The following is a 54,386-nucleotide window of genomic DNA, read 5'->3' as shown; positions in this document are numbered from 1 at the left end:
TCGGCCTCGTCGCCGTCGAGGCCGACGGCTGGCAGCACGCCCCCACCTTCGAGGGCACCCACGAGCGCTCGGCCGCGTCGGAGCGGTTCGAGGTCGAGAGCATCGAGGCGCTCGGCTCCGCCCTCCGGACCGTCGCCACCGGCGCGGGCGTGCGCCTGACCGTGGACCTCGAGGTCGACGCGGCCGGCCTGCTCACCCAGCGCGCCCGGGTCGAGAACCTCGACGCCCGCCCGTTCCGCCTCGAGCGCTTCGAGCTCGGCTTCCCGCTCCCCGCGACCGCGCGCGAGATCCTCGACACCACCGGGCACCACCTCCGCGAGCGCCACCCGCAGCGCCGCCCACTGACCATCGGCGAGCACACCCGCCGCACCCGCCGCGGCCGCCCCGGCGCCGACGCGACCCTCCTCCTCGCCGCGGGCACGCCCGGCTTCGGCTGGGAGCGCGGGCTCGTGCACGGCGTCCACCTCGGCTGGAGCGGCGACACCTCGCTCCGCGCCGAGCGCACCGTCGAGGGCGTCTCGCTCCTCGCGGCCGGCGAGCTGCTGCGGCCCGCCGAGATCGAGCTCGCGCAGGGCGAGAGCTACGAGACCCCGGTCGCCTACGGCTCCTGGGGCGACGGGCTCAGCGCTCTGCAGGCCCGGTTCCACGCGTCGCTCCGCGCCCGCCCGCAGCACCCCGTCGCTCCGCGGCCCGTCACCCTCAACACCTGGGAGGCCGTCTACTTCGACCACGACCTCGCTCGCCTCACCGCCCTCGCCGAGCGGGCCGCGCGGATCGGGGTCGAGCGCTTCGTGCTCGACGACGGCTGGTTCCTCGGCCGCCGCGACGACACCGCGGCGCTCGGCGACTGGACCGTCGACCCTTCGGTCTGGCCGGAGGGCCTCACTCCGCTGACGGACGTCGTCACCGGCCTGGGCATGCAGTTCGGCCTCTGGGTGGAGCCCGAGATGATCAGCCCCGACTCCGACCTGGCCCGCGCGCACCCGGAGTGGATCCTCGGCCCGGCCGGCCATCTCCCGGCCTCGGGGCGGCAGCAGCAGGTGCTCGACCTCTCGCAGCGCGGCGCGTTCGAGCACGTGCTCGACGCCCTCGACGCGCTGCTGACCGAGTACCCGATCGCGTACCTCAAGTGGGACCACAACCGCGACGTGATCGAGGCGGTCTCGCCCGCCACCGGCCGCTCCGCCGTCCACGAGAACGTGCTCGCGCTCTACCGCCTGCTCGACGAGCTGCGCTCCCGGCATCCCGGCGTCGAGATCGAGTCGTGCGCCTCCGGGGGCGCCCGCGTCGACCTCGGGATCCTCGCCCGCACCGACCGCATCTGGACGAGCGACTGCATCGACCCGCTCGAGCGGCAGACCATCCAGCCCTTCACCCAGCTGGTGGTGCCGCCCGAGCTGATGGGGCAGCACATCGGAGGGCCGCGGTCGCACTCGACGCAGCGCACCCACTCGCTCGCCTTCCGCGCCGGCACCGCGCTGCCCGGCCACCTCGGCATCGAGTGGGACGTCTCGGATCTCGCCCCCGCCGTCGAGGAGGAGCTGACCGCCTGGGTCGCCTTCCACCGCGAGCACCGGGCGCTGCTGCACACCGGGACGGTCGTGCGCGCCGACCTCGCCGACGACGCCGCCTCGCTCTCCGGAGTCGTCGCCGCCGACCGCTCCGCCGCCCTCTTCACCTTCGCCCAGCTGCGTACCGGCGAGACCTACCCGCCCGGCCGGATCACGCTCCCGGGCCTGGACCCGGAGCGCACCTACTCCGTGGCGCTCGCCCCGGTCACGTCGCCGCTCGGCGGCCCCGGGCAGTCGCCGCTCGGCTGGGCCGAGCACGGGACCGCGCTCCGCGGCCGCGTGCTGGGCACCGTCGGGCTCCAGGCCCCCGTCCTCGATCCGGAGCAGCTCGTCGTGCTCGTGCTCACCGCCCTCTGACCCGCCCTCCCGGCTCCGGAGCCGACCCGCTCCACGGCCGCCGCACCTGCTCTCGCACCGCCCTCCGCGGTCGAGCGCGCCCTGAGACCTGTCCCCACGCGCAAGGAGGCGCCGCATGTCCGCTCATCCGCATCCCCCCGGGTTCTCCCGGCGGCTGTTCCTCTCGGTGCCGCTCGCCGCGGCGTCCGCCGCCGCCCTCGCCTCCTGCGCCTCCCCCGGCGCCGGCGACGGAGTGACCACGCTCGACTTCTTCCAGTTCAAGGCGGAGGCGGTGGAGGACTTCGCGCGGATCATCCGCGAGTTCGAGGCGGCCAACCCGGACATCCGGGTCATCGCCAACAACGTGCCCGACCCCGACACGGCCATCCGCACCCTGCTCGTCAAGGACAAGGTGCCGGACGTGCTGACCCTGAACGGCAGCGGCTACTACGCCGACCTCGCGAAGGCCGGCGTGTTCCACGACTTCACCGGCGACGAGCTGGTCGAGCGGGTGAACCCGGCGGCCCTCGACATCCTCGCCGCCCTCGGCAGCTTCGAGGGGAAGGAGGTGAACGCGCTCGCCTTCGCGAACAACGCGGACGGGATCCTCTACAACCGCACGATCTTCGCTGAGAACGGGATCGAGGTGCCGACCACCTGGGACGAGCTGATCGCCGTCTGCGAGACGCTCACCGCCGCCGGGATCACTCCCTTCTACGGCGCCCTGCTCGACAACTGGACCGGCGCCCCCGCCTTCAACGCGCTCGGCGGGCAGCTGCAGCCGGACGGCTTCTTCGACGCGATGCGCGAGGAGGGAGCGGCGCTCGGCCCCGACTCCCCCGTCTCGTTCACGAAGGACTACGCGACGACGATGGAGCGGCTCGGGCAGCTCTTCTCGTACACGCAGGAGGGCTCGTTCGGCCGCGGCTACGACGACGGCAACCAGGCCTTCGCCGCGGGCGAGGCGGCCATGTACCCGCAGGGCATCTGGGCGATCAACCCGGTGCGCACGAACAACCCGGACATCGACCTCGGCGTCTTCCCCTACCCGGTGCTCGACGACCCGGCGGACACGCGGGTCACCTCGGGCGTCGACGTGGCCGTCGCCATCGGCCGCGGCACTCCGAAGCTCGACGCGGCCCGCCGCTTCGTCGACTTCCTGCTGACCCCCGGAGTCGTCGAGCCGTACGTCGAGAGCCAGGCCGCCTTCTCGCCGCTGGTCGGCGCCGCACCCAACTCGGACCCCACGCTGGCCGAGCTGCAGCCCTACTTCGAGCAGGGACGGCTGATCGGCTTCGTCGACCACCAGATCCCCGCGAGCATCCCGCTCAACCCCACGCTCCAGGCGTTCCTCGCCAGCGGGGACGCCGACGCGGCGCTCCGGACCCTCGACAGTGAGTGGCGCAAAGTCGCGGCACGCACGACCAGGAAGTGACCCCATGACCACGACCACGACGGCCGCCGCGCAGGCGGTGGCGACCACTCCTCCGCCGCCCGCGCGCCGCAAGCGCACCATCGGCCGCACCTCGAAGACCTTCTACTGGATGACGGTCCCCGCCGTCCTGCTCTTCTTCGTGCTCCACACGGTCCCGGTCCTCACCGGAATCTTCTTCAGCTTCACGGACTACGCGGGCTACGGCTCCTGGGACCTGATCGGCGCCTCGAACTACCTCGCGCTCCTCCAGGACGACCGTGTCTGGAAGGCCTACGGGTTCACCTTCGGCTTCGCGATCGTGGCGACCGTGCTGGTGAACGTGATCTCGCTCGCCATCGCCGTCGCCCTCAACGCGCGGATCAAGTTCCAGACGGCGTTCCGCGGGATCTACTTCATCCCCTACGTGCTCTCGACCCTGGTCATCGGCTACGTGTTCCAGTACCTCTTCGCGAACTCGCTGCCGCAGATCCTCGGCGCGATCCCGGTGATCGGCGAGAACATCCTCGCGAACGCCGACTGGGCGTGGGTGGCGATCGTGGTGCTGGCGGTCTGGCAGGCCTCGGCCTTCTCGATCATCATCTACCTCGCCGGACTCCAGACGATCCCGGGCGAGCTCTACGAGGCGACCTCGCTCGACGGAGCGGGGAGGTGGCGGCAGTTCACCTCGATCACGTTCCCGCTGATCGCCTCCTTCTTCACGATCAACATGGTCATCTCGATGAAGAACTTCCTCCAGGTGTTCGACCACATCATCGCCCTCACCAACGGCGGTCCCGGCACCTCGACGGAGTCGATCACGCTGCTGATCTACCGCGGCGGCTTCCAGGGCGGCGAGTACGCCTATCAGACGGCCAACGCCGTCCTCTACTTCCTCATCATCATCGTGGTCTCGCTGATCCAGTTCCGAGTCCTCAGCCGCAGAGAGGCGTCGTTCTGATGACATCGACCATCACCCCCACGACCGCCATCGCCCTCGGCGAGCCCGAGGGGCGGCGCAGGCCCTCCCGCGACACGTACCGGATCAACTGGTGGGCGACCGCGCTCATCGCGGTCTGCTCGCTGACGATCCTCCTGCCGCTCTACTTCGCCGTCGTGACCGCGCTGAAGACGCCCGACCAGCTCGGCGGCACCGGGTTCGAGCTGCCGACCTCGATCTCGTGGGGCAACTTCGCCGAGGCGTGGACGGCGACCCGCTTCCCCCAGGCCTTCGTGAACACCGCGCTGATCACGGTCGGAGCCGTCGTGCTGACGCTGTTCTCGAACTCGATGGTCGCCTACGCGGTCGCCCGGAACATGCACAGGCCGTTCTTCAAGGGCGTCTACTTCTACCTGCTCGCCGCGGTCTTCGTGCCGTTCCCGATCATCATGCTGCCGGTGGTGAAGGAGACGGCCCTGCTGGGCCTGGACAACCAGGCCGGGCTGATCCTGCTCTACGCCGTGTTCGGGCTCTCGATCAACACGTTCATCTACACCGCCTTCATCCGCTCGATCCCGATCGAGCTCGAGGAGGCGGCGCGCACCGACGGCGCCTCGACCTGGCGGACCTACTGGCAGGTGATCTTCCCGCTGCTCGGCCCGATGAACGCGACCGTCGGGATCCTGACCTGCGTGTGGGCGTGGAACGACTTCATCCTGCCGCTCGTGGTGCTTTCGGACCCGTCCGCCCGCACCCTGCCGCTGGCCGAGTACGTCTTCCAGGGGCAGTTCAACACGAACTACACGATCGCCTTCGCGTCCTACCTGATGGCGATGGCGCCGCTGCTGATCGTGTACCTCTTCGCGCAGCGCTGGGTGGTCAGCGGAGTGATGCGCGGGTCGATCAAGTAGCGGTCGCGGCGAGCGCCGCCTCGAGCAGGTCCGTGAGCACGGTGCCGCGCGAGCCCGCGTCCTCCGGGTGCCACTGCACGCACCAGAGCGGCGCGGACTCGTGCTCGAGGGCCTCGACGGTGCCGTCGTCGGCGCGGCCGACCACGACGAGGCCCTCGCCGGGACGGTCGACGGCCTGGTGGTGGGAGCTGCGGACGTCGAGCTCGGCGGCGCCGAGGATGCGAGCGAGGGCGCTGCCCGGCTCGAGCGCCACGCGGTGGTCGACCATCCCCGACAGGTGCTCGCCGGGGACCGACCGGCCGACGTGACCCGCGCCGGGCAGGTGCTGCACGAGGTCGCCGCCGAGGGCGACGTTGACCAGCTGCATCCCGCGGCAGATCCCGACCAGCGGGGTCCGCGTCTCGACGGCACGGCGGACGAGCGCGATCTGCGCGCGGTCGGCCGCGGGGAAGGACTGGCCGCGGTGCGGGTCGTCGGGCCGGCCGCCGTAGAGGGACGGGTCGACGTCCTCCCCTCCGGTGACCACGACGGCGTCGGCGGCGGCGAGCCGACGCTCGAGCTCGGCGGCGCCGGCCTGCTCGGCAGGGACGCGGTCGACCACGAAGCCCGCGGCGGTGGCGGCCGAGACGACGCTCGCGGTCAGCAGCTGCAGCTCGATCTCGAACTCGGGATCCTCGCGGCCGCCGTCGGCGACGTCGACGACGAGCAGGACGGGGCGGTCGGAGGCCATGCGGACATCGTGCCACCCGGCCGGCTCCGGCAGGACGTCGGCGGAGAGGAGGGCCTCTGCGTCGGCGGGCGAGGGATCGCGCTCTCGGCGGGCGTTCTGCAGGAGCCCGCAGACCTCTCCCGGGGACTGGTCAGGATCCGGCACCGCGATCTAGGATGTTCACGTTCACATACCGTGCGAAGACGCACACCTCCGCGGCCCTGCGGATCGTGCCTCGACGCCGCACCCGATCACGAGGGCCTATCTGCATGAGACGATCACGATCGGCGGTGAGGACCGCTCTGGCGGTCGCGACCGTCGCCGCCACGGCGCTGCTCGGCGCCACGGTCCCCAGCTCCGCCTTCGGAGCCACCGAGACCCCGCTCCTCCACTACACGTTCGACACCGCCCCCACCGGCACCACGGTCGCCGACACCAGCGGCAACGGCTACAGCGCGACGCTGCGCGGCTCCGGAGCCCAGTTCCGCAACGGGCTCATCAGCCTCCCCGGCGGATCCGCCGCGGCCGCCCCCTACCTCGAGATCCCCACCGCCGGCCTCGTCGGCAAGAAGGACCTGACCTTCTCCACCTGGCTCGCCCACAAGGGCGGCACCGGCAACGTCGCCGCCGCGTTCGTCGGAGCGCCCGTCGCCTCCGGCGCCTCGTTCTCCTCCGGCTACTGGCTGCTCAACCCGAGCAACCTGTCCGGCTACACCAAGTCGGTCGTCACCAACTCGGTCAACGCGGGCGCTCCCTACAACACCGAGGTCGGCGCCGGAGCGACGGGCACCCCGACCGTCGGCGCGCGCACCCCCTCGGGCCTCTCGCTCTACACGACCGTCGTCGACGGCTCGACCGGCAAGCTCACCGTGTACGTCAACGGCGCGCAGATCTCGCAGAGCGCGATCGCCCGCGACGTCTCCTCGTTCGGCCCGTCGCTCGTCGCGTACATCGCGCGCTCGACCTACAACGACCCGGGCTGGAACGGCGAGATGGACGACTTCGCCGTCTACGACAGCGCCCTCAGCAGCAGCTCCGTGCAGGCGCTCTACTCCTCGCAGGCCCTCGACCGCGCCGTCGCGTCGGTCACGGTGCCCACGGAGGCGACCGCCGGCTTCACGGTGCCCACCACCGCCAGCGGCGTCGGCATCACCTGGACGTCGAACAGCGCGGCCGTGGCCATCACCGGCGGCACCGCGACCGTCACGCGCCCCGCCGCGGGACAGCCGGACGCCACCGCCACCCTCACCGCCACCTACAGGGTCGGCACCGAGACCCGCTCGGTCGACTACACGGTGCGCGTCGCCGCGCAGCTGGACGACGCGACGAAGGTCCAGCGCGACCTCGCCGCGATCGCCATCCCGAACGTCGGCGACATCCGGACGAACGTCTCGGTGCCCACCACCGGCACGCTCGGCTCGAGCCTCGCCTGGAGCGTCGTCAGCCCGAGCGGAGCGACCGTCCGCGACGGCAGCGCCGCCGGCACCCGCACCATCGACGTCGACCGCCCCGCGACCGGGAGCCCCGCGATCGACGTGGTCGTCCGCGCGACCGCGACCAGCGGATCCACCACCCGGACCCGGGACTTCACCCTCCGGGTGCAGCCGCTCCCCGCCGGCACCGACGACACCGAGGCGTACGTCTGGGCGTTCTTCACCGGAGAGGGCGACGGCGCCGAGCGCATCAGCCTCGCCGCCTCGAAGGGCAACGACGCGCTGAGCTGGAACACGCTGAACGGCGGCAAGCCGGTCTTCACCTCGAACCTGGGGACGATGGGCCTGCGCGACCCGTTCATCATCCGCTCGCACGAGGGCGACAAGTTCTTCATGCTCGCCACCGACCTGAAGATCGACGGGCTCCCCGGCGGCTTCGACACCGCGCAGAAGTCGGGCTCGAAGTACATCGAGGTCTGGGAGTCGACCGACCTGGTGAACTGGTCCGCTCAGCGCCACGTCAAGGTCTCCACCGACTTCGCCGGCAACACCTGGGCCCCCGAGGCGTACTGGGACGACGAGCTCCAGACCTACGTCGTGTTCTGGGCCTCGAACATGTACCCGACCACGAACACGGCCGACCGCACCTCCGTCACCTACAACCAGATGATGTACGCGACGACCGAGGACTTCACCTCCTTCTCGGAGGCGAAGCCGTGGATCGACGTCAAGCGCGGCGCCGGCAAGGGCACCATCGACTCGACGGTCGCGAAGGACGGCGACACCTACTACCGCTTCACCAAGGACGAGGCGTCGATGACCCTCCGCGAGGAGAAGAGCACCGAGCTGCTGGCCACCGTCTCGGGCTCGCTGCCCGGCACCGGCGGACCGGCGGACGAGTGGTCGCTGGTCAAGGAGAAGGTGGCCTCGGGCCTGCCCAACGGCGAGCCCGGGAAGACCTTCACCAGCGGTGAGGGCCCCAACGTCTTCCCCGCCAACGAGGGCGACGTGAACGGCCTCGACTGGTTCCTCTTCATCGACCAGCCGAACTACCACGACGGTCCGAACCACTACATACCGTTCGGCACCGACGACCTCGCGAACGGCGACTCCTGGCAGCCGCTCGGAGCGAAGCTCCGCACGGGCCTGCCGCAGAACGCCGACGGCGGCAAGCCGCGCCACGGCACGGTCATCCCGGTGACGCGCTCCGAGTACCAGAAGGTGCTCGAGGGCTACGCCCCCGGCCTGGCCGTCGCCTCGGTCGCTCCGCTGACCGCGACGACCACGGTCGGCACCGCGCCGCTCCTGCCCCGCGCCACGATCACGACCGCCGCCGGCACCACCAGCACGGTCGACGTGGCCTGGGACGCCGTCGCTCCCGCCGCCTACGCCACGGCCGGGACCTTCACGGTCTCGGGCGTCGCGCAGGACGCGTCGCGCATGCCGGTGCAGGTCACGGTCACCGTGCAGTCCTCGCTGAAGGTGAGCGCGACCGCCACGTCGCGCTGCGTCGCCGGCAAGGTCGTGCTGACGGTCGTCGGCAAGAACGGCGACACGGTGCCGATGGACGTCTCGATCAGCACCCCGGAGGGCGTGAAGACGATCGCCGGAGTGAAGCCGGGCGCCTCCGGCTCCGCCGCGTTCACGGTGCGCTCGACGCAGCTCGCCGCAGGCGAGGCGACGGTCACCGGCACGGCCACGGTCGGCGGCAAGACCGTCACGGCCGCGGCCACCGCGCCGTACAGCGCGCGCAGCTGCGGCTGACGCACGGCACTCCCCGGGAGCCCGTCGCACCTCACCGGTGCGGCGGGCTCCCGTCGTCGTGCGGAGGGAGTCGGGACACCGCCCTGACACCGAGGCACCGCTCCCTCGGCGGCGCCTCGGCGGACGGCGCGGTGCCGCGGCGCGCGGGCGGACCCGGGACGGCCCGCCCGGCGTCATCCGGTGACGGCTGCCGGTCCGGCTTCGAGCAGGTCGCGGACGCTGCGCGGCTCGCGTCCGAGGAGGCGCCCGAGCTCGGGGCCGGTGCCCGCGAAGAAGCCGCGCTCGGCCGCCCGGTGCATCCCGAGGGTGAAGCGCACGAGGAACTCGGGCCGACCCGCCGCGACGCGCGCGGCGACCCACTCGTCGTCGCCGAGGACGCGCAGCTCGACGGGTCGCCCGCCGACCTCGGCCGCGATCCCGGCGATCTCCTCGAACGTCGGAGCCTCCGTCGCGGTCAGCGTGATCGGCCCGTCCTGCGGGCTCCCCGAGAGGAGGAGCCGGGCGGCCGCCTCCGACTCGTCCTCGCGGGCCGTCCATGAGACGCGACCGTCCGAGGGGACCTCGATCACGCCGGTCTCCCGCCACGGTCCGAGGAAGAGGCCCAGGCTGTGCGCGTAGAAGCCGTTGCGGAGCGACGTCCAGGCGAGTCCGGACTCGGCGAGCAGGCGCTCGGTCGCCGCGTGATCCCGGCCCGGGCCGAAGGGGGTGTCGGCGGCGGCGCCCTGGTGGCTCGTGTAGAGGACCCGTCCGACTCCGACCGCGACGGCCGCCTCGACGGCGGTGCGGTGCAGGGCGACGGCGTCGGCCCGCGGATCGCTCGAGGAGACGAGGAGCAGCTGATCCGCTCCGTCGAAGGCGCCCGGGAGGGAGGCGGGGTCGGCGTAGTCGCCGACGCGCACCTCCACTCCGCGCTCCGCGAAGCGGGCGGCCTTCGAGGCGTCGCGGGCGACGACGGCGATTCCGGAGGCGGGGACGGAGTCGAGGAGGTGGTCGACGGTGGCGCCGTTCAGAGCGCCGGTGGCACCGGTCACGATGATCATGGGGAGAGCCTTCCGATGAGGGGTATCAGCGATACCACGACGAAGATAACCACGGAATTCCCTTGATAGCAACCGTGCGCTACCGTCGATACGTGACCAGCTCCACTCCTCCGACCGACACGCGCCTGCGCATCGTCGAGGCGGCCGCCGGCCTCCTCCGCGACGAGGGCCCCGCCGCCGTCACCACGCGAGCGGTCGCCCAGGCGGCCGGGCTGCAGGCCCCGGCGATCTACCGCCTCTTCGGCGACAAGGACGGCCTGCTCGAGGCGGTCGCGGAGCACGTGCTGGCCACCTGGGTCGGCTCCAAGGCGCGGACGGTCGAAGCGGCCGTCGCCGGGGGCGTCGACCCGGTCGAGGACCTGCGCGCGGGCTGGGCCGCGCAGGTGGAGTTCGGCCTGGCCAACCCCGCGCTCTTCCGCCTCCTCAGCGATCCGGGCCGCGCCTCCGGATCGCCGGCCGCCCTCTCCGGGCGGCGGGTCCTCGCCGCGCGCGTGCAGCGAGTGGCCGCCGAGGGCCGCCTCCGCGTGCCGGAGGAGCGCGCCGTCGGCCTCATCCAGGCGGCGGGCACCGGCGTGGTCACCACCCTGCTCTCCACCCCCGCCGCCGACCGCGACCCCGGTCTCGCCGACGCCGCGCTCGACAGCGTGCTCGCGGGGATCCTCACCGACCCGCCCTCCCCCGGCGACGGCGGGCGGCTCACCGCCCTCGTCGGCGTCCGGGCCCTCGCACCGGAGCTCGCCGGCCTCACGCCCGCGGAGCGCCTGCTGCTCGCGGACTGGCTCGACCGTGCCCTCGCGGCGGCCGAGCAGGAGTGACGGCCGCGCAGGAGTGACGGCCGCGCTTCCACCACAGGAGTGACGAGCGCCGTCCCGCCGCGGGGACGACTGCGCCTCCGCCCCGCAGAGGCGCGGGCTTCGCGGCTAGGCGCGCCTGCCGTCGGGCGGGAGGATCGACGCCTGGATGAGCGGCACAGGGAAGTGCGACGCCCGCAGCGGGTCGAGCAGGCTGTCGGTGATCCCCGCGGTGAAGTCCTCCGTGCCGAAGACCTTGAACAGCGCCTCCCGCCCGAACTTCGAGCTGTCGGCGACGAAGAACGCCTCGCGCGCGGACGCCATCATCAGCCGCTTGAGCTCGAGCTCGTAGCTGGTCGTGCTGTAGATGCCGTCGTCGCCCACGGTGTCGGCGCCGAAGATCGCGACGTCCACCCGCAGGTTCGAGAGCTGCTGCACCGAGGTCGGCCCCCACATCGAGAAGGCGTTCGGCAGGAGCTCGCCCCCGATGAAGACGAGGTGGATCGTCTGCTTGCGGGCGACGGCGAGGGCGACCCGCAGGTCGCCGGTCACGACGGTGAGGCGCTGGTTCTCGAGGTGCCGCGCGACCTCGAGCGTCGTGGTGCCCCCGTCGAGGAGGATCGTCTGCCCCTCGAGGACGCGCTCGGCCATCGCCCGCCCGATCGCCGCCTTCTCGCTGCGGTGCAGCTCCTCCTTGAAGTGGTGCGGAGTCTCGGACTGCTTCACCGGGATCGCACCTCCGTGCGTGCGCTTGACCAGGTCCATCGCCTCGAGCCGCTCGAGGTCGCGACGGATGGTCGACGGAGTGACGTCGAACCGCTCCGCGAGGTCTCGCACCGACTGGAAGCCGCCGTCCTGGAGGGCGTCGACGATCTCTGCTTGACGGGACATCCCACACCTCGATCCTGGTCTCGCCTCCGTCGAGGCTACGGGGCGGAGCGGGGAGGAGGCGCAGACGGCGCGCGGAAACGCGCAGATTGCGCGCATGCGCGGGCGGCTGCGCGTCCCGACCGCCGGGTGCGCGGCGGATCTGCGCGGTCGAACGCACCAGCTGCGCCCGCGATGCGCGATTCGCGCGCTTCCCACGCCCCATGCGCGAAAGAGTGCAGCCATCTGCGCGTTATCGCTTGACGGAGTGCTCGATCAGCGATTAGCGTCGGGCTCCTGCGACGGATTCCGACACAGCAGCGTCAGAACACCGCACCGGATGAGGGCCGAACGGCCGCCATCCTCTCGTTCACGAAGGAGTCAACGAATGGACCGCTCTCGACTTTTCCGAGGCATGACGCTCGCAGCGGGCGCCGCAATCCTCCTCACCGGATGCACGACCGTCGGCGCCGGCTCCGACACCGCCGCCGGCAGCGGAGGCTCGGCCGCCCCCGGCGAGATGGTCATGGTGACCGTCGTCAAGGCGCAGACCATCCCGTGGTTCCAGCGCATGGCCGTCGGCGTGCAGGACTTCGCCGACGAGACCGGGATCGACGCCCGCCAGGAGGGCGCCGACGACGTCAGCCCCGAGAAGCAGACCGCGATCGTGCAGGACCTGATCGCGCAGCGCCCGACGGCCATCACGGTCGTCCCGAACTCGCCCGAGTCGCTCAGCAACGTGCTCGCCCAGGCCCGCCAGCAGGGCATCATCGTCGTCTCGCACGAGGCGTCCGGCATCGAGAACGTCGACGTCGACATCGAGGCCTTCGACAACGCGTCCTACGGCTCCGAGATCATGGACAACCTCTCGGAGTGCATGGGCGGCGAGGGGAAGTACGTCCAGTTCGTCGGCGGCCTGACCGCGAAGACGCATATGGAGTGGGTCGAGGCGGCGTACGAGACGCAGCAGGCCGACTCCCCCGGCATGACCCGCGTCGAGACCCCCATCGAGAGCACCGACAACCAGGAGACCGCGTACGAGCGCGCGAAGGAGATCCTCGCGAAGTACCCCGACATCGCGGGCTTCCAGGGCTCCGCCGGCAACGACGTCCCCGGCATCGCGCGCGCGGTGCAGGAGGCGGGCATCCAGGACCAGGTGTGCGTTATGGGCACCTCGATCCCGTCGGTGGCCAACCAGTACCTGGCCGACGGCTCCATCGACAAGATCTTCTTCTGGGACCCGGCCCTCGCCGGTGAGGCCCAGCTGTCGATCGCGAAGATCCTCGCCGACGGCGGCGAGATCACCGAGGGCACCGACCTCGGCGTCGAGGGCTACGACTCGCTCAAGAAGCTCGACGGGTTCGACAACGTCTTCGTCGGGAACGCGTCCGTCGCGGCCGACGCGGAGACCGCCGCGCAGTACGACTTCTGATCCCCCTCCACCCCCGCTCCGGGGCGCGCCGCCCGCGCGCCCCGGAGCACCCTCAGGAAGGTCGACGATGACCGACGCTCCCCCCGGCACCACCGCCCCGATCCTCAGCGCCCGCGGCATCACCAAGCGATTCGGCGGCGTCACCGCCCTCGACGGCGTCTCGCTCGACCTGATCCCCGGCGAGGTGCACTGCCTCGCCGGGGAGAACGGCTGCGGCAAGTCCACCCTGATCAAGATCATCTCCGGGGCCGAGCGCCCCGACGCGGGCGAGATCTCCATCGACGGGGACACCCGCTCCCGGATGGACACCACCTCCGCGATCACGAGCGGGATCCAGGTCATCTACCAGGACTTCTCGCTCTTCCCCAACCTCACGGTCGCCGAGAACATCGTGCTGACCTCGGCCGTCGCGGCGAAGCACCGCCTCTACCGCGCCGGCACCGCGCGCCCCCGGGCGGAGGCCATCGTCGACGAGCTGCAGCTCGACCTGGACCTCGACGCCGACGTCGCCGACCTCTCGGTCGCCGACAAGCAGCTCACCGCGATCTGCCGCGCCCTCGTCAACGACGCGCGCGTCATCATCATGGACGAGCCCACCACCGCGCTGACGCACACCGAGGTGGCGCGGCTGTTCACGATCGTGGAGCGGCTGCGCAGCCGCGGCGTCGCGCTCGCGTTCGTCTCGCACAAGCTCGAGGAGGTCCTCGAGATCTCGCAGCGGGTGACGATCATGCGCTCCGGCCGCGTGGTCACCAGCGGCCCCGTCGCCGACTTCGACCGCCGCTCCATCGCCGAGCACATGACCGGCCGCGAGCTCGACGAGTCGCGGATCGTGAGCACGCTCGACGAGTCGGCGCCCCCGATGCTCGAGGTCGTCGGCCTCTCCCGCCCCGGCGCCTTCCACGACGTCTCGTTCTCGGTGCGCCCGGGCGAGATCCTCGGCATCACCGGGCTCCTGGGCTCGGGCCGCACCGAGATCGCGGAGGCCGTCTTCGGCTCCCAGCCCGCCGCCTCCGGGATCATCGCCGTGGACGGAGCGCCCACCGCGGTGCGGAGCATCCGCGACGCCGTCCGCGCCGGGATCGGCTACGTGCCGGAGGACCGCCTCTCGCAGGGCCTCTTCCTGGAGAAGCCGATCGCGGACAACATCATCGCGGGCTCCCTCGACGCGCACCGCACGCCGTGGCGCTCGCTCGACAAGCGGCGGATCCGCGCGACCATCGACCGGCTCTTCGCCGAGCTGTCCATCAAGGCCCCGAACCCCCAGGCGCCCGTCCGCTCCCTCTCGGGAGGGAACGCGCAGCGCGTGGTGATCGCGAAGTGGCTGGCGACCGACCCGAAGGTGCTGATCCTCAACGGCCCCACGGTCGGAGTCGACGTCGGCTCGAAGTCGCAGATCCTCGAGCTGCTGCGGCGCGAGGCCGCCCGCGGGATGGCCGTCGTCGTGATCTCGGACGACGCCCCCGAGCTGGTCGCCTGCTGCCACCGCGTGCTGGTGGTCGCCCGCGGCCGCATCGCCCACGAGCTCCGCGGCGACGAGATCACCGCCGAGAACCTCCAGAACAGAATGGCGGTCTGACGTGTCCACGCTCCGATCCCTCCGAGGCGCGAACAACGAGGGCGTCCTCGCCCTGGTCCTGGTCGCCCTCGTGATCGTCATGACGGCCGTGAACCCGGTCTTCTTCAGCGCGACGACGGGTCTGTCGATCCTCCGCAGCGCCACCGTGCCGCTGATCTTCGCGCTCGCGGTCCTGATCGTCATCGTCTCCGGAGGCATCGACGTCTCGTTCGCGGCCGTCGCGATCTTCTCGGCCTACACGGCGGTCAGCGTCACCCTCGCCACCGGGCAGGACCTCCCCGCGCTCGCGATCATCGCGATGGCCGTGGTGATCGGCGCGGTGCTCGGCCTGGTCAACGGGTTCGTGATCGCGCGGTTCCGGCTTCCCACGCTGATCGTCACGCTCGGCACGCAGGGCGTGTTCGTCGGGGTGATGTACACCTTCGTCGGCGCCCAGTACTACGCGCAGCTGCCCCCGTCGCTCGCGGCGCTCTCCTCGGTCAACGTCGTCGACGTGGCGACCTCGGGCGGCCGCGCGGCCCTCCACCTGATGACGCTGCTCGCCGTCGTGCTCGCGGTCGTGGTCTGGCTGATGCTGACGCGCACGATGTTCGGACGCTCGCTCTACGCGATCGGCGGCGACATCGAGGCCGCCCGCCGGGCCGGCTTCCGCGTGGTCAGGACCCAGCTCTCGGTCTACGTCCTCGTCGGCGTCCTCGCCGCCCTGGCCGGGATCGCGCACATGGTCCTCGGCCGCAGCGCCAACCCGCAGGATCTGGTGGGCGACGAGCTCGACATCATCGCCGCGGTCGTCCTCGGTGGCGCGTCGATCTTCGGCGGCCGCGGATCGGTGCTCGGCACGGTGCTGGGCGTCGTCCTGATCCAGGTGATCAACAACAGCCTGCTGCTCGCCGGCGTCCCCAGCGCCTGGCTGCGCGCCGCGGTCGGAGTCCTGCTGATCGTCGGAGTCGGCGTGCAGGCGATCGCCGCGCGCCGCAAGGCGAAGCGGGTCAGGCCCGTCGACGACGACGTGAGCCACGAACGAGAGAGCGCGAGGGTCGCATCATGACCGACGGATCCCGGACCACCTCCGAGCACCCGGCTCGGCGCATGAACGACCGCCTCGACGCGTTCACCCGCGGTGTCGTCGGACGCGCCGCGGGCAACCGCGGGACGGGCCGCATGCTCATCGCGCTCGTCGTCGCGGTCGCGATCTTCGCGATCGCCAACCCCCGCGTGTTCCTCAGCCCGCTCAACCTGCAGAACATCGGCGTCGCGGCTCCCGAGATCGGCGTGATCGCCATCGCGATGATGCTCGCCATGCTCACGGGCGGCATCGACCTCTCCCTCGTGGCGATCGCCAACCTGTCGGCGGTGACGATGGCGACGATCTACTCCCAGGTCGCCGCCGCCGACCCCGCCGCCGCGGAGGCGATGACCGTGCCGATCGTCCTCGCGGGCCTGGTCGTCGGAGTCCTCTGCGGCGCCCTCAACGGCTTCCTCGTGAGCGTCGTCGGGATCACCCCGATCCTGGCGACCCTCGGCACCATGCAGATCCTCAACGGCATCGCGGTGGTGTGGACCGGCGGGACCACGCTCTACGGAGCGCCGTCGGCCCTGACGACCTTCGGCATGATGGCCGTCGGGCCCGTCCCGGTGCTGTTCCTCGTACTGCTCGTGGTGGCCGTCGCGGTCGCCCTGCTGATCAACACGACCTCCCTCGGCCGCAAGGTGCAGCTGGAGGGAGCGAACCCCGAGGCCGCGCGCTTCTCGGGCATCCGCAGCGTCAGCGTCCTCTCGCGCAGCTACATGATCGGCGGGCTGCTCGCCGGCGGCGCCGGAGTGCTGTTCCTCGCCCGCAACCCCACCGCGTCCGCCGACTACGGCTCCTCGTACGTGCTGCTCGTCATCGTCATCGCGGTGCTGGGCGGGACGAACCCGTCGGGCGGCTTCGCCTCGGTCGCCGGAGTCGTGCTCGCCACTCTCACCCTCCAGGTCGTCTCGAGCGGATTCACCGCTCTGCGGCTGACCTCCTACGAGTACGCCATCGCCCAGGGCGTCCTCCTCATCGCCGTCATGGTCCTCGACTCCGTCACCGCGAACCGGCCGCGCCGGCAGCGGGCGACGGCCCCGACCCCTCCCGCGCCCGCGCGGCCCACCGTGGACGCGTCCACCAGAACGGAGCACCAGTGAAGAAGATCATCAACGAGCCGAAGGACTTCGTCGACGAGTTCGTCGAGGGCATCCTGCTCGCCCACCCGACCCTGGTGAAGACGCCGGGCACCGACCTGCGGATCCTCGCCCGCGCCGACGCCCCCGTCGCGGGGAAGGTCGGGATCGTCACGGGCGGCGGCTCCGGCCACCTGCCGCTGTTCAAGGGCTACGTCGGCACGGGGCTGTGCGACGCGGTCGCCATCGGCAACGTGTTCTCCTCGCCGTCGTCCGCGCAGATCCTGGAGGCGACCAAGGCCGTCGACGGCGGCGCCGGCGTCCTCTACCTGTACGGCAACTACGGCGGCGACGTCTTCAACTTCGACCTCTCGGTCGACATGGCCGAGCTCGAGGGGATCCGCACGCTGACCGCCCTCGGACGCGACGACGTCGCCAGCCAGCCGAAGGAGCGGGCCGCGGACCGCCGCGGAGTCGCCGGGATCTTCTTCGCGTTCAAGGCGGCCGGCGCCGCCGCCGAGCGCGGGGACTCGCTCGACGAGGTCGCGGCCGTCGCCGAGGACGTCATCGAGCACACGGCGACCATGGGAGTGGGCCTCTCCCCGACGATCCTCCCGATGACGGCCAAGCCGAGCTTCGAGCTGGCCGAGGACGAGATGGAGATCGGGATCGGGATCCACGGCGAGCCCGGCATCCACCGCGGCGCCCTCGAGTCGGCGGACAGCATCGCCGAGCACCTCACGGAGCGGCTCGTCGCCGACCTCGGCATCGTCGAGGGCGACCGCGTGGCCGTGCTCGTCAACGGCATGGGCGCCACTCCCCTCGAGGAGCTGTACCTGCTCTACCGGCGGGTCCACGGGCTCCTCGCCGAGCGCGGCGTCACCGTCGCGAAGAACTACATCGGCGAGTACGCGACCAGCCTCGAGATGGCCGGAGCGTCGATCTCGCTCCTCGCCCTCGACGACGCGCGTCTCGAGCTGCTGAACGCCCCCGCCCACTCCCCCTTCTTCCGAGAGGTCTGATCACGATGAACGGAACCGAACTCAGCTCCGCGATCGCGAAGTGCCTGGTCGTCTTCCCCGAGCACGCCGACGAGCTCGGCGACCTGGACCAGGCGCTCGGCGACGGCGACCTGGGCATCACGGTGTCGCTCGGCGCCAAGGCCGCCCGCGAGGCGCTCGCGCTGCTCCCGGACACGGCGACGCCGACCGAGGTCGTGCTCGCCTGCGCCAAGGCCTTCGCCAATGCGAACCCGTCGACGATGGCCGCACTCGTCGCGGGCGCGCTGCTCGCCGGCTCCCGGGTCTGGGGCGACGCCGCCGCCATCGGCTCCGACGACGTCAGCGCCTTCGCGCTCGCGGCCGCCGAGTCGATCAGCCAGCGGGGCAAGTCGCAGGTGGGCGACAAGACGATCCTCGACGCGATGTTCCCCGCGGCCGAGGCGCTGCGCACGTCGGAGCCCGGCCCCGCCGCCCTCGACGCGGCGATCGCGGCCGCCGAGCAGGGCGTGATCAGCTCGAAGGAGCTGCAGTCCCGCCGCGGCCGTGCGTCGTGGCTGCAGGACCGCAGCATCGGCCTGCAGGACCCCGGAGCCACCGCCTACCTGCGGTTCCTCCAGTCCTGGAGGGCCGCCAATTCCGACCAGGGGGCGGAGCTCCCCGCGGAGACGACCTCCGACACAGAGATGAAGGTGCACTGAGATGGCGAGAATCGGATTCCTCGGACTGGGGACCATGGGACGCGGGATGGCGGACAACCTCGTGAAGGCGGGGCACGACGTCACCGTCTGGAACCGCAGCGCGGTCCCGGAGGTCGCGGGAGCGGCGACGGCCGGGTCCGTCGCCGACGCGGCGGAGGGCGCGGACTTCGTCCTCTCCTGCTTCGCCGACGACATGGCCGTGCGCGAGGTCGTGCTCGCCGAGGGCGGGCTCGCCGGCCTCGTCGATCCGTCGACGATCGTCGTCGACCTGTCCACGATCAGCCCCGAGGCCAGTGACGAGGAGCGCGCGGCGTTCGACGCCCGCGGCGTCCGCTTCCTGGACGCCCCGGTGTTCGGCTCGAAGGGCGAGGCCGCGGCGGGCGGGCTCTGGGTCGTCGTGGGAGGCGACGCCGAGGTCTTCGCCGAGGCGCGGCCCGTGCTCGAGGCGATCAGCGAGACCGTCCACCACATCGGCCCCGGCGGCTCCGGTGCGCGGATGAAGCTGGTCGGCAACCTGATCGTCGCGTCGCAGCTGCTCGCGCTCGGCCAGGCGCTCACCCTCGCCGAGAAGGGCGGGCTCGACCTGCACAAGGTGCTGGAGGTGCTCGCCGTCACCGACTTCAAGTCGCCGATCTTCGACGGCGTCGGTCCCTCCGTCCTCGCCGGCGACTACTCGCCGTCCTTCGCCCTCGCGCTGATGCAGAAGGACGCGGGGCTGATCCAGGCCTACGCGGACAGCGTCGGCGCGCCCGTCCCCGGCGTCGCGACGGCCCGCCACTACATCGACGAGGCGATGGCCGCCGGCTTCGGCGGGGAGAACGCCTCGGCGCTGATCAAGGCGATCGCCGCCGAGGCCGACGTCGACCTGACCCGGCGCTGACCCTCCACCCCGGGGGTGCCCCTGCCCGGCCGTGACGGCCGCCGCAGGGGCTCCCCCGGCACCCTCCCCGTCCCCGCCGCGCCGCGTGCTTCACTGGAGGGATGACCACGCGTGACGACCACATCGCCGACTTCGCCGAGTTCCTGACCGCCTCCCCCTCCTCGTACCACGCGGCCGCCGAGGCGGCACGGCGCCTCGAGGGAGCCGGATTCACGGGGCTGGACGAGACGCAGGCGTGGCCCGCGGAGCCCGGCCGGTACTACGTCGTCCGCGACGGCGCGATCATCGCCTGGCACCTGCCCGAGGGCTCCGGGGCGACCACGCCCTTCCGCATCCTGGGCGCCCACACCGACTCCCCCGGCTTCATGCTCAAGCCCCGGCCGACGATCGGCTCGAAGGGCTGGCTGCAGGCCGGCGTCGAGATCTACGGCGGCCCGCTGCTCAACTCCTGGCTCGACCGCGAGCTCGAGCTGGCCGGGCGCGTGGTCACCCGCGACGGCTCGACACGCCTGCTCCGGACCGGCCCGCTGCTGCGCATCCCGCAGCTCGCGATCCACCTCGACCGCACGGCGAACGAGGGCCTCACTCTCGACCGCCAGAAGCACACCGTCCCCGTGTTCGGCATCGGCGACGCCTCCGAGGTCGACCTGCTCCAGCTGCTCGCCGCGCACGCCGGGTTCGACGACGCCTCCGACATCGCCGGCTACGACCTGCTCACCGCCGACACGCAGGCGCCGCGCCGCTTCGGCCTCGACGAGATGTTCCTCGCCGCCGGGCGGATGGACGATCTCAGCTCCGTGCACGCCGGCCTCGTCGCGCTCCTCGCGGCGAGCGCCGATCCCGCGGCGCCGCCCGCGCACATCAGCGTGCTCGCCGCCTTCGACCACGAGGAGCTCGGCTCGGCGAGCCGGTCCGGAGCGAGCGGGCCGTTCCTCGAGGACGTCCTCTCGCGCATCGGCACGGCCCTCGGCGCCGGCGTCGACGAGCGCGCCCGGGCGATCGCCGCCTCCTGGTGCCTCTCGGCCGATGCGGGCCACTCCGTGCACCCCAACTACTCCGAGAAGCACGATCCCGCGAACCAGCCGGTCGCCGGGAAGGGGCCGCTGCTCAAGATCAACGCGACGCAGCGCTACGCGACGGATGCGCGCGGTGCGGCGCTGTGGGCGGGCGTCTGCGAGCGCGCCGGCGTCGGGTACCAGGAGTTCGTCTCGAACAACTCGGTGCCGTGCGGATCCACGATCGGCCCGCTGACCGCGACCCGGCTCGGCATCGCCACGGTCGACGTCGGAGTGCCGCTGCTCTCGATGCACTCGGCGCGCGAGCTCGCTCACGTGGACGACCTGGTCGCCCTGACCGCGGCGATCGAGGCGTTCTTCACTCCCTGAGCCGGGTCCGGCGCGACCGGGGCCCGTGGCTCCGCGCAGCCTGTGGGCGGACCCTGCGACTCCGCGCAACCGCCAGGCGGGCCCCGCGGCTCCGCTCAGTCGCCGGGCGGCCGCCGGCGCTGCTGCTTCGTCTCGGAGCGCTGCTGCTTCGCGGCGAGCCGCCGGCGGGTGGAGCCGCGCGTGGGCCGGGTCGGGCGCCGCGGGGCGGAGGGAGGCGCGAGCGCCGCGGTGATGATCCCGCGGAGCAGCTCGAGGGCCGTCTCGCGGTTGCGCAGCTGCGAGCGCTCCTGCGCCACCGTGACGGTGACCGCCCCGGAGACGAGCCGCCGCCCGAGGCGCTCGAGCAGGCGCGAGCGCTGCTCGTCCGAGAGGGCCGTCGACTCCTCGACGCTCCAGGTGAGCTGCACGCGGCTGTCGGAGGTGTTCACGTGCTGCCCGCCGGGCCCGGAGGAGCGCGAGAACCGCCACTGCAGCTCCGATGCGGGGACGACGAGCCCCGGCCGCACCTCGAGATCCATGCGGCAAGCCTGGCACGCGCCCGCCTCCGAGCGGGAGCGCCGGCGATCCGCTCCCGGGCGCGGTGTCCTCTTCCGGACGTGTCCGCTACAGGCTCTTGTCCCCGCCGTGGTCACGTCCGGACACTGGAGAGGTGCCCGGGCGGGCGCATCGGCCGACTCCTCGCTGCCACCCGAAGGCGTCGAGGGGTCGGCCGCACGGCTCGGTACCGCGGGGGCTCAATCGCGCGGCACCGTCTCGGCGAGGTCGATCTCGCCGTCGTCCAGCGCTTCCGGCTCGAGTGCCTCCGGATCGTCGAGCACCGATTCGCCCACACCGGCGTCGCCGTCGCGGGTGCGCGAGTCCGCCGCCCACGCCGTGCCGAGCGCGAAGAGCGTCGCCACTCCGTAGTGCTCCATCGCGGCGGCCACGCGGCGGCGGCCGGTCCGCGGATTCATGCCGAGCCGGTGCGACGCGGTCTCGAGCGTGACGCCCTGGCGCATCAGCCGGAGCAGCGGCAGCCAGCTCTGGTCGACGGCGCCGATCGGAGCGGCCTGCCGCCACAGCACCTCGAAGTACGACTCGACCAGCCCCGCCAGCGCCGCATGGCGCACGCCGAGCACGCTGGTCGGCTTCGTCTCGCCCCGCTCGAACGGGACGGCGAGGTGGTCGCCGTCGACCCAGAACCAGCTCGGCGGGCTCTCGAGGAGCCGGTACTCGACGCCCGCCGCCTGGTACGCCTCCACCCGGGCGAGCACCCGGGGGTCGCGCGCGCCGGCGGCCGGCATGATGACGCGCACCCGGTCCTTCGCCGCGAGCGCGTGCCCGAAGCGGATCGCCCGCTCCGTCGGCGGGTCGAGGAAACGCTCCACGTTCGGGAGCACCGCCACGAGCGAGCCGGAGTCGCGGCGGACGAGGTCGAACCAGAGGTCCTCGGACGCGTGCGGCCCGTGACGGAGGAGGGTCGGCACCGGATCCGTCGTGTCCTCGCCGACCCGCCAGGCGCCGAGCAGCATCGGCAGGCCCGCGACCACGCTCTCGATCCCGTCCAGCGACTCCCTGCCCGCCCGCCGCGCCGACTCCGTGTGCCGGGCGATGGCCGCGGCCGCCCACTCCATCGGCGCCGGGAAGTCGAGCTGCTCGCCCTCGCCGCCCATGAGCCCCCGGCCGCGGAGCCGCTCGATCGCCGCAGCGACCTCGGCCTCGTCGATGTGGGTCAGCTCCGCCGCGTCGGCCAGCGTCGCCGGCCGTCCCCGCAGCAGCGCAGCCAGGAGTCCGTCGTCGTCCATGCGTCTCCTTCGCCGTGGGCCGTCACCCGAGGGTGCCGTCTCCGCGGTCGAGGAGCAAGGGACGCGCGGCGGACGGCGGGGAGCGGCCAGGCGGGGGCGGCGGATGAACTCGTGACGAGCACGGACCTCGGCCCGCCTGAGGAGGCCAGCCGGAAGATCAGGGCCGTCCCTGGTTCTCCGTCTCGATGCCTCCCCAGGCCTACTGTTCTGCGACGTCCCGTACGCGACCGGACTCCGAGCCCTTGAGAGAGGAGACGTCTGGTCGACTTCAGACGCTCGGGCTCCCGTCGTCGAGGTCCTCGTGGTGGCGGTCGACGTATCCAGCCATGCCGGGGACCGTGAAGGCGATCTGGCCGTGCTCGGGTGAGTAGACCAGTCCTTTGCTGATGAGCGCGGCACGGTAGGGCCCGAGGCTGGTTGTCGGGATACCCATTCGCTGCGTGACGAGAGCGGTGGAGGAGGGTCCCTCACCGTCGGCTGCCATGGCGCGGAGCATTCGTCGCTCTGAGCGCGTGGCTCGCTGCCATCGTGAGCGGAAGAATCCGGCATCGAGCTGTTCGGTCCCGTACTGCACTGCTGCCGTGGCGTCGGCCAGAGTGACAAGACGACTGGAGAGGTTCCATGCGGCCTGCCCGTACTCCTGAATGAAGTACGGGTAGCCGCCTGCGGCTTCGAGGAGAATCTCGAGCGCATCGGGAGCGAACTCAGCGCCGAGCCGCTCCGCGGGCTCTCGGAGAGCGTGCGCCGCATCGTCGCGAGAGAAGGTGCCTATCTGTCGGTAGTTGAAGAGGCGCTCGGCGTACGAACGCGTCTCGGTGAGGACACGGGGGAGATTCGGGAGGCCGGCGGCGATGATGTAGAACGGCCACTCCCGCTGGTTCGCCGCATGCTGAGCGGCGATGAGCGCACCCATCGTCTCCGCATCGAGGTCCTGCATCTCATCGACGAACACACCGAAGGCACGACGACGCTCCCCCAGAGCGGTGGAAACGTCTTCGACGAGCTCGAGGAGGTCGACTTCAGCGTCGCCGGAGTCGGCACGTCCGTCGTTGAGTGCGACTCCGAGTTCGATCCCCGTTGCACCGACCTTCGCATTGAACGAGGAGATCGTGCCGAGTGCTTCTCGCATCAGCTCCGTCGGCTTCGAGCGGGTGAGCTTGCGAGCGGACACGACGAGCTCTCGAGCCAGGGCACGCCGTACGGCCCGCGCGCCGCCTTCATCCCGACGCGCCTCGAGGCGCACCGTGAGCCACTCGAACGACTCCGCCATGCGGTGCATCTCGTTCAACAGCACCGTCTTGCCGACGCCGCGGAGGCCCGTGAGCACGATGCCGCGGTCGCTCATTCCATGCGTGACACGAGCGCGGATCGTGTCGAACGCTTCGAGCTCGCCAGTCCGACCAACGAGCTCGGGCGGCCGCCGACCGGATCCAGGGCTGTAGGGGTTCTGCTCAGGCAACATCTAGCCGATGATAGTCACCTCTAGCCGAAACCTAATTCATTGCTATCGACTGCAATCGTCCGCGCCGGCGCCACGTGGTGGCGACCATGCGATGCTGCGAACCCCCGTTCCAGCTTCCCTTCGAGTCGCCGCCGGGCAGCGCATCGGACCCTGCACGCTGAAGGGCGAGCGCGAGCCATGTCCGCTCCGACCGAGGATCGGCTCGCGCCGTCGATCCGGGTTCGGCCGGGCGCATGATGCTGCGGTCACTCGGACAGCAGCGGGATCGAGCGGCCCAGGCGCCTGCCGTACTCGGCGATGGCGCGGCCGACGGGGAGCCGCTCGGCCTCGTAGCGCTGGAGCGCCTCGTCGACCGGGTGCCGCGCGAGGGAGCCGGCGAGGGCCAGCGCGTCGCCCGCCGCCTTGGCCGCGCCCATGGCCGTGTGCGGCCGCACCGTCACGGCGGCGTCACCGAGGAGGGCGACCCGGCCGCGGACCGTCCGCGGCGGGACGTAGTCGACGATCGCCTGCAGGAAGGGCTGCGGCTCGGCCAGGACGGCGGCCGCGAAGGGCGGCGGCAGGCGGTCGACCGCGTCCTCCTCGAGCCGGCGGCGGAGGTCGTGGGCGAGGTCGCCGGGCGCGAGGGACACGCTCTCCGGCGGACGGCCGGACGCCGTCATCACTCCGCGGAGGGCGTCCTCGGAGAGGGGCCGGTACCAGACCCAGTTGTAGCGCCGTCGGCCGGGCTCCACCTCGCCGGCGGGTCCGGGGACGAGGTAGCCGAGCATGTGCTCGCCGGGCGCGGTGTAGAAGGCGAAGCGTCCGAGCAGAGTCGCCGCGGCCTCGGCGGGGAGCGCCGACTCCGGGATCAGCCCGCGCCAGGTCGAGTAGCCGGCGTAGCGGTTCCCCGACGCCTCGGGCGCGACCGCCGCGCGCACGACGGATCCGAGGCCGTCGGCTCCGAGGACGACGTCGAACTCCAGGCCGCTCCCGTCGCGCAGCTCGACGACGACCGGGTCCGTCCCGGTCGAGGGGCGCACCCCGGCGACGGCGTGACCGAGGAGGTAGCGGTCGGCGGGGAGCCGCGAGCGGAGCGTGTCGTAGAGGTGGTCCCACGACACCTGCGTCTGCGGGGAGGGGTCGCGGCCGATCACGCGCCCGGAGCGGTCGAGGGTGATCCGCTCGTGCGCGACGACGCCGACCCGCGCCTCGTCGTCGCGGCCGATCGCGTGCAGGAGGTCGATCAGGTCCTGCTGGGCCACCAGCCCGGCTCCCCGCCGCGACAGGCCCGTCGCCGACCGCTCGAGGACCGTCACGCGGTGCCCGTCGCGGACGAGCAGGGCCGCGGCGAACAGTCCGCCGATCGAGCCGCCGACGATCCCGACGTCGAGCGGGCGCACCGCTCTTCCTGCTGCCATGAGCGCGACCGTACAGGCGAGCGCGCGGCGCCCGTTCCTACAGACGGCGGAACAGCGCGGCCTCAGGCGCGGTCGTCCGCGCGCAGCGATCGGATCATCCCGCGGAGCAGGCGCGCCGCCGCCTGCCGCTCCTCCTCCGTGAGCCCCTCCAGCATCCGCAGCTCCACCCCGCGGACGGCGGCGGACGCCTCGGCCAGGCTCCGGCGTCCGCGCTCGGTGAGCCGGGCGGGGAGCGCCTTGCCGACCGGAGCCGCGTCGGGGCGGGTGACGACGCCGTCGCGCTCCAGAGTCTGCAGCAGGACGTTCATCGACTGCCGGGTGACGAAGGCGCCCCGCGCGAGCTCCGAGTTGGAGAGGCCCGGCCGCTGGGCGAGGAGCTCGAGGCAGGAGTAGTGGGTGACCGTCATCCCGAGCGGGCGGAGCACCGCCTCCATCGCCGCGCGCAGGGCGCTCGACGCCTCCTTGAGGAGGTAGCCGAGCGAGGTCTCGAGGTCGATGCCGTCTTGACTCATGTCAGTATTCTGACATACGCTCCGGTGTGTCAGAAAGCTGACACAACCGAGGAGGAACCCCATGCCCGTCACCGGCCCCGACTTCGTCTCGCTCCAGGTCCGCGACCTCGCGGCGTCCCAGGCGTTCTACGAGCAGTACCTCGGCCTGGTCCGCTCGCCCGCCGGCCCGCCGCACGCCGTCGTCTTCGCGACGACTCCGATCGCCTTCGCCCTGCGCGACCTCGCGCCCGGCACCGACCTCGACTCCGCCTCCCGCCCCGGTGTGGGCGCCGCGCTCTGGCTGCACGCGACCGGCGTGCAGGAGATCCACGACGCGCTCGTCGCCGACGGGCACCCCGTCGTCGCGGCTCCGATCGACGGCCCGTTCGGGCGCACCTTCACCTTCGCCGACCCGGACGGCTACCACGTCACCCTGCACGACCGCGCCTGAGCGGGACGGTGCGGACCGCGCCTGAGCTGAGCGGGGCAGAGCGGACGGGACGGGGCCGAGCGCCTCAGCCCATCGCGCGCAGCTGAGCCGCGAAGAGGTGCAGCGAGCGGTCGACCTCGGGCAGCGCCGGCGTCCGGTTGAGGTGCCCGTGGGGCATGCCGGCGGCCAGGTGCCCGGTCACGGCGACGCCCGCCTCCGCGAGCTGGCGCAGGAGCAGCTCGGCCGACCCCCGCAGCTCGTCGTACTCGTTCACGAGGACCGTGACCGGAGGCAGACCCGCCAGCGGCGCGGAGCCGGGCAGCGCCTCGACGGGGAGGTCGGAGATCCGCCCGAGGTAGGTGCGCACCATGCCCTCGATGCTCGACGGAGGGAAGCGGAGGACCGGCGGCAGCTCGCGCAGCTCGACCGCGATCGCGTCGTCGACGGCGGGGTTGGGGAAGTGGGCGAAGGGGTAGGCCAGGAGCACGTGCTCCGGCAGCCGCGCACCGGCGTCGCGCTCGCGGAGGACCGCGCCGAGGGCCAGGGCCGCTCCCGCGCTCGCGCCGCCGATCGCGACGGGCGTGGATCCGGACTCCTCGGAGCGGAGGTGCCGCCAGGCGGCGTGCACGTCGTCCAGCGGCACGGGGTAGCGGACGTCGGGGCCGGCGAGCCGGTAGTCGACGGAGACGACCCGGGCCCGCGCCCGGTGGGCGAGCTCCGCCGCGACGACGTGCGACTCGCGCATGTCGACGCTCCCGGCGGCGAATCCTCCTCCGTGCACCCAGAGCAGAGCGCGTTCGGGCGCGGCGGGCGAGTACACGCGCAGCGGGACCGGTCCGTGCGGGCCGGACGCCGTCTCCGCGACGACGTCGATCCCCTCCGGCAGCGACCAGGGCCCCGGATCCTCCTCGAACGCGGCCATGCGGGCGGCCTGCTCGGCGTCGAGCGGATACGCGAGGCCGGCCAGGAGGGGCAGCCGGGCGGCGAGGTACGGATCGAGCGGCATCGGCGCCTCCTGCGGGGTCGGGATCGCGGACCACGCTAGCCCGGCCGCGGGTCCTCGAGCGGCGCCTGCTCAGCCGCGTCGCTGCAGGAGTATCACGCCGTCCAGGAGCACGGCTGCCGTGCCGTCGGGAGCGGTCACGGCGCGCTCCCGCGTCTCGACGAGCTCCGCGGTCCACTCGGCCGGGTCGAGGGCCAGCTCGGCGAGCTCCTCCTCGGGGCCGACGAGGTGCATCGCTCCGTGGCGGTGGTCGTCGCCGCTCGCCCACGGCGGGGGTGCGGCGTGCGAGACGACGGCGAGGCGGCCGCCGGGAGCGACGACGGAGGCCGCCCGCCGCAGCACGTCGATCCGCGGGAACTCGGCCATCGAGTGCAGGAAGCTCGCCGTCACCAGGTCGAACTCCCCCACGACCGGCCAGTCCTCGGCGAGGTCGGCCTGCACGAAGTCCACGTCGGCGCCCCGCTCGGCCGCGGCCGCGCGCGCCCGGCCCAGCGCCGTCTCGGAGAGGTCGAGCCCGGTGACGCGCCAGCCGAGCGACGCCAGCCACAGCGCGTCCGCCCCCTCGCCGGCGCCGAGGTCGAGGGCGCGGCCCGGCGGCAGCGAGCCGACCAGCCCGACCAGCGTCGCGTTCGGCCGGCCCGACCAGATCCGATCGGAGTCGGCGTAGCGCGCCTCCCACTGCTCGCGTGCGGTGCTCATGCTGCTCCTCGTCCCCGGGCGCAGGGGCACCCGCGTCGAGGATGCCGCGCCGCCGCTCCGGCCGCCAGCGCTCGTGCCGAAGCGGCACGGGCACCCGTCCCCGCGGACGACACGGCCGGACGGAGCCGCGGCGCCGCGCGGACCCGCCGGACGCACTTCCCCGACACGCCCCGCGCCGATTAGCGTCGGTGCATGGCCCTCCGACTCGAAGAGATCATCGTCGACTGCACCGACTTCCGGACCCTCGGGCACTGGTGGCAGGAGGCGCTCGGCTGGGACGTCGTGGACGAGGACGAGGACGGCATCGAGCTGCTCGCCCCGTCGGGCCGCGGGCCGAGCCTGCTCTTCCTCGACGTGCCCGAGCGCAAGACCGTGAAGAACCGCCTGCACCTGGATTTCGTGCCGGACGACCAGGAGGCGGAGGTCGCGCGGCTGGTCGGCCTGGGGGCGACGCGGTCCGATGTCGGGCAGGGCGAGCAGTCCTGGGTCGTGCTCGCCGACCCGGAGGGCAACGAGTTCTGCATCCTCTCGGCGCGGGAGTGAGAGCGCTTCCACTTTCCGGGACGGTTGTCGGGAAAGCGCTTCCATGCGCACGCATCGAAAAAGAATCTGAGAAGTCAAGGGTAGAACGATCGTTCTCGACTCCCTAGCATCGCCTCCGACGCGTTTCCCGACCGGGAGCGCGCGGAGCCGAGGAGTCACCGTGACCACCTACGACAGACCCGTCGCCGCCGTCGGCATGACGCAGTCGCAGCAGCAGGGCGAGCTGCTCGCCGGCCGCGCCCTCGAGAACCGCGCCCTCGGCCTCTACGCGTACGCCTACCGCCTCACGCTGTCGGACTCCGCGGCGAGCGCCGCCCTCCGCCACGCGGCGGTCACCGTCCGCAGCGGACGGCCGCAGGGACTCGACGACACGGGCGCCCTCGACCTGATGCGCTCCGAGGTCGGACGCGCGAGCGTGCAGCGCGGCGGCTCCGCGATGGAGCGCGCCGAGCAGGCCCCGCCGGCGATCCGCGAGGACGACCTGCTGCGCTCGGGCTTCCACCGCCGCCTGCACGCCCTGCCGACGCTCGAGCGCCAGGCCTGGCTGCTCCGGCACACCGGCGGCCACGACGTCGACGCGATCGCGGCGATGCTGCAGGAGCCGGCGGAGCGCATCCGCTCGGCCCTCGCCTCGGCCGCCCGCACGCTGGTCGAGGGCGAGCTGGCCGAGAGCGAGTCCGCGGAGTAGCGCGGCACGAGGTGCCCGAGAGACGCCGGGTCCAGCCGGCGGCGCCCCTCAGGCGTCTGGGACCCGGCAGCGACACGGCGCGGCCGGGAGGACGGGGTCAGTCGAGGTAGTCGATGTCGTCCCACGGCTGGTGGACGTCACCGGTGTCGCGGTCGTCGTCCGGCACCTCGAGCTCCTCGAAGATCACCGGAACACCCGTCGAGATCAGGACGCTGACCTGGCGGTTGCCCACGATCACGAAGTCGACGAGGCCTCCTCCGGCCTGTGTCGCCTCGGTCGCCGACCGCTTCAGCTCGGCGACGTCGGTCCCCTGGGACAGCCCGTAGGTCTTGCCCTCGACGGTGACGGTGGTGCGGATCATGTGGCGCTGCTGCTCCTCGGCTCGATGGGTTCAGCGTACGAATCGCGCGAGAGCGCTGCCAGGCCTTGCGGTGGAGGCCCGCGGCTGCCACGGGTGAAGGGGTCGGCTGAGGCGAGCGGCGTCCGGAGCCGAGGCCAGGAGCAGCGTGACGGGCCGCTCGGGCGGATCCGCCGCTCCTGACCTCGGTTCCGGACAGCGGGCGGCGGAGTCAACCGGGCGCGCTCCACGGAGCTCCCGCCGTAGCGTGGAACCTGTCCGCACGTTCCGCATCCAGCGACAAGGAGGATCCGATGACCGAGAAGAACACTCCCGAGGACCCGCAGACCATCGACCCCGAGCACGTCGACCCCGAGACGGCCACCGACCCCGAGGGCGACCCGGTCGAGAACCCGTCGGGCTGACGCCCGCACCGGAACGGCCCGCGGCCACCGGGACACCGCTGAGAAGGCGGCGTCCCGGGGGTGGCGGGCCGTTCCCGCGTCCGGCGCCGCCATACTGTCGGAGTGCAGGCCGAGGACGACGAGCGCAGGGATCTCGAGCGGATCCTGTCGGCCCGACCCCGCGACGACGGCGCCGACCGGGACGAGCGGCGCGAGGCGCTGCGACGGCTCGGCGAGCTGGAGGCGGAGGACGCTCCTCCCGGAGTGACGCGGTCCGGCGCGCAGACCGGGGCCGCGCCGTCCGGAGCGCAGCCGGGCGCGGCGCATCCCGGGACGGCGATCGACTCGCGTCTCCCCCTGCCCGCGACCGCACTCCCGCTGTCGGTGACCGCCGGCTCCGAGACTGCGGAGGCGCCCGCCGGGCACCCCGACCGGCCGGCCCCGCGGACGCCGCACCCGCGCCGCCGCCGCCTCGTGCTCGCCGCCGCGATCGTCGGCGGAGCCGCGGTCGGCGCGATCGTCCCCACCGCGCTCCTCCTCCCTCCGCCCGCGGACCCCGTCGCCCCGCCGACCGCCTCCGCGGATCCCGCCGACCGCTTCGCCGCGCTCGTCGAGGGCTGGGAGCCGACCACCGACGTCCCGCCGGGCCTCGCCCTGCTCGCCGGAGAGGCCGTCGTCTACGGCTCCGGGTTCGACACCGCCGAGAACGACCGCCTGCTGATCACCGAGCCGAACGGCACCACGGTGTGCCTCGCCGTGCAGCGCCCGGACGCGTCCTTCTTCGCCGGCTGCACCGGCTCGGAGGCGTTCTTCGCCGGGGAGCCCCTCCGGGTCAGCGGCACGACGCTCCGCAGCGGCGCCCCGGTGTACACGCAGATCCTGCTCCGCCCGGACGGGACGATCGAGGGCGGCTACCAGCTGGTGCCGGAGTCGCCGCAGCCCGAGGCGGCGGAGTCCGGATCGGTGGAGTCCGGAACGGTGGAGTCCGGGTCACCGGACCCCGCGACCAGCGAGCCCTGAACCGCCGAGGCCGCGACCAGCGAGCCGTGAGCCCGCGACCAGCGAGCCGCTAGGCGCGCGTCGCCTCCGCCGCGTCCGCGATCACCTCGGCCGCGGACGCCGTCCGCTCCCACACCGCGCGCTGCCGCTCGGCGCCCGTGCCCCGCGCCAGGACCCGCTCGACGCCGCACGCCGCGACCTCCTCGTCGCCCGACTCCGCCAGCGCCCGACCCGCGTGGTCGAGCAGGCGCGCCAGTACCGCGGAGGCGGGGGCCGGGCAGCCGTCGACCGGATCGATCAGGTCGCCGGTCGTGCCGTGGCGGCTCGCCAGCCAGGAGGAGACGGCGATCACCGGAGTCGGCAGCGGCACGGGCGGGACCCCGGAGCCCGCGTCGCGCACGGCCGTCTCGGCGAGCGCCCGGATCAGGACGGCGATCAGCGCCGAGTCCTCGGCGTGCAGCGGGACGTCGGCGATGCGCACCTCGACGGTCGGGTGCGCACGGGAGAGACGGGCGTCGAAGTAGAGCATCCCCTCGTCCAGCAGCACGCCGCAGGACGTGAGGGAGGCGACGACGCTCCGGTACTGCTCGAGGTCGCCCCAGATGCCGACCGGGCCGGCGGTGGGCCAGCGCCCCCACGACTGGTAGCGCCAGCTGGCGAAGCCGGTGTCGACGCCGGCGCTCAGCGGGGAGTTGGTGCTCAGGGCGAGGAGGGCGGGCAGCCAGCCGCGCAGCCGGTCGAGGACCGCGATGCCCTCCTCCGGCGACCCGATCCCGACATGGACGTGCAGGCCGCAGGTGAACTGCTCGCGGGCGACGAGGCCGAAGCGCTCGGCCATCCGGTCGTAGCGCTCGTCGGCCGAGAGGTGCGGCTCGAACGCGGCGGGGCTGGTCGCGACCGCGACGGCGCGGGCACCGACCTCGCGGGCGGAGTCGTCGGCCAGGCGGCGGCCCTCGCGCAGTCCGGCCAGCAGCGCGTCGTACGTGCGGGCGGGCGAGCCGACCGCCTCGATCTGCTCCGCCTTGAGCTCGGCCGCCAGGGCGACCGCCGCGGAGCCGCGGACGGAGCCGAGCAGCAGCGGCGCCGCGGGCGCCGGGAGGAACGTGCCGGCGTCGACGAGGAGGTACTCCTCCTCCACCCCGAAGGTGCGGGCGCTCATCGGAGCGCCTTCCGCTCGAGTCCCCCGCCGCAGCCCACCCGGTCATCCCACCGTGCCGGGCGCCCGCCGGGCAACCGTCCTCGGCCGATGTTCAGCGTCGGGACGCCCGCGGCGCCGGTCCGCGGGCGGGCTGTCAAGGCCGGGTGCTGCCGGGCGCGGAGCGGCAGGATCGGAGCACACCCAGAACCGGAGGTCCCCGTGCCCGACAGCACTCCCGAGCAGGCCGAGTACGACGTCGCCGTCATCGGCGCAGGACCCGCGGGGACGGCCGCCGCCCTCCGCGCCGCGGAGCTGGGAGCGCGCGTGGTCGTGCTCGAGGCCGCGCGCGTCGGCGGCACCTGCGTCAACACCGGCTGCGTGCCCACCCGCGTCCTGGCGAAGACGGCGCGGATGATGCGCGAGACCCGCTCCGCCGGCGACTACGGGATCGAGATCGGCACTCCCGTCCTCGACTGGGCCGCGACCGTGCGCCACGTGCACGAGCGCGTCGACCTGGTGCGCTCGATCAAGCGCGAGGCGCAGCGGTTCGAGGAGGCGGGGGTCGACCTGATCCACGAGGGCCGCGCCCGCTTCGTCGACGAGAGCACCCTCGTGCTCGACAGCGGGCGGCGGATCCGCGCGCGCTCGATCATGGTCTGCGTCGGCGGGCACTCGCGGCGGCTGCCGATCCCGGGCGCCGAGCTCGCGACCGTGCCGGAGGACGTGCTCGGGCTGACCGAGCTGCCGCGCCGCGTCGCCGTGATCGGCGGCGGCAACACGGGCGCCCAGCTCGTCACCGTCTTCAACGCCTTCGGCTCGGAGGTGACGCTCCTCGACGTCGCCCCGCGGATCCTGATGACCTCCGACTCCAGCATCTCCGAGCAGGTCGGCGCCGCCTTCGAGCGCCAGGGCGTCCGCGTCCGCACCGGGATCGAGACGGTGTCGGGCATCGAGCGGCAGGACGACGGCTCGCTCGCGATCGCGTGGCGCGAGGGCGGCGAGGACCGGACGGCCGAGGTCGACGTGGTGATCATGGCCACCGGCTGGCCCGCCGACGTCGAGGACCTCGGACTCGAGAACGCGGGCATCGAGGTCGTCCGCTCCGCGATCCCCGCCGACCAGTACTTCCGCACCGTCGTGCCGCACATCTTCGCGGTCGGCGACGCGAACGGGCGCGACATGCTCGTCCAGGCGGCGCAGTTCGAGGCGGAGGCCGCCGCCGAGAACGCGGTGCTCGGCGCGAACCGGCGCACGCCCCAGTTCCTCCTGCCCGCGGGCGGATTCACGGACCCTGACTACGCGGGCGTCGGCTTCACGCAGGAGCAGGCCCGCGAGCGCGACCCGCAGTGCGTCGTCGCCTCGGTGCCGTTCTCGCACCTGGACCGCGCCGTCATCGACGACCGCGAGAACGGGTTCCTCACGCTGATCGCCGACCGGCGCCGCGAGCTGCTGCTCGGTGCGCACGCGGTCGGCGAGAACGCGATCGAGGTCGTGCAGTCGGTGACCACGGCGATGGCAGCCGGAGTCGACCTCGCGACCCTCGCGAACGTCCGCTTCGCCTACCCCACCTACAGCGCGGTGATCGGGATGGCGGCGCGCGCCCTGCTGGCCGAGCCGGCGCGCCCGACCGAGCTGGACTGACGCGCTACCCGATCCTCGGAGGCGGCGCCAGCCCCGAACCGGCGGCCCGCCGCCTCCGAACCACTGGAGACGGGCACTCCGCCCGCCCCGCCGAGAGGAACCCCTGTGCCGATCCCCGCTGTCGACTACAACCACGTCCGACTCACCGTCCGCGACATCGCCGTCTCGCGCCCCTTCTACGACTCCGTCTTCGGCTTCGACGTCGCCTTCGAGGCGCCGCCGGCCGACGCGTCGCCGGAGGAGAAGGAGCAGCTGGCGTTCGTCTTCGGCGGGGTGATCTACCAGTTCCCGGGCGGACTGCTCGGCCTGCGCCCCGTCGCGCCCGGCGACGACCGCTTCGACGAGGACCGGGTCGGACTCGACCACGTCAGCTTCACCGTCCCCGACCTCGACGCGCTGAAGGCCGCCGCGGCCGTGCTCGACGACCTCGGCATCGCCCACGAGCCGATCAAGGACGCCGGCGGCATGAGCCTCCTCGAGTTCCGCGACCCCGACAACATCGCGCTCGAGATCACGTCCCCGAGCTGATCGGAGCAGCGCGCGCACGATCGGGCGGGTCTCACCAGGTCTCCACGCTGATCGAGTAGCGCGCGTATCGAGATCCCCCACGCTCGAAGGGGCGGGTCTCGATCCGCCGTTGCGCCGCTACTCGACCAGCAAGGGTCCCCGCCGTGCTGATCGAGTAGCGCGCTCAGCGCGCGTCTCGGGATCCCCGCGAACCCACGGAGCGCGGACTACGGACGACGTCGACGGTACGGAGTCGTCGTCGACACCCGGACCAGGCCCGCGCGCTCCAGGATGGGCCGCGAGTACTCGGTCGAGTCGCTGTGCACGAGGGTCTTCCCGAGGGCTCGAGCGGAGGCGGCGCGGGCGGCCGTGACCAGGCCGTAGAGCCCGCGTCCGCGGTACTCCGGCAGCGTCGCTCCGCCCCAGATGCCGGCGAAGGCGGTGCCCGGGACGGGCTCGAGCCGGCCGCCGGACGCCATGCGCCCGTCGACCTCGGCGACCCACAGCTCCATGCCGTCGCCGCGCGCCAGGCGGGCGACGAGCGAATCGGCGATCGACACGTCGACCTCCTCCTCGAAGGCGGCGTCGATCATGGCGCTGAACGCGCGGACGTCCGGCTCGTCGATGACGCGCCGCAGCACGACCCCCTCCGGGACGGGCCGGTCCGAGAGCAGCGCCTCGACCGGGCCGATCATGATCGACTCGGCCTCGTCCGGCGCGAAGCCGTTCGCGACGAGCGCGTCGTGCAGGCCGGGGGCCTCGTCATGGCCGCGGGTCTTCCACTCGACGCGGGTGATGCCGGGATCGGCGTCGAAGTGCGCGCAGGCCGCGGCGACCAGGCGGGCGATCTCCGCGGAGGAGGCGCCGGCGAGGTCGCGGTAGGTGACGAAGCCGCGTCCGCCGGCGAAGGTCACCAGACGCAGAGGCCCTTCGCGCGTCACGGAGACGGCGCTCGGGGTCTCGGCGTCGGAGCGGAGCTGGTCGTCGTAGGCGCGGAGGTAGTCGGAGCTCATCGCCCCGACGCTACCCCCGGACCCGGGCGATCAGGTCCTGGATGAAGGGGATGACGTCCTTCGCCTGGTCGACGCTGGCGAATCCGGTCGCGACGAGCGGCCAGATCGAGCCGATGAGCGTCGCGATGACGGCGGCCACTGCGGCGACCCAGGCGAGGGCCGCGTTGCGGGAGAGGAACGCGACGGCGAGGCAGGCCAGGCCGACCGCGTAGCTGAGGACGATCGAGAGGACGATCGCGCCGACCGGGACATCGAGCGCCCCGGCCGTGGTGCCGTCGGCCGCGCCGATCAGCCCGAGGACGGGCAGCAGCACGGCGACGACGACCACGAACGAGAGCACGACGCCCGTGCCGAGCGCGATCCAGGCCGCGCGCGGCTTGCGTCGCGCGCCGTACGGGCGGGTGCGCACGGGACTACTCCCGACCGGCGGCGGACGACGCGCGGTCGTCCTCGGAGCGGTGGGCGTGGGCGTCGTCGGACGCGGCGTCGCGATCGGCCGCGGCCTCGTCGCGCTCGACGTGCTCGGACTCCTCCGCAGGAGCGACCTCGACGGTCGCGGTGCGGGGGTCGCCGTCGTCGTCGACCGGCTCGACCTGGACGCGGACCACGAACTCCGCGGTCTCGACGACGGCCGGGGCCGCGTGCGTCTCGACGCGGGGGTCGTCCTCGTCGCGCTCGGCGGCGCGCTCGTCGTCGGCCGTCTTCTGGGCGGCTGCGCGCTCGTCGCGCTCGTCGGCCGCACGGTCCATCGCGTCAGCGGCGTCGTCGGCGGCGTCCGCCAGACGTCCGCGGGCGGAGTCGACGGCACCGGAGACGGCGTCGCGAGCGTTCCCGGCGGCCTCCTTGGCGGAGTCGCGGGCGTCGGACGCGGCGCGCTTGGCGGTGTCGACGAGCGGCTCCTCGTCCTCCTCCGGCTTCTCGATCGGGTCGAACGGGCCGTGGACGTCGGTCGCCTCGACGTTGACGACGACGTGGCCGCCGGCGACCGGCTCCGCCACGCGCTGCACCTGATCGCGCACGGCGTCCAGGACCTCGCGGACGGGGTGGGGGTACTCGACGACGAGGTCGATGTCGACGGTGGTGACGCCGTCGGCCTTCGAGACCGTGACTCCGGGGACGGTGCTGGTGCCCAGCACGCGGCGGGAGGCGCGGTCGAGGCCGCGGGCGACGGCTCCACCGAGGTGGTGGACGCCGGACACGCGCTGGGCGCTCTCGCCGGCGGCGGTCGCGACCCGGCTCTCGGTCGACTCGGGCTCGGACGGCTTCCCGTCGCGGCGGGCGGACTCGCGCCGACTCTGCTCGTTCGGGGTCGGCTGCTCATCGGTGCGGATGAGCTCGACGGTGCCGGGCTCCATCGGATCGGACATGGGGTGCTCCTTCAGAAAGACTTCCATCCCGCCTGAGCGGGGCTCTCCGGCCCTCCCGATCGAGAGGGCCGGACGGTGGTGCCGGCGGCTACTGCACGCGGGCGGTGCCGCTCATCTTCGTCCGCAGACCACTGACGATCTGGATGACGACGGGCGTCTCCTCGCCGAGGAGGGCGTCCCACTGGCGGACGGCCTGGTCGACCGTCTGCCGGGTGCGGGCGGGCGAGGCGCCGCGGCGGGTGTGCGCGGTGACGCGCAGCACCTTCTGGTGCTTGATCTCGAACGCGGTCACGTCGACCGCGACGATGGACGGCTCCTGCGACAGTGCCTCCTCGAGGACCTGCTCGGCGACCTTCGCGTCGATGGTGACGGAGCCGCCCGTGGGCGTTCCCGCTCCCTCTCCGGAGCCGACGCGCAGCAGCGTGGCGGTGCGGCCGCGGCCCTGGCGCACGATGAAGCGCACCAGCAGCAGGATGAGGACGAGCGCGACGACCGCGATGACCCAGAGGATCCACGGGGTGCCGCCCGAGAGGGCCTGGCTCGTGGGGTCGGCCGCGTCCTGCGCGGCGGTGGACACGTTCTCCTGCACCTGCGGGAGCAGCGACCCCACCGCGACGGCGCCGCCGGCGAGGAGGAGGACGAGGCCCACGACGAACAGGAGCAGCCGGTTGAGGAATCGGTTCGTGGTGGTCATCAGCGGACCGTTCCCTTCTCGGACAGGCGCACCTTGGAGCGCAGGCGCGGGGTGCAGTCGAACGTGGCGAGCTCGGCGTCGACGGCCTCGCGGATCGGCGTGACGTCGATGCTGCGGCCGGAGGTGCGGGAGACCGTCACGTCGACGACGCGGGATCCGACCGACACCGACACGTTGTCCGGGTCGACGTCACCGGCGTAGCCGGCGGTGCGGGCGACGGCCTGCGCGATGACGCGGTCGTCGACGATCGCCGCGGTGCGGTCGGTGCTGACGGCGCGACGGCCGCGACGGCCGGGCTTGAGCGACACGACGATCAGGACGAGCCCGATCAGCGCGAGCACGGCGCCGGCGGCGGCGGTCAGCGCGATGGGCGCCGCGGCCGCGTTGAGCAGCGAGGACGCTCCGTCCTGCGGGGCCACGAGCAGCGCGGGCTGGCCGAGGACGGCGAGGACCGCCTCCGTGCCCAGCCACGCGAACAGGAGGATGAGCAGGACGGCGAGGACGATCGCCGATCCGGAGCGGGACGAGTGCGTCTCGCGCCGCACCAGGCGCGGGTAGAGCGCCCGGCCGGCAGTGGTGGGAGTCGTCACGACACCCTCCTTCGTTCTCGGAGGTCGGCACCGGTGATCCGGAGGTCGACCCGGCCGATCGTGGAGCCCGTCAGTTCGAGGCAGCGCGAGCGGATGGTCGTCTGCGCCCGGCTGAGTCGGTCCAGCAGCGTCCCGGAGGAGCGGCGGCCCGCCTCGCCCAGGGGCGTGACGTGGATGGGGGCGTGCGCGACGACGTGGAGGCGTCCTCCCTCGTCGTCGAGCTCGACGGACACGTCGGACGAGTTCACGTCCAGCGCCTTCGCGGTGACGGCCGACACGACCCGGCGCACGGCGCGCGAGCTGATCGTCGTGCGGCCGTGGCTGGCCTCGTCGGCCATCACCGCCGCGGTCACGAGGACCGCCGCCCGCGGAGGGTGTCGCCGAGGGAGCGCAGGTCGAGCTTGCCCTCGACGACCCGCCCGACGCCGTAGCCGATCGCCATGACGAGCGCGACCCAGAGGAGCGCCCAGAAGCCGAAGACGAGAGCGGTCAGCGCGAGGACCGCGCCGAGGACCAGGCCGATGTGGGACGGAGTCACTTGACGCGGCTCTCGGTCTCGTCGTCCTTGTCGTCCGAGGGGATGAAGACGTCGGAGATGGTGACGTTCACCTCGGCGACCTCCATGCCGACGACCGAGGAGATGGCCTCGGAGACGGCGGAGCGGATGCTGTCGGCGAGCTTCTGCAGCGCGACGGGGTACTCGGCGACGACGGTGATGTCGGCGGCGACCTGCTTCTCGCCGACCTCGACGGAGATGCCCTGGCCGCGGTCCTGCGCGTTGATCGCGTTGCGGATGGCGCCGATGGCGCGGGCGGCGCCGTTGCCCAGGTCGTGCACGCCGGGGACCTCGCGGGCCGCGATGCCGGCGACCTTCTCGACGACGCCGTCGGCGATCGTGTTCTTGCCGGCCGAGGTGGCGGTGCCGTGCTTGGCCGAGGAGGCGTTGGCGAGGCTGGTGGGGGTGACGTTGGTCATGATCTTCTCCAGATGGTCAGAGGTCGTGGCCGGGGCCGCGGTGCTCACGATCCGTGGCACATGATGAAGACGTGACCCGCGGCCCGGACGTCCCGGTGGTTCAGCAAAGGTGCAGGGAACGTCGAGCGGAGATGCGTTTCGCGGCCACCGGCGTCCATAGGCCCCCGCGGCGCACTCGCTGAGCGGCCAGCGGACTGCACAGGCCGCTTCAGGCCACGGTCGCCGTCCCCGCCGGGAACCGGCGGTCGCGCCGACGGGTGAGGGCGCGGCGCCAGGCGGGGCTCCACCGCTCCTCGGCGACCGCGTTGACGCCCCACGACAGCAGGAGGACGACGACGAAGGCGACGAGTCCGGCTCCGTCGCGGCCGATCAGCGGCCAGAGCGCGCTGACGATCGCGCTGCCCACGACCAGATGGAGGATGTAGAGCGAGTAGCTGATCCGCCCGAGCCAGAGCAGCGGCGCCCATCTCAGCACGGCGGTCCGGCGCCGCATCGCGACGACCGCGACGGCCGCGCAGACGCCGAGGACGACTGCTCCGTCCGGCCCGCCGTGGAGGAGCTGGGCGTTCAGGGCCGCGATCAGAGCCGCCGGCACGGCGAGGAGCTCGAAGCGCCCCTGGCGTCGCGAGAGGAACAGCAGCATCCCGACGCAGAAGAGCGGTCCGTACTCGGCCAGCGTCAGGTTCGCCAGGACCCGGACGGCGACCGGCGCCGAGACGACGTCGACGCCTCCCGAGGCGAGGTGGGCGGCGACGGAGGCGGTCACGGCGACGCCGAGCCAGACGACCACCAGCACGCGGACCAGCCGATCCGTGAACCGGCACTTCGTGAGGACGAGCACGAGCAGCACCAGCAGGTAGAACTGCATCTCGACGGCCAGCGTCCAGAACGCGCCGTTCACGTTGGGCACCAGCAGCAACCGCTGCACCATCGTGAAGTTGAGCAGCAGCTCCAGCGGCGTGAGGTCGGTGCCGGGGACGCGGGCGAGAGCGCCGACGACGATCGAGACGACCACCGCGATCCAGTAGGCCGGGTAGAGGCGGCTGACGCGGGAGATCGCGAAGTCCGACGGCCGCCGCGCGCGGTCCGCGGACATCAGGATCACGAAGCCGCTGATGACGAAGAAGAGCTGGACGCCGAACTCGCCGAACGGGAGCGCGAAGGATCCCGGCGGTGCATCCGGATGATCGAGCGAGAACGCGGTGGTGAAGTGGTAGACGACCACGCCGAGGGCGGCGAGGCCGCGCAGACCGTCGAGCTCGACGAAGCGTGACGCCACGGCTCCCCCGCTCCGGAGCCCCCGCCCCTCGCTCGAGTGTTCCAGAGCGCTCCGGCCGCCCGCGCGTCGGCCGTCCGTCGTTCCGCGCCGCGCCCGGCACCCGCCTCGACCCGCATCCCGGCGGCGGAGGCGCGGGGAGGGCGGCGCTACGCTCTCGGGACGGATGCGGAGCGCGCGGGCGAGGGTATGCCGAGCTGACCGAGCGGTTCGTCGCGGATGCGATCGCGTCGGCCTCGCGCATGACCGAGCGCGGACTCCTCCCCGCGGAGGAGCAGCGCGTCAGGCCGAGTGCAGGTGGCGGTCGAGCGTCATCCAGTTCTCGCGGCTGAGGCGGGCGGCACCGTCGGTGTCGCCCGCACGGAGGGACTCCACGATCGCGCGGTGCTGCTCCACGGATCCGCGGGCCGCGAGGGAGGCGAAGCGCTGGCGCTCGGCACGGCGGATGAGCGGAGTGGCCTGCTCGAGCACGTCCTCGATCATCCCGTTGCCGCTGAGCCCGGTGAGCACCGCGTGGAACGCGTCGTCGGAGCGCAGCGCCAACTCGACGTCGCCGTCTGCCAGCGCCCGCGCGAAGTCGTCGTTCGCCGACTCCATCGCGGCGAGCGCCTCCGCAGTGACGGCCGGGCCGGCGAGGCGCGTGGCGAGCTCGTGCATGGCGGCGGCGATCTGCTGGGCGTCGCTGATGCTCTCGGCCGTGGCGGGGGTCACGATCGTCGCCCGGCCGGGCTTGGCCGAGACGAGGCCGACGCGGGCCAGCCGGAGCAGCGCCTCCCGGATCGGCGTCCGGCTGACCCCGAGCCAGGCCTCCAGCTCCTGGTCGCGGAGGCGCTCCCCCAGGAGGCGCGCGGACACGATGCCCCCACCGGCACCGGAGAAGCCTCGCGCTCCTCGATGAGCGAGAGGACCTAAGCTCGCACACGTGGCAGCCGGCGCAGTGATGTACAACTTCGCGATACAGCTGGCTGATGTGGACCGCGGCGTCTACGAGGACATCACGCTGCGAGCCGCTCGGCACCCCTCCGAGACCGACGCGTACATGATGACGCGCGTGCTCGCGTACTGCCTCGAATACGTGGAGGGGATCACGTTCAGCGAGGGGATCTCGTCGACGGCGACCGAGCCGGCGGTGCTGGTCCGCGATCTCACCGGCAGGCTGACCACGTGGATCGAGGTGGGCGCGCCGGATGCCGAGCGACTGCACTTCGGGAGCAGACTGGCCGACCGCACGACGGTCTACACGCATCGCAACCCGGACAAGGTGATCGCGGCGTGGTCCGGCAAGCGCGTCCACCAGCTCGAGCAGATCACCGTGCAGAGCTTCGATCAGGGGTTCCTGGATGCCGCGGTCGCGGTACTCGAGCGCCGCAACACGTTGACCGTGTCGGTCGTCGAGGGGCAGCTGTATCTCGAGTTCAACAGCGTGACGATGAGCAGCGACATCCACGTGCATCAGCCGGGCTGAGCCGGCGCCGAGTGTCACGAGGTCCGTGTCCTGAAGACCGGTCGGAGGACACGATGGAGCATCCTCCGAGACGGTCCCTCGGGACGCACCCGGAGACGACGAGGGCCCGGCACCGTCCTGAGACGGTCCGGGCCCTCGGGCACGCAGGGGCTGCGCGTCAGCGGCGCAGCGTGTGGCTCGGCTTCTCGTCGAAGCGCACCTGGTACGCGCTCGCGAAGCGGCCGAGGTTGCCGAAGCCCCACTCGCGGGCGACCGCGGCGACGGTGGTCGAGCAGGGGTCGCCGGCGACCAGGTCGGAGTGGGCGCGGTCCAGGCGCACGTCGCGCAGGTAGACCGACGGCGACACTCCGAGGTGCCGCTTCGTCGCCTGCTGCAGCGTGCGGGTGTGCAGACCGGCCGCGCGGGCGGCGTCGGCCGGAGTGATCGGCTCGTGGGCGTGGTGCTGGAGGAAGTCGAGCGCCACCCGGGTGCGGGAGGCGGACGGGCGCCGCAGCACGGCCGGCACGTCCCACGCGCGCCACGGGAACAGCAGGAGCAGCACGCGGGCGAGGTCGAGCTCGGCGGTGAAGCGCACGAGCGGAGTGATCGCAGCCGTCGCGAGCGCGGCGCTCGCCTCCGTCACCGCGGCGCGCCAGCGGGCGAGGACGCCGGGGTCGGCGTCCGCCCCGTGGTCGAAGGAGACGGGCTGGCGGGGGCCGGCGTGCGTCTCGGTCGCGACGTCCTCGAGGAACCCGGGGGCGAAGTGGATGAGGTTCTGCCGGTGCGGCTCGAACTCGAGCCCGAACTGGCGCTCCGCGGGGAACAGGAACGGGGCCGAGAGCGCGCCGGTCCGGGTGAACGGCGGCAGGTTCAGGCGTCCGCCTCCGGCGCGGAACCAGCCGACGACGTACTCCTTCAGGTGGGGGACCTGGCCGGTGAGGGCGCCGGAGCAGTCGGAGGTGCGCAGGGTCACCCGGTCGCTGCCGCGGACGGCGTAGCGGTAGGAGAAGCCGCGCTGCAACGGAGCGACGCGGAACTCGCCTCCGCCGTACGCCTCGGAGTAGACGGCGGACGCGGCGGACGGATCGTCGCCGGAGGCTTCGTAGCGCCGGTCGGCCCGCTCGTCGCCCGCGAACGGGCTGCCGAGGGTGAAGGTCGACTCGCTCATGACGTCCGCCCGGGGCGGCGGCGGAGGGAGCAGTGCATGGGGGACTTCTTCCGGGTTCGGGGTCCGTGCGCTCGCGGGGACGCACGAGGGGTACGGAATCAAGACGTGTCGAGGAGCCGGAATGTCACGAATCCCGTCTCGAGACGTCCCCCATCGGCGGCACTCGCAATCCGGCCAGCGGATTCGCCGGCCCGTTGTCAAGGCTGGTAGTCATGCCGGACGGCGCTCCACACTGAGGGCATCGGCGCGCGGGGACACCGCGCGCGGGACCGCGGAGGAGGCGCTCATCGACGACGACCCCCTCCTGAACGCGTCCGACGCGACCCTCGCCGCGCGCGCCGTCGACGGCGACGTGCAGGCGTTCGAGCAGCTCGCCCGCCGCCACGGCGCCCTCATGCGCGTCTACGCCGCGAAGCTTCTCGGCTCCGAGGCGGAGTCCGAGGACGTGGTGCAGGAGGCGTTCCTCACCGGCTGGCGGCGTCTGGCCGATCTCGACAGCCCGGCGCACATCCGCAACTGGCTGATGCGCATCGTCACCCACAAGGCGATCGACCGGATCCGCGTCCGCCGCCGCCACGACGACATCGACGACTGGGATCCGCCCGCGCCGCCCGAGCACTCCCCCGAGCGCATCGTCGAGGCACGACTCCAGCTGGACGCGGTCTGGGAAGCGCTGGACCGATTGCCTGCTGATCAGCGACGCTGTTGGCTACTCCGCGAGACCGCCGGCTACAGCTACCAGGAGATCGCCGACGCTCTCGAACTCCCCGTCTCGACGGTCCGCGGCCTCCTCGCCCGGGCCCGTCGGTTCCTGCTCCACGAATTGGAGGCATGGCGATGACCGACGACGCCGCCGTGCCCGAGGACGACCTCGACGGCCACACGCTCGAGGAGCTGGGCGAGTACCTCGACCGCGGCCGCGAGCCGCGCGACCCCTCGATCGAGAACTCCGCCGCGTGCCGGCTCGCTCTCGCGAACCTCACCCGCCTCACCGAGCTCTCGGCGCGGGCGCTGCGGCAGGAGGCCGACCGCGAGCCCGACCGCGACGAGGTCTGGATCGCCGGCCTGCTCGACGCGATCCGCTCCGAGGTGCGCTCCGGCCGCGACATCCCCGTCCGCCACCCCGACCCGACCCTCCGCCTGGCGCTCACCGAGGCGGCCGTGCGCGGGATGATCCGCCGCGCCGGCGACACGATGGGCGGCGTCATCATGGGCCGCTGCACCCTCGACGGCGACGTCTCGGCTCCCGGCGCCGTGGTCCGGATCGACGTGACCTGCGCCCTCGAGTTCGGCCTGCCGGTCGCCGTGGCCGCCGACCGCCTGCGCGAGCGCATCCGCTACGCCCTCGAGCGCCACACCGAGCTGACCGTCGGCGCGATCGACGTGACCGTCGACGACGTGTACCCCCACCGGGAGGAGCGGGAATGACCGACGACACCGAGCTCTCGCAGCGGCTGACCGCCGAGATCCGCGACATCGAGGGCGTCGCGGGGGTCTATCCCGCCCAGCCGATCGTCGAGGCCGCGGCCGACGCGCTCGCCGTGAAACTGGACCTGCGGCAGCCCGACGTGCTGGTCGACATCGACCGGTCGGAGGGGTTCACCACGGTGAGCGCGCACATCGCCGCGTCCGCCGCACTGCCGGCCCCCGAGACGCTCCGGCTGGTGGGCGAGCGGATGCACGCGCTGCTCGCCGCCGACCCGTCGGTCTCGGGGCCGCTCGCCGTGAACGTGAAGGTGCGCCTCATCGAGGATTCGGGGCGCGCCGAGCACTGAGCGGGGCCGCCGCCGCCTCCCTCCCGCGAGAGACCGCTCGGGTACTCCTCTGCGGCGTGCCGCGTACCGGAGCGGCGTCTCGCGGAAGGGATCAGGGGCAGCCCGACCGGGTCAGCAGGAGACGAGACGGTCGAAGCGGGACGCGACGCCCGAGCTGTCGCTGAACTTGCGGTTGATGACGCTCATCTTGTTGCAGCCGCTGTCCGGGCCGTTCCTCCAGATGACCTTGACGTTGCTCGCCTGGTCGCAGTGCCACCACACCGTGACCTGCGCGCGACCCAGGGAGTCGCGCTGCGAGCGGACCTCGTAGCAGTTGCCCGGGCCGCCGTTCTGGTAGACGAGCTGCCCGGCGGAGGCGGGGGTCGCGACGGCGACGGCCCCTCCGAGGGCGAGGGCGATCGCGGCGAGCGTGGCCGTGAGACGACGGTGCATGGTGTTCTCCTTCGAACGGGCGATCGGAGGCGACGGCGGCCGCCCCTCTGCCAGCACCCTGGACCCGGCCCCGCCGAGCCCGGTCGTGAGCTTTCGTCCCGGAGATCACCCCGCCTGGAGGGTGGAGGGAGAGCGAGTACTCCTCACTAGCGTCGAGGCGCGTGCACCTGCGCGCCCCTTCGACGCAGAGGACTCGCCATGCCTTCACGACTCCTCGACCGGCCGCGACTCGCCCTCGCCCTCGCGGCCCTGTGCCTCGGAGTGCTCGCGGCGACGCCCCCGCAGGCGGTCGCCGCCCTCGCACCGGCGTCCGCGACTCCGACCGCCTCGTCCGCCGGCCAGGCCGTCACGGCGGCGCCCGCCGACGCCCCGGGCTGGACCACGCTCCTGCGCGACGACTTCACCGGGCCGGCTGGCGCGCCGGTCGGGAGCCAGTGGGAGCACGAGGTCGGCACCTGGGGCACCGGGGCGGTCGACCGGACGACCGCGTCGACGGCGAACGTCTTCCTCACGGGCGGCGGCGCTCTGGGCATCCGCGCCCTCCGCGACTCCGCCGGAGCATGGACGTCCGGGCGGATCGTCACCGCCGACAAGTCGTTCTCGGCGCCGGCGGGCGGCCGACTGCTGATGACCGCCTCGATCCAGCTGCCGGATGTCGCGCAGGCCACCGGGTACTGGCCCGCCTTCTGGGCTCTCGGGCGGGACGCGAACGCCGTCATCGACTGGCCCGCGACCGGCGAGTTCGACATGCTCGAGGCCGTCAACGGCACCGCCCAGGTGATCCAGACGCTGCACTGCGGGGTGCCGGACGGCGGCCCCTGCGACGAGCCCGCCGGCCGGACGAGCGGGATGCTGGACTGCGCGTCCTGCGTGACGGGGTTCCACCGCTACTCCGCCCTGCTCGACCGGACCGTGCCCGGCGACGAGCGCGTGGAGTTCCTCGTCGACGGCGTCACCCGGCACGTGGTGCGGGAGTCGGAGGTGGGGACGGCCGCGTGGCGGGCCGCGGTCCCGAACGACGTGCTGCTGATCCTGAACCTCGCCATCGGGGGCGGGCTGCCGAACGGCGTGTGCGGATGCGACAGCGCGGCCGCCCCGAAGAGCTCCGGCGGGACGATGCTCGTCGACCACGTCGCGGTCTACCGGTCCGACGCGGCGCCGGCTCCGGTCGTCGTCGGGACCGCCGCGGTGGGCGCGACACTGTCCTCCTCCGCCGGCCGGACGGGACCGCTCGTGCACCGCTGGGCGGCGGGAGGCGTCGACATCGCGGGTATGACGGGTCCGGATCTCGTGGTCCCCTCCTCCGCGGTCGGCAAGCGGGTGACCGTGACGGTGAGCGCCGCCGACGGCTCCGGCCCGACGACCTCGCAGCCGACCGCACCGGTCGCCGCCGGCACCCTCGGCGCCGCGACGCCGACCGTCACGGGCACGGCCCGGGTCGGAGCGGTGCTCACGGCAGCCCCGGGTCCGTGGACGCCGACTCCCGTCAGCCTCACCTACCGGTGGAAGGCGGACGGCGCGGCCATCGCGGGAGCGACGTCGCCGCAGTTCACGCTCACGAAGGCTCAGGCGGGGAAGCGGATCACGCTGACCGTCACCGGGACGAAGACCGGGTACACCACCGCGAGCCGGACCTCCGCGGCGACGGCGGTCGTGGGACGGTGACGGGCGCGGGCTGTCCCCCGCCCGCCACCGTGTCTCAGACCTCGCGCTTGCGGCGAGGAGCGATGCGCAGGACGGCGGTCCCCGCAGCGATGAGGGCGAAGGCCGCGAGGGCCAGCCAGACCGAGTCGAACCCGGTCATGGCGAGCGTTCCGGCACCGACTCCGGCTCCGGCGGCTGTTCCGATGTGGTTGTACATGTCTCTCTCTCTGTTTCACCAGTCGCGCCGACGGCGTGTCAGCGCATCCAGGTAGGCCTTGGTGTGGACGACCTGCAGGAACAGGTCGACGACGAGCTCGTACATCGACGCGGCGGCGAGCATGTACCGCCAGCCGCGGTCGCGGACCGTCACGATCCGCTCGACGACGAAGATCGCGGTGACGGCCAGCCAGAACGGCTGGAGGCTCAGCTCGCCCCAGCCGACCGCGTAGACGATCGTGGCCAGGTAGACGTAGGTGATGATGCAGCCGAGCATCGTGAGCAGCTGGCGCCCCCAGTAGGGAGCCGTGACCCGCGTGAAGCCGTACTGCACGCAGTTCTCGACCGCTCCGCGCTTCCAGCGCAGGCGCTGACGCCAGAGGTCTCCCCAGGTCGGCATGACCTCGGTGACGAGGGTGCAGCCGGCGGGGCTCAGCACGTCGTAGCCGAGGTGGCGGATCGCGAACGTGAGCTCGTTGTCCTCGGTGAGGACCGTGGTGTCGTAGATGCCGCCGATGCCGTCTCCGGAGGGGAGGGAGCCGGCCAGGCGGGCCGCGCTGATGCGGCGCATCACGGCGACCTGGAGCACGGCCGCGGTGCCCGTGACGACGAGGCACTTCCCGTTCAGCCGGCGCACGTCGCGGGCGTAGCGCGCGTACTCGTTACGCTGGAGGTGGCCGACGAAGCCGCCGCCCTCGCCGCCGCGGAACACTCCTCCGACCGCGCCGATGCCGCCGTGCAGCCTGCCGCGGGCGATCTCGAGGAACCCGGGGTCGAGCGCGGAGTCGGCGTCCTGCACGAGCACCAGGTCGTCGTCCTGCAGCCCCGGGAGGACCTCGGCGAGGAACTGGTTGAGGCCGCCCGCCTTCTTGTGGCTGTTCCCGACGGTGACGAACACCTCGGCGCCGTGCGCGAGAGCGATCTCGACCGTGGCGTCGGTGCAGTTGTCGGCGATGACGACGATCCGGTCCGGCGGCCAGGTCTGCCGGCGCAGGCCCTCGATCGCCGCGGCGATCCCGGCCTCCTCGTTGTGGGCGGGGAGGGCGGCGACCAGGTCGCCGATGCGCGACGAGGCGCGGCGGCCGCTGCGGGGGCGCGTGCCGCGAATCGGAGTGGATGCCGGAGGGAGCCGGTCGGCGTCGACGGCGGGGAGCACGGTGCGCTCGAGGACCGCGGCGGGGGCCGGCGGACGCTCGAGCAGCGCGGTCGGGGCGGCCGGACGCTCCAGGAGCGCGGTCGCGGCGGACGGACGCTCGACCACGGCGGTCGGCGCCGCCGGACCCTCGACCATCGCAGCCCGACGCTCCAGGACAGCGGTCGGCACGACCGGTCGCTCGACCACCGCGGACGGGGCGGCCGGACGCTCCAGCACCGCGGTCGGGGCGGCGGGAACCGTCACCGCTCCGGCAGGCAGCGCGGACGCCAGGCGGCGCGGCGCGGAGACCCGTTCGCGCCCGGAGCGGGCGGCGCGGCGTCCCGAGAGCGGGCGCGCGGCCGTTTCGTCGTGCGCCTCCCAGGTCGCCCGGCGACGGGGAGCCGTCGGCTCGTCCGCGCCGTGACCGGGCTGTGTCCTCATGACTGTTCCTCTCCGCGGCCGGGGGCCGATGTGCGCTGATGAGCGCCCGCGCGGAACGGAGGTCGTCGCCGGGGTGGGCGCGACCCGAGTGAGGAACCGCGTCCGACGGGGGGATCGGAGCAGTGCCTGACAGAGGACAGCATCGGGGGGTGCTGCGATCAATTTAGGGGCACGGAGATGATGGAAGCAAGTGATTTTTGTCACCCTAAAGGGGCCACGCAAGGCCCTTGCGGCTTCTTCGTCTTCGTCGTAGCAGGTCAATCGGCTCGCCGAGCCTCCTCCACACCCGGCGCACCCGTCTCCGCTCGGCCCCGCGGCGGGCCGTTGGGGGGTCGGCGGCGCTCTTGTGCGCCGAGCCGCCGGGGTCCACCATCGAGCGACGGCCCCCGCCCGGGGCGGCCGCACCCGACGGGTCAGGGGCGCCATGCGGTCGCGAGGTCTGCTCTTCTGCCTGATCCCGCCGATCCTCTGGGGCGGCATGCTGCCGGTCGCGGACAGCATCGCGGCGACGGTCGACTCCTTCTTCATGACCCTCATCCGCTACACGGCCGCCGCGGTCGTCCTCGCCCTGCTGCTCGCCCGGGCGGAGGGGCTCCGCGCCTTCCGGCTCGACGGCCGCGGGTGGCGGCTGGCGCTGCTCGGCGCCTCCGGATTCGCCGGCTTCGGCCTGCTCGCCTTCACGGCTCTGCGGTTCACCTCGGCCCCGAACGTCAGCCTGATGATGGGGATGATGCCCGCGATCGGCGCGGTGCTCGCGAGCATCGGCGCGCGTCGCCTACCGCCGGCCGCCACCGTCGGCTGCATCCTGCTCGCGCTCGCCGGAGTCGCGCTCGTCGTCACCCGCGGCGATGTCGCCCTCCTCCTCGACGGCGAGCTGGGATTCGGCGAGCTGCTCGCCCTGCTCGGAGCGATCTGCTGGGTCGTCTACACGCGCGGAGCCGCGGCCTTCCCCGGCTGGTCGGCGCTGCGGTACTCGACGCTCACCACCGCGCTCGGCTGCCCCTCGATCGCCGTCGCGGTCGCCGTGGCGACGGCCACCGGCTCCGCGCACCCGCCGACCGGGGCCGAGGTGCTCGCGGCCTGGCCGCAGCTGGCCTACCTGATCCTCCTGGCCGGCGTCGTCGCCGTGCTGCTGTGGAACGCCGGCATCAAACTGCTCGGCGCCCTCAACGGCACGCTCTTCCAGAACCTCGTCCCGGTCACGACCTTCGCGATCAGCATGGCGGGCGGCTACCGGCCAGGGCCCGTCGCCCTGCTCGGCGCGGCCATCGTCGTGACGGCGCTGCTGCTGAACAACTGGGCGACGCGGCGCGCGGCCGCGGTCGCCGCGCGTCCCGTCCCGGTCGCGGCGCCGGTGCCGTGAGCCCGCGACCGGTCTCGGCGCAGCGCCGGGCGCAGACGACGACCGCAGGCCGTCGCCGGGCGGGCTGACCCTCCGCTACGGGCTGGGCCGACGAGGCGCAACCCCGCGCGAGGGGCGCTCCCGTTCGGGAGAGTGGAGGCATGCAGCAGCTGACCTACGCCTCCAAGAGCTTCGTGACCACCGACGCCGTGACCGAGGCCCTCCTCGACCTGGTGACCGCGATCGACCGCCAGGAGCACTCCGAAGCGGTCACGGTCCCGGCGTTCACCGAGGACGGCGAGCTCATCGAGGCGAAGATGACGCTCGACGCGAGCAGCGAGCTCGTCGCCGTCCCCGTCGAGGTCTCCATCAAGGACGAGGAGTCGACCACCGGCGCCGTCGAGGCCGCCGTCGAGGACATCCGCTCCCGCATCAAGAGCAACCGCGCCACGATCGCGCGCCCCGTGATCGACGAGGACCCGGAGCCCTACAACTACGAGGAGTTCTGAGCAGCGCCTGCGGGCCTTCACGCCTCCGCACTGAGGTGCCTGGATCTGCTCGCGACACGCCGGAACTGCCAGCCGATCCGGGCACCTCAGCGGCGGTCCCTCAGAGCGCGGACGCAGCCCAGCGCGGGTCGAGGGCGTAGTCCGCGAGGCGCTTCTCGAGCGCGGCGCGCACCTGACCGGGAGCGTCGTCGCCCACGAGCAGACGGAACCGGGCGTCGCTCCGATCAGCGACGTGCGCGAGGATCTCGGCCGCCACCTCGGCCGGAGGCGTGCCTCCCTGCGGACCGTCGGTCGGCCAGGGGACCTCGGCCGCTCCGAAGAGCTTCCGCCGCAGGTCGTCGTACTCCGGCATCGGCGCCGCGAACCGCATGCTGCCGCCGGCCCAGTCGGTGGCGATCTCCCCGGGCTGCACGAGCGTCACGCGGACGCCGAAGGGGGCGACCTCTGCGGCCATCGCCTCCGTCCAGCCCTCGAGGCCCCACTTCGCCGCGTTGTAGACCCCGAGCGTCGGCATCGTCCCCACCGCGCCGACGGTCGAGATCTGCACGATGTGTCCGGACCCCTGCCGCCGCATCACAGGCAGCGCGGCCCGGCAGAGCCAGAGCGGACCGAGCAGGTCGACGTCCAGCAGCCCCCTCACCTCGTCCTCGCCCACCTCCTCCGCCGTGCCGATGAGCCCGTAGCCCGCGTTGTCGACGAGGACGTCGAGGCGCCCCTCGATCGCCGTGGCCGCGTCGACGGCGCCGGCGGCTGCGGAGGAGTCCGCGACGTCGAGCCGGTGGACCTGCAGCCGCTCGTGCTCGGGCAGGGAGTGCGCGCCCCGGACTGCGGCCAGGACGCAGTGGCCCTCGGCGAGCGCCGCGAGGACGAGCGCACGCCCCAGCCCGCGGGAGGCTCCGGTGATCAGCCAGGTCTGTCGAGTGGTCATGCCTGCACGCTACTCCGAACAAGACGCTCCGTCTCGTTTCGCAGTAGGATCGGAGAATGGCCACCAGCAGGACACGGCAGCGCGTGCACGCCGCCGTGCTCGACCTCGTCGGGACCGAGGGGCTTCCGCGCCTGACGATGGAGGGCGTCGCCGCCCGCGCCGGAGTCGGGAAGCAGACCCTCTACCGCAGCTGGCCCTCCACCGGTGCGATCCTCTTCGACGCGCTCCTCGCGCGGAGCCTGACTCCTGACGGGGCCGTCGCCGTCCCGGACTCCGGAGATCTGCGCGCCGACCTGCTCCTCCTGGTCACCGGCACTGCCGCCGAGCTGAGCGACCCAGTGGCCGAGCCGCTCCTGCGCGCGGTGACCGCTGCGATCCAGACCGACACCGAGCTCGCCGCGCAGTACCGCACCCTGCTGCTCGAGCCCCAGCTGAGCGCGATCGCCGCGCGTCTCGCGAGTGGAGGAGCGGCCGACCCCTCCGGCGCGGCGGAGCTCCTGCTCGGCCCGATCCTCCACCGATGGCTCCTGCGGAGCGGCCCCTTCACCGGCACGTGGGTCGAGCGGCACGTCGACCGGGTCCTGCGAGCGCTCCGCGCCTGACGCGTCCCCACCGACCGGCCGGCCTGCCGGGGCCGCATTCCAGCTGCGCCTCTTGACCGGCGGCGCAGCAGGGAGTCGGATGAGGGCGTGCGCGCGCTGGTCCCCGTTTCCGATCCGTGGTCCGTCGACGGGAGCGGGCGGACGGACGACGGGCCCGTCGACGACCTCTCGGTCCGCGCCGAGCGGGGCGGCGGCTCGTACTCGGTCCGCACGCTGCGGCTGACCGGTGTCCGCCTCGGGCCGCGCGGCTCGGTGCACGGAGTCGTCACCGACCCGGTCGCGACGGCCGCGCTCGCGATCGGCTCGCTCCTCCTCTCGGTGATCCCCGCCGGCCTGCCCGGGGACCGGACGCGAGCGGCGATGGTGGCGGCGGAGGCGCGGGCTCAGGAGCTGGCCGCCGACCGGCCCGCGTGGGACGTGAGCGCCCTCCCCCTCGACGGGATCGACTACGCCCTGTTCACCCGGACCCTGCCCGAGGGCGCCGTCGCGCACGCCGACCTCGGCTGGGCCGTCGTCGCGCTGTGGAGCACAGGCCCGCTCCCCCGGGGCCCCTTCCACCTGCTCGAGATCCCCGACGAGCCCGTCCAGCGCTGAGTCGCCCGGATCGGCTCGCGACACACCGCAGCGGGGAGCCGATCCGGGCGACTCAGCGAACGGGTCAGCGCACTCAGCGCGGGGTCACGCGCCCGCGACCGTGGAGCCGCGCACCAGCAGCTCGGTCGGCAGCAGCGTCACGCGCTGCACCTCCTCGCCGGCCAGGAGTCGCACCAGCACGTCCGCCATCGCCTCGCCGAGGCCCGTGGAGGGCTGGCGCACCGTGGTGAGGCGCGGCTCGCTCGCCTCGGCGAAGTAGTCGCCGTCGAATCCCGCGAGCGCGATGTCGCCCGGCACCGTGAGGCCGCGCTCGCGCAGCGCCGTCAGGGCGCCCGACGCCATCTGGTCGTTGGAGGCGAAGACCGCGTCGATCGGCCGGCCGGAGTCGAGCAGGCGGCGCATCGCGGTCGCGCCGTCCTCGGGCGAGTAGTCGCCGTACTCGACGAGCGAGTCGTCGAGGCCCGCGGCGGTGACGGCCGAGCGCCAGCCGGACAGGCGGTCGATCGCGGCGGGCATGTCCTGGCGGCTCGCGATCATCGCGGGGGCCGTGCGGCCGAGGCCCAGGAGGTGCTCGGTGACCGTGCGCGCCGCTCCGGTGTTGTCGACGTCGACGAAGTAGCTGCCGCCCTCCTCCGTCAGCGGCCGCCCGCCGAAGACCACGGGGAGGGAGGCGCCGAGCTGCGCGTAGGAGTGGTCGCCGCTGTGGTGCGAGACGACGAGCGCGCCGTCGACGTTGCCGCCGAGCAGGTAGCGCCGCGTCTTCTCGGGAGCCGCCTCCGACGCGATCACGATGGTGAGCGTGTACTCGGTGCCGGCGAAGGCCATCGCGGCGCCCTGCACCACCGAGGCGAGGAACGGATCCGCGAACACCTTCGCCGCCGACTCCGGCACCACGAGCGCGACGGTCTGCGTGCGGCGGCTGGCGAGGGAGCGCGCGGCGCGGTTGGGCACGTAGCCGAGCTGCTCGATCGCGGCGAGCACGGCCGTCCGGGCGCCGTCCTTCACGCGCGGGGAGTCGTTGACGACCCGGCTGACCGTCGCGCGGGAGACTCCGGCCAGCGCGGCGACGGCTTCGAGGGTCGGGGCGGCCGAGGCGGTGTCGTGGGTCATGCAGGCCTTCCTCGCGGGTGCCTCCGAGGCTAGCCGAGCGCCGGAGGAGCGGGCTCGTGCGGGGCGTCCGCGGCGTGAAGGGGCGCGGATCGCGGCCATTCGGGGGTGATGCGGGGCGGCGGAGCGGGCCGGCGGAGTGAGTCCGCGGCCTGCGAGGGCGCGGATAGCGGCCGTTCGGGGTGGCGCCGGGCGGTCGGGGCGCCGCCTCGGCGATCACCGGCGCGACCGGCGCACGGCGATCGGTCGCGCACTGGCGGAGGCAGGCAGCCTCGCGCCCGTCAGCGCCCGCGGCGGAAGCGCGCGAGGAGGCTCCGGAGCCGCTCGGCCTGCCGGTCGGTGAAGTCGTTCGACAGCCGGAACGCCTCGCTCGTCGGATCCGCCCCGTTCGCGACGTCGCGGATGGCGCGCAGCGCCTGCTCCGACGGCGTCGGCCCGTCCGCTGGACGCGGCTGCGCCGACCCGCTCGAGGGGTCCTCGTCGCGCCGGTCCTTCGGCTCCATGTCGCCTCCTCCGCGCCAGCCTAGGCGGCGGGAGGCCGGGCCAGGAGGGCCGGACGGGGCGTGATCGACGGGATCCTGCGCGGCAGCGGTCGGGATGAGCCGAGCACGACGACCGGCCGGGTCGCGAACCCACCGGCCGCTCAGTCCACGGCCCCATCCCTCACCGCAGCCCCCGACCCCCGGACCCGGGGCCGTGGTGCTCCGGGTCCGGG

Annotated in this window: 58 protein-coding genes (1 of these 58 running past the window's edge); 29 read left to right on the top strand and 29 right to left on the bottom strand. The window is 73.2% G+C overall.

Annotation, left to right across the window (positions count from 1 at the left end):
• From C5D66_RS07365 to C5D66_RS07350, 4 genes are all read left to right on the top strand, one after another.
• A protein-coding gene (locus C5D66_RS07365; RefSeq protein ID WP_104326862.1) for an alpha-galactosidase crosses the window boundary here: on the top strand, window positions 1–1,928 show its 3' portion. It extends 238 nt beyond the left edge of the window; only the last 1,928 of its 2,166 coding nucleotides appear in the window; the start codon falls outside the window, past its left edge; the stop codon is at window positions 1,926–1,928.
• A 115-nt stretch (window positions 1,929–2,043) separates the two neighbouring features.
• Window positions 2,044–3,342, top strand: a complete 1,299-nt coding sequence (locus tag C5D66_RS07360; RefSeq protein WP_104326861.1) for an ABC transporter substrate-binding protein — start codon at window positions 2,044–2,046, stop codon at window positions 3,340–3,342.
• A 4-nt stretch (window positions 3,343–3,346) separates the two neighbouring features.
• Window positions 3,347–4,279 carry a carbohydrate ABC transporter permease gene (locus tag C5D66_RS07355; RefSeq protein ID WP_104225874.1) on the top strand — a complete coding sequence of 311 codons (933 nt, stop codon included), beginning with the start codon at window positions 3,347–3,349 and terminating at the stop codon, window positions 4,277–4,279.
• On the top strand, window positions 4,279–5,169 hold the full coding sequence (locus tag C5D66_RS07350; RefSeq protein WP_374953553.1) for a carbohydrate ABC transporter permease: 891 nt from the start codon (window positions 4,279–4,281) through the stop codon (window positions 5,167–5,169). Before C5D66_RS07355 ends, C5D66_RS07350 begins: the two co-directional genes overlap by 1 nt.
• Here the strand turns inward: C5D66_RS07350 and C5D66_RS07345 are convergent.
• Complete coding sequence (locus tag C5D66_RS07345; protein ID WP_104255231.1) at window positions 5,162–5,899, bottom strand: gamma-glutamyl-gamma-aminobutyrate hydrolase family protein; 738 nt, start codon at window positions 5,897–5,899, stop codon at window positions 5,162–5,164. The genes C5D66_RS07350 and C5D66_RS07345 overlap by 8 nt on opposite strands.
• A 269-nt stretch (window positions 5,900–6,168) precedes the next feature.
• Here C5D66_RS07345 and C5D66_RS07340 point away from each other — a divergent pair, with 269 nt between their 5' ends.
• Window positions 6,169–9,075: an immunoglobulin-like domain-containing protein gene (locus C5D66_RS07340; RefSeq protein ID WP_181067930.1), complete on the top strand. Its 2,907-nt coding sequence runs from the start codon at window positions 6,169–6,171 to the stop codon at window positions 9,073–9,075.
• Between the two features lie 173 nt (window positions 9,076–9,248).
• On the opposite strand, the gene C5D66_RS07335 is transcribed toward C5D66_RS07340, so the two are convergent.
• Window positions 9,249–10,115, bottom strand: coding sequence for an NAD(P)H-binding protein (locus C5D66_RS07335; RefSeq protein ID WP_104326858.1), 867 nt, complete (start codon window positions 10,113–10,115; stop codon window positions 9,249–9,251).
• Between the two features lie 92 nt (window positions 10,116–10,207).
• Here C5D66_RS07335 and C5D66_RS07330 point away from each other — a divergent pair, with 92 nt between their 5' ends.
• Complete coding sequence (locus C5D66_RS07330) at window positions 10,208–10,930, top strand: TetR/AcrR family transcriptional regulator (protein WP_219814513.1); 723 nt, start codon at window positions 10,208–10,210, stop codon at window positions 10,928–10,930.
• 105 nt (window positions 10,931–11,035) lie between these two features.
• Here C5D66_RS07330 and C5D66_RS07325 read toward each other — a convergent pair whose 3' ends face one another.
• Entirely contained in the window at window positions 11,036–11,797 is a 762-nt protein-coding gene (locus C5D66_RS07325) for a DeoR/GlpR family DNA-binding transcription regulator (RefSeq protein ID WP_104238145.1), read from the bottom strand.
• A gap of 391 nt (window positions 11,798–12,188) precedes the next feature.
• Between C5D66_RS07325 and C5D66_RS07320 the strand changes: the two genes are divergently transcribed.
• The 8 genes from C5D66_RS07320 to C5D66_RS07285 all read left to right on the top strand — a co-directional run bounded on the left by C5D66_RS07320 (window position 12,189) and on the right by C5D66_RS07285 (window position 20,896).
• The gene (locus C5D66_RS07320; RefSeq protein ID WP_258063926.1) at window positions 12,189–13,205 is read left to right on the top strand and encodes a substrate-binding domain-containing protein; all 1,017 of its coding nucleotides are present in this window, start codon (window positions 12,189–12,191) and stop codon (window positions 13,203–13,205) included.
• A gap of 67 nt (window positions 13,206–13,272) precedes the next feature.
• The gene (locus C5D66_RS07315) at window positions 13,273–14,784 is read left to right on the top strand and encodes a sugar ABC transporter ATP-binding protein (RefSeq protein ID WP_104326855.1); all 1,512 of its coding nucleotides are present in this window, start codon (window positions 13,273–13,275) and stop codon (window positions 14,782–14,784) included.
• Between the two features lies 1 nt (window position 14,785).
• Window positions 14,786–15,832: an ABC transporter permease gene (locus C5D66_RS07310; protein WP_244229522.1), complete on the top strand. Its 1,047-nt coding sequence runs from the start codon at window positions 14,786–14,788 to the stop codon at window positions 15,830–15,832.
• On the top strand, window positions 15,829–16,956 hold the full coding sequence (locus tag C5D66_RS07305) for an ABC transporter permease (RefSeq protein ID WP_244229523.1): 1,128 nt from the start codon (window positions 15,829–15,831) through the stop codon (window positions 16,954–16,956). Before C5D66_RS07310 ends, C5D66_RS07305 begins: the two co-directional genes overlap by 4 nt.
• A complete protein-coding gene (locus C5D66_RS07300; RefSeq protein ID WP_104326854.1) occupies window positions 16,953–17,954 on the top strand; it encodes a dihydroxyacetone kinase subunit DhaK in 1,002 nt (333 codons plus the stop codon). The genes C5D66_RS07305 and C5D66_RS07300 overlap by 4 nt, the downstream gene beginning before the upstream one ends.
• A gap of 5 nt (window positions 17,955–17,959) precedes the next feature.
• Window positions 17,960–18,631 (top strand): DAK2 domain-containing protein, encoded by a 672-nt coding sequence (locus C5D66_RS07295; RefSeq protein ID WP_104326853.1) that lies wholly within the window; start codon window positions 17,960–17,962, stop codon window positions 18,629–18,631.
• A 1-nt stretch (window position 18,632) separates the two neighbouring features.
• Window positions 18,633–19,511 carry an NAD(P)-dependent oxidoreductase gene (locus C5D66_RS07290; RefSeq protein ID WP_104326852.1) on the top strand — a complete coding sequence of 293 codons (879 nt, stop codon included), beginning with the start codon at window positions 18,633–18,635 and terminating at the stop codon, window positions 19,509–19,511.
• A 101-nt stretch (window positions 19,512–19,612) separates the two neighbouring features.
• Window positions 19,613–20,896: a M18 family aminopeptidase gene (locus C5D66_RS07285; RefSeq protein WP_104326851.1), complete on the top strand. Its 1,284-nt coding sequence runs from the start codon at window positions 19,613–19,615 to the stop codon at window positions 20,894–20,896.
• A 95-nt stretch (window positions 20,897–20,991) separates the two neighbouring features.
• Here C5D66_RS07285 and arfB read toward each other — a convergent pair whose 3' ends face one another.
• The 5 genes from arfB to C5D66_RS07260 all read right to left on the bottom strand — a co-directional run bounded on the left by arfB (window position 20,992) and on the right by C5D66_RS07260 (window position 26,051).
• Window positions 20,992–21,414: an alternative ribosome rescue aminoacyl-tRNA hydrolase ArfB gene (gene arfB / locus C5D66_RS07280; protein WP_104224044.1), complete on the bottom strand. Its 423-nt coding sequence runs from the start codon at window positions 21,412–21,414 to the stop codon at window positions 20,992–20,994.
• Window positions 21,415–21,630: 216 nt separating this feature from the next.
• The gene (locus C5D66_RS07275) at window positions 21,631–22,680 is read right to left on the bottom strand and encodes a hypothetical protein (protein WP_104326850.1); all 1,050 of its coding nucleotides are present in this window, start codon (window positions 22,678–22,680) and stop codon (window positions 21,631–21,633) included.
• Between the two features lie 268 nt (window positions 22,681–22,948).
• Complete coding sequence (locus tag C5D66_RS07270) at window positions 22,949–24,142, bottom strand: ATP-binding protein (RefSeq protein ID WP_104255224.1); 1,194 nt, start codon at window positions 24,140–24,142, stop codon at window positions 22,949–22,951.
• Window positions 24,143–24,387: 245 nt separating this feature from the next.
• Window positions 24,388–25,539, bottom strand: coding sequence for an FAD-dependent monooxygenase (locus C5D66_RS07265; protein WP_219814259.1), 1,152 nt, complete (start codon window positions 25,537–25,539; stop codon window positions 24,388–24,390).
• Between the two features lie 62 nt (window positions 25,540–25,601).
• Complete coding sequence (locus tag C5D66_RS07260; protein ID WP_104255222.1) at window positions 25,602–26,051, bottom strand: MarR family winged helix-turn-helix transcriptional regulator; 450 nt, start codon at window positions 26,049–26,051, stop codon at window positions 25,602–25,604.
• 61 nt (window positions 26,052–26,112) lie between these two features.
• On the opposite strand from C5D66_RS07260, the gene C5D66_RS07255 reads away from it, so the two are divergent.
• Window positions 26,113–26,481, top strand: a complete 369-nt coding sequence (locus tag C5D66_RS07255) for a VOC family protein (protein WP_104255221.1) — start codon at window positions 26,113–26,115, stop codon at window positions 26,479–26,481.
• Between the two features lie 64 nt (window positions 26,482–26,545).
• Here C5D66_RS07255 and C5D66_RS07250 read toward each other — a convergent pair whose 3' ends face one another.
• Both C5D66_RS07250 and C5D66_RS07245 read right to left on the bottom strand, forming a co-directional pair.
• Window positions 26,546–27,466 (bottom strand): alpha/beta hydrolase fold domain-containing protein, encoded by a 921-nt coding sequence (locus tag C5D66_RS07250; RefSeq protein WP_104326849.1) that lies wholly within the window; start codon window positions 27,464–27,466, stop codon window positions 26,546–26,548.
• Between the two features lie 69 nt (window positions 27,467–27,535).
• The gene (locus tag C5D66_RS07245; protein WP_104326848.1) at window positions 27,536–28,162 is read right to left on the bottom strand and encodes a class I SAM-dependent methyltransferase; all 627 of its coding nucleotides are present in this window, start codon (window positions 28,160–28,162) and stop codon (window positions 27,536–27,538) included.
• Window positions 28,163–28,354: 192 nt separating this feature from the next.
• Here C5D66_RS07245 and C5D66_RS07240 point away from each other — a divergent pair, with 192 nt between their 5' ends.
• Window positions 28,355–28,705: a VOC family protein gene (locus C5D66_RS07240; RefSeq protein ID WP_104224051.1), complete on the top strand. Its 351-nt coding sequence runs from the start codon at window positions 28,355–28,357 to the stop codon at window positions 28,703–28,705.
• Window positions 28,706–28,865: 160 nt separating this feature from the next.
• On the top strand, window positions 28,866–29,393 hold the full coding sequence (locus tag C5D66_RS07235) for a hypothetical protein (protein WP_104224052.1): 528 nt from the start codon (window positions 28,866–28,868) through the stop codon (window positions 29,391–29,393).
• A 97-nt stretch (window positions 29,394–29,490) separates the two neighbouring features.
• On the opposite strand, the gene C5D66_RS07230 is transcribed toward C5D66_RS07235, so the two are convergent.
• A complete protein-coding gene (locus C5D66_RS07230; RefSeq protein ID WP_104255218.1) occupies window positions 29,491–29,754 on the bottom strand; it encodes a hypothetical protein in 264 nt (87 codons plus the stop codon).
• 503 nt (window positions 29,755–30,257) lie between these two features.
• On the opposite strand from C5D66_RS07230, the gene C5D66_RS07225 reads away from it, so the two are divergent.
• Window positions 30,258–31,154: a hypothetical protein gene (locus tag C5D66_RS07225; protein ID WP_104326847.1), complete on the top strand. Its 897-nt coding sequence runs from the start codon at window positions 30,258–30,260 to the stop codon at window positions 31,152–31,154.
• Between the two features lie 49 nt (window positions 31,155–31,203).
• Here C5D66_RS07225 and C5D66_RS07220 read toward each other — a convergent pair whose 3' ends face one another.
• Entirely contained in the window at window positions 31,204–32,292 is a 1,089-nt protein-coding gene (locus tag C5D66_RS07220; RefSeq protein WP_104326846.1) for a glutamate--cysteine ligase, read from the bottom strand.
• 198 nt (window positions 32,293–32,490) lie between these two features.
• Between C5D66_RS07220 and C5D66_RS07215 the strand changes: the two genes are divergently transcribed.
• Both C5D66_RS07215 and C5D66_RS07210 read left to right on the top strand, forming a co-directional pair.
• Window positions 32,491–33,912: an NAD(P)/FAD-dependent oxidoreductase gene (locus C5D66_RS07215; RefSeq protein WP_258063928.1), complete on the top strand. Its 1,422-nt coding sequence runs from the start codon at window positions 32,491–32,493 to the stop codon at window positions 33,910–33,912.
• Window positions 33,913–34,017: 105 nt separating this feature from the next.
• Entirely contained in the window at window positions 34,018–34,440 is a 423-nt protein-coding gene (locus C5D66_RS07210; protein ID WP_104223996.1) for a VOC family protein, read from the top strand.
• Window positions 34,441–34,646: 206 nt separating this feature from the next.
• On the opposite strand, the gene C5D66_RS07205 is transcribed toward C5D66_RS07210, so the two are convergent.
• From C5D66_RS07205 to C5D66_RS07160, 10 genes are all read right to left on the bottom strand, one after another.
• On the bottom strand, window positions 34,647–35,432 hold the full coding sequence (locus C5D66_RS07205; protein ID WP_104326844.1) for a GNAT family N-acetyltransferase: 786 nt from the start codon (window positions 35,430–35,432) through the stop codon (window positions 34,647–34,649).
• Window positions 35,433–35,442: 10 nt separating this feature from the next.
• Window positions 35,443–35,841: a hypothetical protein gene (locus tag C5D66_RS07200; RefSeq protein WP_104326843.1), complete on the bottom strand. Its 399-nt coding sequence runs from the start codon at window positions 35,839–35,841 to the stop codon at window positions 35,443–35,445.
• A gap of 4 nt (window positions 35,842–35,845) precedes the next feature.
• Window positions 35,846–36,799 (bottom strand): Asp23/Gls24 family envelope stress response protein, encoded by a 954-nt coding sequence (locus tag C5D66_RS07195; RefSeq protein WP_181067931.1) that lies wholly within the window; start codon window positions 36,797–36,799, stop codon window positions 35,846–35,848.
• Between the two features lie 88 nt (window positions 36,800–36,887).
• Window positions 36,888–37,493 (bottom strand): hypothetical protein, encoded by a 606-nt coding sequence (locus C5D66_RS07190; RefSeq protein WP_104232926.1) that lies wholly within the window; start codon window positions 37,491–37,493, stop codon window positions 36,888–36,890.
• Window positions 37,493–38,083 (bottom strand): DUF6286 domain-containing protein, encoded by a 591-nt coding sequence (locus C5D66_RS07185; RefSeq protein WP_104225847.1) that lies wholly within the window; start codon window positions 38,081–38,083, stop codon window positions 37,493–37,495. Before C5D66_RS07185 ends, C5D66_RS07190 begins: the two co-directional genes overlap by 1 nt.
• The gene (locus C5D66_RS07180; protein WP_258074851.1) at window positions 38,080–38,436 is read right to left on the bottom strand and encodes a hypothetical protein; all 357 of its coding nucleotides are present in this window, start codon (window positions 38,434–38,436) and stop codon (window positions 38,080–38,082) included. The genes C5D66_RS07185 and C5D66_RS07180 overlap by 4 nt, the downstream gene beginning before the upstream one ends.
• Complete coding sequence (locus tag C5D66_RS07175) at window positions 38,433–38,621, bottom strand: DUF2273 domain-containing protein (RefSeq protein WP_104255212.1); 189 nt, start codon at window positions 38,619–38,621, stop codon at window positions 38,433–38,435. The genes C5D66_RS07180 and C5D66_RS07175 overlap by 4 nt, the downstream gene beginning before the upstream one ends.
• Complete coding sequence (locus tag C5D66_RS07170; protein ID WP_104223989.1) at window positions 38,618–39,058, bottom strand: Asp23/Gls24 family envelope stress response protein; 441 nt, start codon at window positions 39,056–39,058, stop codon at window positions 38,618–38,620. Before C5D66_RS07170 ends, C5D66_RS07175 begins: the two co-directional genes overlap by 4 nt.
• Before the next feature lie 208 nt (window positions 39,059–39,266).
• Window positions 39,267–40,337: an acyltransferase gene (locus C5D66_RS07165; protein ID WP_181067932.1), complete on the bottom strand. Its 1,071-nt coding sequence runs from the start codon at window positions 40,335–40,337 to the stop codon at window positions 39,267–39,269.
• A 279-nt stretch (window positions 40,338–40,616) separates the two neighbouring features.
• The gene (locus C5D66_RS07160; protein ID WP_258063929.1) at window positions 40,617–41,189 is read right to left on the bottom strand and encodes a GntR family transcriptional regulator; all 573 of its coding nucleotides are present in this window, start codon (window positions 41,187–41,189) and stop codon (window positions 40,617–40,619) included.
• Between the two features lie 67 nt (window positions 41,190–41,256).
• On the opposite strand from C5D66_RS07160, the gene C5D66_RS07155 reads away from it, so the two are divergent.
• Window positions 41,257–41,799, top strand: a complete 543-nt coding sequence (locus C5D66_RS07155; RefSeq protein WP_104225844.1) for a YaeQ family protein — start codon at window positions 41,257–41,259, stop codon at window positions 41,797–41,799.
• A gap of 157 nt (window positions 41,800–41,956) precedes the next feature.
• Here the strand turns inward: C5D66_RS07155 and C5D66_RS07150 are convergent, their stop codons facing one another.
• Window positions 41,957–42,946, bottom strand: a complete 990-nt coding sequence (locus tag C5D66_RS07150) for a helix-turn-helix transcriptional regulator (RefSeq protein ID WP_104255209.1) — start codon at window positions 42,944–42,946, stop codon at window positions 41,957–41,959.
• A gap of 352 nt (window positions 42,947–43,298) precedes the next feature.
• Here C5D66_RS07150 and C5D66_RS07145 point away from each other — a divergent pair, with 352 nt between their 5' ends.
• Genes C5D66_RS07145 through C5D66_RS07135 form a run of 3 tightly spaced genes read left to right on the top strand, consistent with a single transcriptional unit; the run spans window position 43,299 to window position 44,721 of the window.
• Complete coding sequence (locus C5D66_RS07145) at window positions 43,299–43,787, top strand: RNA polymerase sigma factor (RefSeq protein ID WP_244248147.1); 489 nt, start codon at window positions 43,299–43,301, stop codon at window positions 43,785–43,787.
• On the top strand, window positions 43,784–44,374 hold the full coding sequence (locus C5D66_RS07140) for an Asp23/Gls24 family envelope stress response protein (protein ID WP_146076902.1): 591 nt from the start codon (window positions 43,784–43,786) through the stop codon (window positions 44,372–44,374). Before C5D66_RS07145 ends, C5D66_RS07140 begins: the two co-directional genes overlap by 4 nt.
• Window positions 44,371–44,721, top strand: coding sequence for a hypothetical protein (locus tag C5D66_RS07135; RefSeq protein ID WP_104223972.1), 351 nt, complete (start codon window positions 44,371–44,373; stop codon window positions 44,719–44,721). Before C5D66_RS07140 ends, C5D66_RS07135 begins: the two co-directional genes overlap by 4 nt.
• Window positions 44,722–44,832: 111 nt before the next feature.
• On the opposite strand, the gene C5D66_RS07130 is transcribed toward C5D66_RS07135, so the two are convergent.
• Window positions 44,833–45,153, bottom strand: coding sequence for a hypothetical protein (locus tag C5D66_RS07130; RefSeq protein ID WP_104255207.1), 321 nt, complete (start codon window positions 45,151–45,153; stop codon window positions 44,833–44,835).
• A gap of 198 nt (window positions 45,154–45,351) precedes the next feature.
• On the opposite strand from C5D66_RS07130, the gene C5D66_RS07125 reads away from it, so the two are divergent.
• On the top strand, window positions 45,352–46,818 hold the full coding sequence (locus C5D66_RS07125; protein ID WP_104326840.1) for a family 16 glycosylhydrolase: 1,467 nt from the start codon (window positions 45,352–45,354) through the stop codon (window positions 46,816–46,818).
• A 34-nt stretch (window positions 46,819–46,852) separates the two neighbouring features.
• On the opposite strand, the gene C5D66_RS17120 is transcribed toward C5D66_RS07125, so the two are convergent.
• Window positions 46,853–47,014: a hypothetical protein gene (locus C5D66_RS17120; RefSeq protein ID WP_167305255.1), complete on the bottom strand. Its 162-nt coding sequence runs from the start codon at window positions 47,012–47,014 to the stop codon at window positions 46,853–46,855.
• A 15-nt stretch (window positions 47,015–47,029) separates the two neighbouring features.
• Entirely contained in the window at window positions 47,030–48,589 is a 1,560-nt protein-coding gene (locus tag C5D66_RS07120; protein ID WP_258061283.1) for a glycosyltransferase family 2 protein, read from the bottom strand.
• A gap of 424 nt (window positions 48,590–49,013) precedes the next feature.
• On the opposite strand from C5D66_RS07120, the gene C5D66_RS07115 reads away from it, so the two are divergent.
• Entirely contained in the window at window positions 49,014–49,952 is a 939-nt protein-coding gene (locus C5D66_RS07115; protein WP_104255205.1) for a DMT family transporter, read from the top strand.
• A 140-nt stretch (window positions 49,953–50,092) separates the two neighbouring features.
• Window positions 50,093–50,440 (top strand): hypothetical protein, encoded by a 348-nt coding sequence (locus C5D66_RS07110; protein ID WP_104223965.1) that lies wholly within the window; start codon window positions 50,093–50,095, stop codon window positions 50,438–50,440.
• A gap of 100 nt (window positions 50,441–50,540) precedes the next feature.
• On the opposite strand, the gene C5D66_RS07105 is transcribed toward C5D66_RS07110, so the two are convergent.
• The gene (locus C5D66_RS07105) at window positions 50,541–51,368 is read right to left on the bottom strand and encodes an SDR family NAD(P)-dependent oxidoreductase (protein ID WP_258061285.1); all 828 of its coding nucleotides are present in this window, start codon (window positions 51,366–51,368) and stop codon (window positions 50,541–50,543) included.
• Window positions 51,369–51,424: 56 nt separating this feature from the next.
• Between C5D66_RS07105 and C5D66_RS07100 the strand changes: the two genes are divergently transcribed.
• Entirely contained in the window at window positions 51,425–51,970 is a 546-nt protein-coding gene (locus C5D66_RS07100) for a TetR/AcrR family transcriptional regulator (RefSeq protein ID WP_104232939.1), read from the top strand.
• A gap of 87 nt (window positions 51,971–52,057) precedes the next feature.
• Complete coding sequence (locus C5D66_RS07095) at window positions 52,058–52,564, top strand: hypothetical protein (RefSeq protein ID WP_104255204.1); 507 nt, start codon at window positions 52,058–52,060, stop codon at window positions 52,562–52,564.
• 84 nt (window positions 52,565–52,648) lie between these two features.
• Here the strand turns inward: C5D66_RS07095 and C5D66_RS07090 are convergent, their stop codons facing one another.
• Together C5D66_RS07090 and C5D66_RS07085 are read right to left on the bottom strand one after the other, a co-directional pair.
• Window positions 52,649–53,674, bottom strand: a complete 1,026-nt coding sequence (locus C5D66_RS07090; protein WP_104250504.1) for a LacI family DNA-binding transcriptional regulator — start codon at window positions 53,672–53,674, stop codon at window positions 52,649–52,651.
• A gap of 278 nt (window positions 53,675–53,952) precedes the next feature.
• Window positions 53,953–54,174: a hypothetical protein gene (locus tag C5D66_RS07085; RefSeq protein ID WP_104255203.1), complete on the bottom strand. Its 222-nt coding sequence runs from the start codon at window positions 54,172–54,174 to the stop codon at window positions 53,953–53,955.
• Between the last annotated feature and the right edge of the window lie 212 nt (window positions 54,175–54,386).

Source organism: Rathayibacter sp. AY1B4 (assembly GCF_002932815.1).
Taxonomy (GTDB): Bacteria; Actinomycetota; Actinomycetes; order Actinomycetales; family Microbacteriaceae; genus Rathayibacter.
The sequence above is the reverse complement of the archived record's forward strand: the minus strand, read 5'-3'. Positions and strand labels throughout refer to the sequence as shown.

Excerpts from the sequence above, each read along its gene's own strand:
- C5D66_RS07360 (WP_104326861.1), top strand. The coding sequence starts at position 2,044 with ATGTCCGCTCATCCGCATCCCCCCGGGTTCTCCCGGCGGCTGTTCCTC.
- C5D66_RS07355 (WP_104225874.1), top strand. The coding sequence starts at position 3,347 with ATGACCACGACCACGACGGCCGCCGCGCAGGCGGTGGCGACCACTCCT.
- C5D66_RS07350 (WP_374953553.1), top strand. The coding sequence starts at position 4,279 with ATGACATCGACCATCACCCCCACGACCGCCATCGCCCTCGGCGAGCCC.
- C5D66_RS07345 (WP_104255231.1), bottom strand. The coding sequence starts at position 5,899 with ATGGCCTCCGACCGCCCCGTCCTGCTCGTCGTCGACGTCGCCGACGGC.
- C5D66_RS07335 (WP_104326858.1), bottom strand. The coding sequence starts at position 10,115 with ATGATCATCGTGACCGGTGCCACCGGCGCTCTGAACGGCGCCACCGTC.
- C5D66_RS07325 (WP_104238145.1), bottom strand. The coding sequence starts at position 11,797 with ATGTCCCGTCAAGCAGAGATCGTCGACGCCCTCCAGGACGGCGGCTTC.
- C5D66_RS07320 (WP_258063926.1), top strand. The coding sequence starts at position 12,189 with ATGACGCTCGCAGCGGGCGCCGCAATCCTCCTCACCGGATGCACGACC.
- C5D66_RS07315 (WP_104326855.1), top strand. The coding sequence starts at position 13,273 with ATGACCGACGCTCCCCCCGGCACCACCGCCCCGATCCTCAGCGCCCGC.
- C5D66_RS07305 (WP_244229523.1), top strand. The coding sequence starts at position 15,829 with ATGACCGACGGATCCCGGACCACCTCCGAGCACCCGGCTCGGCGCATG.
- C5D66_RS07295 (WP_104326853.1), top strand. The coding sequence starts at position 17,960 with ATGAACGGAACCGAACTCAGCTCCGCGATCGCGAAGTGCCTGGTCGTC.
- C5D66_RS07290 (WP_104326852.1), top strand. The coding sequence starts at position 18,633 with ATGGCGAGAATCGGATTCCTCGGACTGGGGACCATGGGACGCGGGATG.
- C5D66_RS07285 (WP_104326851.1), top strand. The coding sequence starts at position 19,613 with ATGACCACGCGTGACGACCACATCGCCGACTTCGCCGAGTTCCTGACC.
- arfB (WP_104224044.1), bottom strand. The coding sequence starts at position 21,414 with ATGGATCTCGAGGTGCGGCCGGGGCTCGTCGTCCCCGCATCGGAGCTG.
- C5D66_RS07275 (WP_104326850.1), bottom strand. The coding sequence starts at position 22,680 with ATGGACGACGACGGACTCCTGGCTGCGCTGCTGCGGGGACGGCCGGCG.
- C5D66_RS07270 (WP_104255224.1), bottom strand. The coding sequence starts at position 24,142 with ATGTTGCCTGAGCAGAACCCCTACAGCCCTGGATCCGGTCGGCGGCCG.
- C5D66_RS07265 (WP_219814259.1), bottom strand. The coding sequence starts at position 25,539 with ATGGCAGCAGGAAGAGCGGTGCGCCCGCTCGACGTCGGGATCGTCGGC.
- C5D66_RS07260 (WP_104255222.1), bottom strand. The coding sequence starts at position 26,051 with ATGAGTCAAGACGGCATCGACCTCGAGACCTCGCTCGGCTACCTCCTC.
- C5D66_RS07255 (WP_104255221.1), top strand. The coding sequence starts at position 26,113 with ATGCCCGTCACCGGCCCCGACTTCGTCTCGCTCCAGGTCCGCGACCTC.
- C5D66_RS07250 (WP_104326849.1), bottom strand. The coding sequence starts at position 27,466 with ATGCCGCTCGATCCGTACCTCGCCGCCCGGCTGCCCCTCCTGGCCGGC.
- C5D66_RS07245 (WP_104326848.1), bottom strand. The coding sequence starts at position 28,162 with ATGAGCACCGCACGCGAGCAGTGGGAGGCGCGCTACGCCGACTCCGAT.
- C5D66_RS07240 (WP_104224051.1), top strand. The coding sequence starts at position 28,355 with ATGGCCCTCCGACTCGAAGAGATCATCGTCGACTGCACCGACTTCCGG.
- C5D66_RS07230 (WP_104255218.1), bottom strand. The coding sequence starts at position 29,754 with ATGATCCGCACCACCGTCACCGTCGAGGGCAAGACCTACGGGCTGTCC.
- C5D66_RS07220 (WP_104326846.1), bottom strand. The coding sequence starts at position 32,292 with ATGAGCGCCCGCACCTTCGGGGTGGAGGAGGAGTACCTCCTCGTCGAC.
- C5D66_RS07205 (WP_104326844.1), bottom strand. The coding sequence starts at position 35,432 with ATGAGCTCCGACTACCTCCGCGCCTACGACGACCAGCTCCGCTCCGAC.
- C5D66_RS07195 (WP_181067931.1), bottom strand. The coding sequence starts at position 36,799 with ATGTCCGATCCGATGGAGCCCGGCACCGTCGAGCTCATCCGCACCGAT.
- C5D66_RS07190 (WP_104232926.1), bottom strand. The coding sequence starts at position 37,493 with ATGACCACCACGAACCGATTCCTCAACCGGCTGCTCCTGTTCGTCGTG.
- C5D66_RS07170 (WP_104223989.1), bottom strand. The coding sequence starts at position 39,058 with ATGACCAACGTCACCCCCACCAGCCTCGCCAACGCCTCCTCGGCCAAG.
- C5D66_RS07150 (WP_104255209.1), bottom strand. The coding sequence starts at position 42,946 with ATGAGCGAGTCGACCTTCACCCTCGGCAGCCCGTTCGCGGGCGACGAG.
- C5D66_RS07140 (WP_146076902.1), top strand. The coding sequence starts at position 43,784 with ATGACCGACGACGCCGCCGTGCCCGAGGACGACCTCGACGGCCACACG.
- C5D66_RS07135 (WP_104223972.1), top strand. The coding sequence starts at position 44,371 with ATGACCGACGACACCGAGCTCTCGCAGCGGCTGACCGCCGAGATCCGC.
- C5D66_RS07130 (WP_104255207.1), bottom strand. The coding sequence starts at position 45,153 with ATGCACCGTCGTCTCACGGCCACGCTCGCCGCGATCGCCCTCGCCCTC.
- C5D66_RS07125 (WP_104326840.1), top strand. The coding sequence starts at position 45,352 with ATGCCTTCACGACTCCTCGACCGGCCGCGACTCGCCCTCGCCCTCGCG.
- C5D66_RS17120 (WP_167305255.1), bottom strand. The coding sequence starts at position 47,014 with ATGTACAACCACATCGGAACAGCCGCCGGAGCCGGAGTCGGTGCCGGA.
- C5D66_RS07120 (WP_258061283.1), bottom strand. The coding sequence starts at position 48,589 with ATGAGGACACAGCCCGGTCACGGCGCGGACGAGCCGACGGCTCCCCGT.
- C5D66_RS07115 (WP_104255205.1), top strand. The coding sequence starts at position 49,014 with ATGCGGTCGCGAGGTCTGCTCTTCTGCCTGATCCCGCCGATCCTCTGG.
- C5D66_RS07110 (WP_104223965.1), top strand. The coding sequence starts at position 50,093 with ATGCAGCAGCTGACCTACGCCTCCAAGAGCTTCGTGACCACCGACGCC.
- C5D66_RS07105 (WP_258061285.1), bottom strand. The coding sequence starts at position 51,368 with ATGACCACTCGACAGACCTGGCTGATCACCGGAGCCTCCCGCGGGCTG.
- C5D66_RS07100 (WP_104232939.1), top strand. The coding sequence starts at position 51,425 with ATGGCCACCAGCAGGACACGGCAGCGCGTGCACGCCGCCGTGCTCGAC.
- C5D66_RS07090 (WP_104250504.1), bottom strand. The coding sequence starts at position 53,674 with ATGACCCACGACACCGCCTCGGCCGCCCCGACCCTCGAAGCCGTCGCC.
- C5D66_RS07085 (WP_104255203.1), bottom strand. The coding sequence starts at position 54,174 with ATGGAGCCGAAGGACCGGCGCGACGAGGACCCCTCGAGCGGGTCGGCG.